Annotated in this window: 54 protein-coding genes (2 of these 54 cut by a window edge); 29 read left to right on the forward strand and 25 right to left on the reverse strand. The window is 38.6% G+C overall.

Annotation, left to right across the window (positions count from 1 at the left end):
* From H9N25_RS20640 to H9N25_RS20655, 5 genes are all read right to left on the reverse strand, one after another.
* Positions 1 to 386, reverse strand: the beginning of a protein-coding gene (locus H9N25_RS20640; protein ID WP_190327085.1) for a DUF3137 domain-containing protein. The gene continues 571 nt to the left of window position 1, outside the view; 386 of the gene's 957 nt are visible here — the first part of the coding sequence; it begins with the start codon at positions 384 to 386; its stop codon lies beyond the left edge, outside the window.
* A complete protein-coding gene (locus tag H9N25_RS20645; protein ID WP_167295986.1) occupies positions 386 to 943 on the reverse strand; it encodes a LemA family protein in 558 nt (185 codons plus the stop codon). Before H9N25_RS20645 ends, H9N25_RS20640 begins: the two co-directional genes overlap by 1 nt.
* 50 nt (positions 944 to 993) lie before the next feature.
* Positions 994 to 1,605, reverse strand: coding sequence for a hypothetical protein (locus H9N25_RS24730; protein WP_223833457.1), 612 nt, complete (start codon positions 1,603 to 1,605; stop codon positions 994 to 996).
* A gap of 131 nt (positions 1,606 to 1,736) precedes the next feature.
* Positions 1,737 to 2,807 (reverse strand): hypothetical protein, encoded by a 1,071-nt coding sequence (locus H9N25_RS24735; RefSeq protein WP_223833458.1) that lies wholly within the window; start codon positions 2,805 to 2,807, stop codon positions 1,737 to 1,739.
* Positions 2,808 to 2,875: 68 nt separating this feature from the next.
* Positions 2,876 to 4,663 (reverse strand): AsmA family protein, encoded by a 1,788-nt coding sequence (locus H9N25_RS20655; protein ID WP_190327086.1) that lies wholly within the window; start codon positions 4,661 to 4,663, stop codon positions 2,876 to 2,878.
* A gap of 522 nt (positions 4,664 to 5,185) precedes the next feature.
* Here H9N25_RS20655 and miaB point away from each other — a divergent pair.
* The 8 genes from miaB (at position 5,186) to H9N25_RS20695 (ending at position 13,141) form a co-directional block, all read left to right on the forward strand.
* A complete protein-coding gene (gene miaB / locus H9N25_RS20660; protein ID WP_167295989.1) occupies positions 5,186 to 6,601 on the forward strand; it encodes a tRNA (N6-isopentenyl adenosine(37)-C2)-methylthiotransferase MiaB in 1,416 nt (471 codons plus the stop codon).
* A 66-nt stretch (positions 6,602 to 6,667) separates the two neighbouring features.
* On the forward strand, positions 6,668 to 7,915 hold the full coding sequence (locus H9N25_RS20665; RefSeq protein WP_167295990.1) for a sigma 54-interacting transcriptional regulator: 1,248 nt from the start codon (positions 6,668 to 6,670) through the stop codon (positions 7,913 to 7,915).
* Between the two features lie 141 nt (positions 7,916 to 8,056).
* Positions 8,057 to 8,569, forward strand: coding sequence for an LptE family protein (locus H9N25_RS20670; RefSeq protein WP_167295991.1), 513 nt, complete (start codon positions 8,057 to 8,059; stop codon positions 8,567 to 8,569).
* 72 nt (positions 8,570 to 8,641) lie between these two features.
* Positions 8,642 to 9,700 carry a hypothetical protein gene (locus H9N25_RS20675; RefSeq protein WP_190327087.1) on the forward strand — a complete coding sequence of 353 codons (1,059 nt, stop codon included), beginning with the start codon at positions 8,642 to 8,644 and terminating at the stop codon, positions 9,698 to 9,700.
* 14 nt (positions 9,701 to 9,714) lie between these two features.
* Positions 9,715 to 10,077 carry a preprotein translocase subunit SecG gene (gene secG / locus H9N25_RS20680; protein WP_167295993.1) on the forward strand — a complete coding sequence of 121 codons (363 nt, stop codon included), beginning with the start codon at positions 9,715 to 9,717 and terminating at the stop codon, positions 10,075 to 10,077.
* 130 nt (positions 10,078 to 10,207) lie between these two features.
* Positions 10,208 to 11,233, forward strand: coding sequence for a sensor histidine kinase (locus tag H9N25_RS20685; RefSeq protein WP_190327088.1), 1,026 nt, complete (start codon positions 10,208 to 10,210; stop codon positions 11,231 to 11,233).
* A gap of 243 nt (positions 11,234 to 11,476) precedes the next feature.
* The gene (locus H9N25_RS20690) at positions 11,477 to 12,118 is read left to right on the forward strand and encodes a DUF47 domain-containing protein (protein WP_029274248.1); all 642 of its coding nucleotides are present in this window, start codon (positions 11,477 to 11,479) and stop codon (positions 12,116 to 12,118) included.
* Between the two features lie 12 nt (positions 12,119 to 12,130).
* Positions 12,131 to 13,141: an inorganic phosphate transporter gene (locus H9N25_RS20695; RefSeq protein WP_108197143.1), complete on the forward strand. Its 1,011-nt coding sequence runs from the start codon at positions 12,131 to 12,133 to the stop codon at positions 13,139 to 13,141.
* A 296-nt stretch (positions 13,142 to 13,437) separates the two neighbouring features.
* On the opposite strand, the gene H9N25_RS20700 is transcribed toward H9N25_RS20695, so the two are convergent.
* Positions 13,438 to 14,742 carry a carboxypeptidase-like regulatory domain-containing protein gene (locus H9N25_RS20700; RefSeq protein WP_190327089.1) on the reverse strand — a complete coding sequence of 435 codons (1,305 nt, stop codon included), beginning with the start codon at positions 14,740 to 14,742 and terminating at the stop codon, positions 13,438 to 13,440.
* On the reverse strand, positions 14,735 to 15,313 hold the full coding sequence (locus tag H9N25_RS20705; RefSeq protein ID WP_167295996.1) for an RNA polymerase sigma factor: 579 nt from the start codon (positions 15,311 to 15,313) through the stop codon (positions 14,735 to 14,737). Before H9N25_RS20705 ends, H9N25_RS20700 begins: the two co-directional genes overlap by 8 nt.
* Positions 15,314 to 15,525: 212 nt before the next feature.
* Between H9N25_RS20705 and H9N25_RS20710 the strand changes: the two genes are divergently transcribed.
* The 11 genes from H9N25_RS20710 to H9N25_RS20760 all read left to right on the forward strand — a co-directional run bounded on the left by H9N25_RS20710 (position 15,526) and on the right by H9N25_RS20760 (position 23,728).
* The gene (locus tag H9N25_RS20710; RefSeq protein ID WP_169502675.1) at positions 15,526 to 16,287 is read left to right on the forward strand and encodes a DUF4197 domain-containing protein; all 762 of its coding nucleotides are present in this window, start codon (positions 15,526 to 15,528) and stop codon (positions 16,285 to 16,287) included.
* 138 nt (positions 16,288 to 16,425) lie between these two features.
* The gene (locus H9N25_RS20715; protein WP_190327090.1) at positions 16,426 to 17,364 is read left to right on the forward strand and encodes a TolB family protein; all 939 of its coding nucleotides are present in this window, start codon (positions 16,426 to 16,428) and stop codon (positions 17,362 to 17,364) included.
* A gap of 18 nt (positions 17,365 to 17,382) precedes the next feature.
* Positions 17,383 to 18,309, forward strand: coding sequence for a ketopantoate reductase family protein (locus H9N25_RS20720; protein ID WP_190327091.1), 927 nt, complete (start codon positions 17,383 to 17,385; stop codon positions 18,307 to 18,309).
* Between the two features lie 123 nt (positions 18,310 to 18,432).
* Entirely contained in the window at positions 18,433 to 18,984 is a 552-nt protein-coding gene (locus H9N25_RS20725) for an RNA polymerase sigma factor (protein ID WP_167296000.1), read from the forward strand.
* A gap of 10 nt (positions 18,985 to 18,994) precedes the next feature.
* Positions 18,995 to 19,348, forward strand: coding sequence for a hypothetical protein (locus tag H9N25_RS20730; RefSeq protein ID WP_208398975.1), 354 nt, complete (start codon positions 18,995 to 18,997; stop codon positions 19,346 to 19,348).
* Between the two features lie 577 nt (positions 19,349 to 19,925).
* Positions 19,926 to 20,192, forward strand: a complete 267-nt coding sequence (locus H9N25_RS20735; protein ID WP_190327092.1) for a hypothetical protein — start codon at positions 19,926 to 19,928, stop codon at positions 20,190 to 20,192.
* A gap of 5 nt (positions 20,193 to 20,197) precedes the next feature.
* On the forward strand, positions 20,198 to 20,437 hold the full coding sequence (locus H9N25_RS20740; protein WP_190327093.1) for a hypothetical protein: 240 nt from the start codon (positions 20,198 to 20,200) through the stop codon (positions 20,435 to 20,437).
* A 4-nt stretch (positions 20,438 to 20,441) separates the two neighbouring features.
* A complete protein-coding gene (locus H9N25_RS20745; protein WP_190327094.1) occupies positions 20,442 to 20,834 on the forward strand; it encodes a glycosyltransferase in 393 nt (130 codons plus the stop codon).
* Between the two features lie 53 nt (positions 20,835 to 20,887).
* Positions 20,888 to 21,340 (forward strand): Hsp20/alpha crystallin family protein, encoded by a 453-nt coding sequence (locus H9N25_RS20750; protein WP_190327095.1) that lies wholly within the window; start codon positions 20,888 to 20,890, stop codon positions 21,338 to 21,340.
* Between the two features lie 184 nt (positions 21,341 to 21,524).
* Positions 21,525 to 22,745: a DEAD/DEAH box helicase gene (locus H9N25_RS20755; protein ID WP_190327096.1), complete on the forward strand. Its 1,221-nt coding sequence runs from the start codon at positions 21,525 to 21,527 to the stop codon at positions 22,743 to 22,745.
* A 71-nt stretch (positions 22,746 to 22,816) separates the two neighbouring features.
* Entirely contained in the window at positions 22,817 to 23,728 is a 912-nt protein-coding gene (locus H9N25_RS20760) for an AEC family transporter (protein WP_190327097.1), read from the forward strand.
* A 293-nt stretch (positions 23,729 to 24,021) separates the two neighbouring features.
* Here the strand turns inward: H9N25_RS20760 and H9N25_RS20765 are convergent, their stop codons facing one another.
* Together H9N25_RS20765 and H9N25_RS20770 are read right to left on the reverse strand one after the other, a co-directional pair.
* Entirely contained in the window at positions 24,022 to 25,215 is a 1,194-nt protein-coding gene (locus tag H9N25_RS20765; RefSeq protein WP_167296006.1) for a C1 family peptidase, read from the reverse strand.
* 103 nt (positions 25,216 to 25,318) lie between these two features.
* Positions 25,319 to 26,746 carry an L-serine ammonia-lyase gene (locus H9N25_RS20770; protein WP_167296007.1) on the reverse strand — a complete coding sequence of 476 codons (1,428 nt, stop codon included), beginning with the start codon at positions 26,744 to 26,746 and terminating at the stop codon, positions 25,319 to 25,321.
* A gap of 113 nt (positions 26,747 to 26,859) precedes the next feature.
* Between H9N25_RS20770 and H9N25_RS20775 the strand changes: the two genes are divergently transcribed.
* Positions 26,860 to 27,351, forward strand: a complete 492-nt coding sequence (locus H9N25_RS20775; RefSeq protein ID WP_190327098.1) for an RDD family protein — start codon at positions 26,860 to 26,862, stop codon at positions 27,349 to 27,351.
* Here H9N25_RS20775 and H9N25_RS20780 read toward each other — a convergent pair.
* From H9N25_RS20780 to H9N25_RS20815, 8 genes are all read right to left on the reverse strand, one after another.
* Positions 27,332 to 27,991 (reverse strand): MgtC/SapB family protein, encoded by a 660-nt coding sequence (locus H9N25_RS20780; RefSeq protein WP_190327099.1) that lies wholly within the window; start codon positions 27,989 to 27,991, stop codon positions 27,332 to 27,334. The genes H9N25_RS20775 and H9N25_RS20780 overlap by 20 nt on opposite strands.
* 23 nt (positions 27,992 to 28,014) lie before the next feature.
* Complete coding sequence (locus H9N25_RS20785; RefSeq protein ID WP_223833459.1) at positions 28,015 to 29,031, reverse strand: PorP/SprF family type IX secretion system membrane protein; 1,017 nt, start codon at positions 29,029 to 29,031, stop codon at positions 28,015 to 28,017.
* A 3-nt stretch (positions 29,032 to 29,034) separates the two neighbouring features.
* Entirely contained in the window at positions 29,035 to 34,986 is a 5,952-nt protein-coding gene (locus tag H9N25_RS20790; RefSeq protein WP_190327100.1) for a PKD domain-containing protein, read from the reverse strand.
* 299 nt (positions 34,987 to 35,285) lie between these two features.
* Complete coding sequence (gene groL / locus H9N25_RS20795) at positions 35,286 to 36,920, reverse strand: chaperonin GroEL (protein WP_167296012.1); 1,635 nt, start codon at positions 36,918 to 36,920, stop codon at positions 35,286 to 35,288.
* Between the two features lie 99 nt (positions 36,921 to 37,019).
* A complete protein-coding gene (locus H9N25_RS20800) occupies positions 37,020 to 37,310 on the reverse strand; it encodes a co-chaperone GroES (RefSeq protein WP_010599229.1) in 291 nt (96 codons plus the stop codon).
* A gap of 240 nt (positions 37,311 to 37,550) precedes the next feature.
* Positions 37,551 to 38,315, reverse strand: coding sequence for a TIGR03915 family putative DNA repair protein (locus tag H9N25_RS20805; protein ID WP_190327101.1), 765 nt, complete (start codon positions 38,313 to 38,315; stop codon positions 37,551 to 37,553).
* A 29-nt stretch (positions 38,316 to 38,344) separates the two neighbouring features.
* On the reverse strand, positions 38,345 to 39,601 hold the full coding sequence (locus H9N25_RS20810; RefSeq protein ID WP_190327102.1) for a putative DNA modification/repair radical SAM protein: 1,257 nt from the start codon (positions 39,599 to 39,601) through the stop codon (positions 38,345 to 38,347).
* Between the two features lie 93 nt (positions 39,602 to 39,694).
* The gene (locus H9N25_RS20815; protein ID WP_167296015.1) at positions 39,695 to 40,057 is read right to left on the reverse strand and encodes a hypothetical protein; all 363 of its coding nucleotides are present in this window, start codon (positions 40,055 to 40,057) and stop codon (positions 39,695 to 39,697) included.
* Between the two features lie 7 nt (positions 40,058 to 40,064).
* Here H9N25_RS20815 and H9N25_RS20820 point away from each other — a divergent pair, with 7 nt between their 5' ends.
* Positions 40,065 to 40,214 (forward strand): hypothetical protein, encoded by a 150-nt coding sequence (locus tag H9N25_RS20820; RefSeq protein ID WP_167296016.1) that lies wholly within the window; start codon positions 40,065 to 40,067, stop codon positions 40,212 to 40,214.
* A gap of 93 nt (positions 40,215 to 40,307) precedes the next feature.
* Here the strand turns inward: H9N25_RS20820 and H9N25_RS20825 are convergent, their stop codons facing one another.
* The 4 genes from H9N25_RS20825 to H9N25_RS20840 form a co-directional block, all read right to left on the reverse strand.
* Positions 40,308 to 40,952 (reverse strand): HD domain-containing protein, encoded by a 645-nt coding sequence (locus H9N25_RS20825; RefSeq protein WP_190327103.1) that lies wholly within the window; start codon positions 40,950 to 40,952, stop codon positions 40,308 to 40,310.
* Between the two features lie 73 nt (positions 40,953 to 41,025).
* Complete coding sequence (locus H9N25_RS20830) at positions 41,026 to 41,307, reverse strand: helix-turn-helix domain-containing protein (protein WP_190327104.1); 282 nt, start codon at positions 41,305 to 41,307, stop codon at positions 41,026 to 41,028.
* A gap of 302 nt (positions 41,308 to 41,609) precedes the next feature.
* The gene (locus tag H9N25_RS20835) at positions 41,610 to 42,104 is read right to left on the reverse strand and encodes a hypothetical protein (RefSeq protein WP_167296019.1); all 495 of its coding nucleotides are present in this window, start codon (positions 42,102 to 42,104) and stop codon (positions 41,610 to 41,612) included.
* A gap of 67 nt (positions 42,105 to 42,171) precedes the next feature.
* Positions 42,172 to 43,350 (reverse strand): THUMP domain-containing class I SAM-dependent RNA methyltransferase, encoded by a 1,179-nt coding sequence (locus H9N25_RS20840; protein WP_190329196.1) that lies wholly within the window; start codon positions 43,348 to 43,350, stop codon positions 42,172 to 42,174.
* A 71-nt stretch (positions 43,351 to 43,421) separates the two neighbouring features.
* Here H9N25_RS20840 and H9N25_RS20845 point away from each other — a divergent pair, with 71 nt between their 5' ends.
* From H9N25_RS20845 to H9N25_RS20855, 3 genes are all read left to right on the forward strand, one after another.
* Positions 43,422 to 43,787 carry a DUF3127 domain-containing protein gene (locus H9N25_RS20845; RefSeq protein ID WP_057933226.1) on the forward strand — a complete coding sequence of 122 codons (366 nt, stop codon included), beginning with the start codon at positions 43,422 to 43,424 and terminating at the stop codon, positions 43,785 to 43,787.
* Positions 43,788 to 44,040: 253 nt separating this feature from the next.
* Positions 44,041 to 45,861 carry a sensor histidine kinase gene (locus tag H9N25_RS20850; RefSeq protein WP_190327105.1) on the forward strand — a complete coding sequence of 607 codons (1,821 nt, stop codon included), beginning with the start codon at positions 44,041 to 44,043 and terminating at the stop codon, positions 45,859 to 45,861.
* A gap of 176 nt (positions 45,862 to 46,037) precedes the next feature.
* Positions 46,038 to 46,733, forward strand: coding sequence for a response regulator transcription factor (locus H9N25_RS20855; protein ID WP_167296021.1), 696 nt, complete (start codon positions 46,038 to 46,040; stop codon positions 46,731 to 46,733).
* Between the two features lie 58 nt (positions 46,734 to 46,791).
* Here H9N25_RS20855 and H9N25_RS20860 read toward each other — a convergent pair whose 3' ends face one another.
* Positions 46,792 to 47,640 carry a menaquinone biosynthesis family protein gene (locus tag H9N25_RS20860; protein WP_190327106.1) on the reverse strand — a complete coding sequence of 283 codons (849 nt, stop codon included), beginning with the start codon at positions 47,638 to 47,640 and terminating at the stop codon, positions 46,792 to 46,794.
* A gap of 117 nt (positions 47,641 to 47,757) precedes the next feature.
* Positions 47,758 to 48,381: a futalosine hydrolase gene (gene mqnB / locus H9N25_RS20865; RefSeq protein ID WP_190327107.1), complete on the reverse strand. Its 624-nt coding sequence runs from the start codon at positions 48,379 to 48,381 to the stop codon at positions 47,758 to 47,760.
* 112 nt (positions 48,382 to 48,493) lie between these two features.
* On the opposite strand from mqnB, the gene H9N25_RS20870 reads away from it, so the two are divergent.
* The 4 genes from H9N25_RS20870 to H9N25_RS20885 all read left to right on the forward strand — a co-directional run bounded on the left by H9N25_RS20870 (position 48,494) and on the right by H9N25_RS20885 (position 54,342).
* A complete protein-coding gene (locus tag H9N25_RS20870) occupies positions 48,494 to 48,904 on the forward strand; it encodes a 6-pyruvoyl trahydropterin synthase family protein (RefSeq protein ID WP_029274209.1) in 411 nt (136 codons plus the stop codon).
* 12 nt (positions 48,905 to 48,916) lie between these two features.
* Positions 48,917 to 49,552 carry a GTP cyclohydrolase I FolE gene (gene folE, locus H9N25_RS20875; RefSeq protein ID WP_108197170.1) on the forward strand — a complete coding sequence of 212 codons (636 nt, stop codon included), beginning with the start codon at positions 48,917 to 48,919 and terminating at the stop codon, positions 49,550 to 49,552.
* A gap of 86 nt (positions 49,553 to 49,638) precedes the next feature.
* Positions 49,639 to 50,520 carry an ACP S-malonyltransferase gene (gene fabD / locus H9N25_RS20880; protein ID WP_190327108.1) on the forward strand — a complete coding sequence of 294 codons (882 nt, stop codon included), beginning with the start codon at positions 49,639 to 49,641 and terminating at the stop codon, positions 50,518 to 50,520.
* Between the two features lie 90 nt (positions 50,521 to 50,610).
* Positions 50,611 to 54,342 (forward strand): sensor histidine kinase, encoded by a 3,732-nt coding sequence (locus H9N25_RS20885; RefSeq protein WP_190327109.1) that lies wholly within the window; start codon positions 50,611 to 50,613, stop codon positions 54,340 to 54,342.
* Positions 54,343 to 54,382: 40 nt separating this feature from the next.
* Here the strand turns inward: H9N25_RS20885 and H9N25_RS20890 are convergent, their stop codons facing one another.
* Positions 54,383 to 55,285 carry a coiled-coil domain-containing protein gene (locus H9N25_RS20890; protein WP_167296025.1) on the reverse strand — a complete coding sequence of 301 codons (903 nt, stop codon included), beginning with the start codon at positions 55,283 to 55,285 and terminating at the stop codon, positions 54,383 to 54,385.
* Positions 55,286 to 55,491: 206 nt separating this feature from the next.
* On the opposite strand from H9N25_RS20890, the gene H9N25_RS20895 reads away from it, so the two are divergent.
* Positions 55,492 to 57,036, forward strand: coding sequence for a glycoside hydrolase family 10 protein (locus tag H9N25_RS20895; RefSeq protein ID WP_167296026.1), 1,545 nt, complete (start codon positions 55,492 to 55,494; stop codon positions 57,034 to 57,036).
* A gap of 7 nt (positions 57,037 to 57,043) precedes the next feature.
* Here the strand turns inward: H9N25_RS20895 and H9N25_RS20900 are convergent, their stop codons facing one another.
* Positions 57,044 to 57,671, reverse strand: partial view of a LacI family DNA-binding transcriptional regulator gene (locus H9N25_RS20900; RefSeq protein ID WP_167296027.1) — the 3' portion only. 392 nt of this gene lie beyond the right edge of the window; only the last 628 of its 1,020 coding nucleotides appear in the window; its start codon lies beyond the right edge, outside the window; the stop codon is at positions 57,044 to 57,046.

The raw sequence follows: 57,671 nt of genomic DNA on the forward strand, positions 1-57,671 counted from the left end.
TCTGTTTTATAACGATCGGGCTCATTGCTAAACAACTGTGTGTACATAAACTCCGAAGCTTCGATCCCCTGGTAAGGATTAATCGCTAAACTTTCGTCTAAAAATTTAAGGGCTGCACCAATTACATTGGTTTTGTAAGCACTTTGGTAAGCTGTTAAAGAATCGTTGATTTTAAATAACAAAACACCGCCATAAATAAGAGGTATTAAACCACCAATTACACCAGGAATAGGAAAGCCGAGGAAGAAGCCTAGAATACAAAGCAGAATGCCCGCGGTAATAAAAATATAGCCTTTGGTTTGGGTAGCGGCAATTCTTTTGCGCTCTATCTCCATTGTAGCCAAAACTTGTTGCAAGGCTACATTATTTGCAATATCGAACGACATTAATTATTAAAGAGTTCTTTTGCGCTAATGTTTTTACGCTCTTCAGCTGCGGTTTCTAAAACGGCAATCGCTTGGAAATTTAACATTCCGGCAAATAAACTGCCTGGGAACATCATAATCGAATTATTGTAATCGGTTACGGAGGCATTATAGGTTCTTCTAGCAGCCGCAATCTGTTCTTCGCTCTCGGTCCAGGTGGTTTGCAGGTTAATAAAATTGGTATTGGCTTTTAAATCGGGGTAATTTTCGATGTTGACCATTAAACCTTTCACACTATTGCCCAATTGCGCGTCTAAATCTGCTTTTTCTGCATTGCTAATATTTGGTGAACCTGCTTTAGCTCTCAGTTCAACTATTTTGGTTAAGGTTCCCTGTTCATAAGTAGTGTACTGTTTTACCACTTCAACAAGATTTGGGATAAGGTCGAACCGCTTTTTAAGCATTACATCAATGGCAGAGAAGGCATTTGTTACCTGGTTTTTCTTCCCGATGAGGGAGTTGTAAAAGAAAATCCCGATAAGAAATATAAATCCGATAACAACGAGGGCAATAATCATAATTTTAGTTTAAGGTTTAGAGAATAAAGATAAGAAAAGGTTACAATATGTTATCGCTTTTCATTTTGTTCTCGTTCACGCTTTATCCGGCGTTCTAGCCGCCTCTGTTTTCTTTGTAAATGATTGGCCCGCATAGCCTTAAACTTTGCAATATGCTCACGTACTTTATTCTGCTTTTCTTCGGTAATGCCAATGCTATATTTTATGCCTGTAAAAAGGCTCTTCCAGATCATGTTGAAGAAAGAGGTATTTGCCGGCCTGCTGTAATTAACGGCTACAGGTACCAGTTTTCCATCTGCGCCTGGATTTTCTGATTTAATGATTAAGGCATTTGCTAAGAAAGAAAGAAAACCGCGGGTAACCAGGTGATCTTTTTCTGGGTCGTTTTTCATCAGCGCAACAGAAAGGTCGTAGTAGGAGAATGCTACCGTTCCTTTTGCGCCTAAATCATTCGCTTTAAAATTAAACTTCAATTTATCTACATTCCCGCGGTTAATGCGCACCAGGCCAAGTGGTTTAGTAATCTGATTTAAAACCCGCGCATTAAAATTGTGTAAAACTCCATTGTAAGAAAATGCGCCATCTTTAGCGGTAAGGTCGAACATAAAGTTCACATCTAGCTTTCCCTGACCAAATAAATAAGTATTCAGATTAACCTCCATGATCGGGTTTATGGCCTTAATATTATTAAGGTTGGTAGCATTTTTTATAATTCCGGAGGTGTTTTCAAAACTGATCCGTCCTCGTTGATTACTTTCTCTGTTGAAAACCGAATAGTTAACATTTACATCCTTCAGCTGTATTTTCTGGACCAGAATAGGCGCATGAACAAGCTGCAAAAGCTGATGGGGAACTTTCCAATTTTGCTTTCCTGCGATTTTTTAAGGAGGCCATTGTGGTTAAATACCGAAATGAAACCATTGGTAATGGCCATTTCCTTTGCCCAAAGTTCTTGTTTGCTGATGTATAATGGCAAATCAATCCCATTAAGCATAATGTTGTGCATCTTGATGTCGAAACGTTCTTTCGCATACCCGGCAACTTTGCCAAAGTTCATCTCATCATATAGGGGTACCAAAGCAAAACTGTTAATCCTTAACTTACCTGTTGTTGCCCTGAAATCCAGCTGATCTAATTGGATATCGTACATCTTGTCTGGAGTGTGGTATACATAGTTATTCAGATTGACCACAATATCCTTAAGTAAATAAAATCTTTTAGGATCATCAGCAGAGGTAGAATCAACCAGCAAATCGGTTAACGTAATATTAAGGTCGTCAATATCGAAAGGCACAGAATTAGGGACATTTTTATTCACATACTTAAAACTTACGTCCTTAAAACGGATGGTTTTAATGCTAAACTCTTTCAGGTTTTTGGAGATGATATCGTAAGGCGATTTAATGGGCCTGGGTGCACGCCCTTCATTAAAATCGAACTGTTTATTAACCATCGTTACCTCAGGTTTATCGAATATGATTTCCTCTAATTGCAGTTTTTTTTCGCGGTACAAGGTTAACGGATGGAAGCGCTTAACCACCAGTTTTTTTAAAGAAACAGTATATAAATTGTTTGGTGCCCTTTTTAAGGCTATAAGTTGCTTAAACCGATTGGTATCGGGCATTATTTTTACATTCTGTAAAGTGGCATTGCCTGTAAAAACGTTGGTAGATACCTTGGTAAAACTAATGGTATATAAACTATCGGTTGATTTGTAGAGCAGTGTTTTGATCCTGTCGGTTAAAATAGGACGAGATTTTACATTTAACAACCAAGCTATACCTGTAAGTACGATAAAAACACCGAGTAATATACACGCAATCCATTTAAAAACTTTATAACGGTATCTTTTGGTATCAGGCATTAAACAATGAGAGGTTGTGGTTTTATTAGCAATATACGGTTATAAACATATATTTGAAAAATGTAGAATCAGTTTTTTTCTCTCCGGGCTTTTCGTGCAGCTTTTCTGTCTGCCCGTTTTTGTTCCCTTATTTTTTTTGCAATTACTTTTTGCTGTTTTACCGGATTCTTTTCAGGTACCACGCCAAGGCCTACAATATCCTTTATGCCCATAAAAACGGTTTTCCACATCAGGTTAAAAAAGGAGGCCGAATTAATCCTGGTATTAGTCATGCTTGCTGTTCTTGGCGCTTCGCCTTTTTGCGGGTTTTCATCTTTAACTAATATGGTATTGGCCAAAAAAGACAAAAACCCTTTTTTCTTGGTCCCCTCTCCATCAATATTGTCTGTTAAGAGCTTTATTTTCAGGCTTGTGTACAACATATTCAGCTTGCCCGATGCAGATCTTAAGTTTCCGTTTGCACTGAAATCGATATGCTGCACTTCGCCACTTTCAATCTCTATTAAGCCCAGGGCTTTAGATAGTGGGTTTAAGTTTTTTAGATCAAATTTCCCCAGATTCCCACTGTAGGTAAATGCACCATTGTTATCGGTAAGATTGAAATCGATTTTTACATTCAGCTTTCCGGTACCCATTAAAAGCGTGTTTAAATCTGCCAGGGCATGGTTCTTTTTGCTCAGTTGTAAACTATCATTGGTTACATTTAAAATGTTTCCGGTTAGCGCTTTAAAGTCAACCGATCCAATTTTTTTACTTGCAGGGTTAAATTCAGCATATTTAACATTAATGTTTCTCAGTTTTACTGTATCAATCAGGGTAGGCATGTTTAACCTTTTTAAGGCTATATGCGGATAATTTTGGCCCTTATCAAATCCTGGTGGCGGTGGCGATTCGCGGCTCATAAAAACTTCTACATTGGCAGGCCCAATCCTTAGCGATTTTGCATGCAGTTTCTGGTCGGTGTTTAAACCCATAAAATCAACACCGTTAAATTCTATTTGATCAAAGCTTAAGTTATACCGGTCTTTCTGGATCTTGTATTTTCTTGCAAAAGTAAGTTCATCGTACAAGGGTGTAAGCTTAAACCCTTTTGCGGTTATTTTTTTTGATGCAGTAGAGCCGCTAATGGTATCAATTTTCATGGCGTACATTTTATCTTTCGTTACCGATTTATAACCCGCAATCTGAAAAGATGCATCTTTGGTATAATAAAACCTTGTTGTATCGTTGCCCGAAAGCGAATCCAACAAGAAATCATTAATGTTAATATCGAGGTGTTTGATTGATTTTTTGACTTTTTTTGCTGCGGTTTTGTTGATATAATCGAAATCTGCATCTACAATTTTGATGCTTTTTATGTGTACCGATTTAAAAGTTTTCGAAATCTGTTCGTAAAGCGATTTTTCATCTTTTATGCTATCTGGTTTCCTGCTTACTCTGTTAAAAATCATGTTGATAGATGGCTTTTGTAAAATGATCTCATTTACATCTATCCGTTTTCTAAAGTAGGCCGTTAATATTCCAACACGGCTAATCTGTAATTTCTTTAATTTAAGCTCGAAAGTATGGGCAGGAGCCATTTGTTTTTTCTTTAAGCTATCAAAAACAGCCGTATCGGGTGTTAGTGTAACATCACGTAGGGCCAGGCTGCCGGTAATTACGTTTAAGTTAATGCTTTTAAAATCTATGCGGTATAAATGATGAGAGCCATTGTAAACACCAGCTTTAATTTTTTCGGTCAGTATAGGTTTCCATCGGGCGCTTAAAAACATAGCACCAAATGCAACAATTAAAATTAAAATGCCGAATATGCTTCCTATCCAGGCCCAAATTTTATTTTTATTCTGCGCTGTCATTTATTATGGCTTATCCGTATGTAACAGATAGGAGTGCGAAAGGTTTTTTAATAGAAAGCTAAAAGACTAAAGGAGAAAGACCAAAGAGGAGATATTGTTAAAATGTTTTTGGATCGCAGGGGCAGTAAAAGTAACAGTGTTTGTTCCTTTGCTTCGCTTGTACGCTTCGGCCATCGTACCTCCAGGCCTGTAGGGTACCGCTTCGCCAAGGGCTAGATGGGTTAGGGCGGTGGCATGGAAACCATTCATAGTAGCAGGAACAGATGTAACCTAAACCCGACCATAGCGGGATGCCACAATTTTTTCAATTGGGGCAGAAGCGGGGGCGGGGCTACAATCCCCTATAGGGACCGAAGCCTACATTTCCAAAAAACTTTTTATTCAACCATATAAAATATGGATTAATTGGGGCTGCTAACTGCCTTATCATAATCGTACTGTAAACATTTAAACAAAATATGTCAATTTGTCACTTTTAATTTTATTTATGTATTTTTGCAATCCCCAAAATGTTTTTAAATAATGATTGATTTACAAGTACAGGATAAAACGCACGATGAGGCTAGGCAAGGTGAAGCTTTAATTTTAGATACACCAGTTAAAGCCGATGCCCGTAAATTATATATCGAAAGTTACGGTTGTGCAATGAATTTTGCTGATAGTGAAATTGTTGCCTCTATTTTATCGGAAACTGGATTTGAAACCACAGGTGATTATCACCAGGCGGATGTAATCTTCATTAATACCTGCTCTATCCGCGAAAACGCAGAAACCAGGGTTAGAAACCGATTATCGCAGTTCGGTGTCGAAAAACGCCGTAACCCGAAATTAATTGTTGGGGTTTTGGGCTGCATGGCAGAGCGGTTAAAATCTAAATTTTTAGAAGAAGAACGTTTGGTTGATGTTGTGGTGGGGCCCGATGCCTACCGCGATCTGCCTAACTTAATTGAGCAGGTAGAAAGCGGACATAAAGCAGTTAATGTTTTATTGTCCCGCGAGGAAACTTATGCTGATATCAGTCCCGTTCGGTTAAACAGCAACGGAATAACTGCTTTTATTTCCATTACCCGTGGTTGTAATAACATGTGTTCTTTCTGTGTTGTTCCATTTACCCGCGGCCGTGAGCGAAGCCGCGATGCACATTCTATTATAGAAGAAGCGAAAGGCTTATTTGAGGCTGGTTACCGCGAGGTTACGCTTTTAGGCCAAAACGTAGATTCGTACACCTGGACGTCGGAAGATGGAACAGAAACGGTTAACTTTGCACAGCTTTTGGAGCAAACGGCATTGGTTAGTCCAGATTTAAGGGTACGTTTTTCTACTTCGCATCCAAAAGATATTACCGACGAGGTTTTACATACCATTGCCAAATACGATAACATCTGTAACTATATCCACCTGCCAGTTCAATCAGGTAATACCCGCATATTGGAGTTAATGAACAGGACTTATACCCGCGAATGGTATATCAATCGTATTGATGCCATCCGTAACATTATTCCTGGCTGTGCAATTTCTACCGATATTATTGCCGGTTTCTGTACGGAAACAGAAGAAGAGCACCAAGAAACCCTGAGCATGATGGATTATGTGCAGTATGATTTTGCTTATAACTTTACTTACTCTGAACGACCTGGAACTTTAGCTGCCCGTAAATTGGAAGATGATATTCCTGAAGAAGTGAAAAAACGCCGTTTGGCTGAGATTTTGGCTAAACAACAGGCACATTCGTTAATGCGTTTGCAAGAATGGGTGGGTAAAACCGTTCGGGTTTTGATTGAAGGTACTTCAAAAAAATCTGATCTGGATTATTGCGGAAGAGGAGATAGCGGAGCGATGGCCATTTTTCCGGCTATTGAAGGAGTTAAACCTGGTCAGTATGCAAATGTATTTATCGAGAAATGTACATCGGCTACGTTAATTGGGAAAATAGTTTAAAAAGGTGGGGGAGAAGGTAAGGAGCGTAAGGTCTAAATCTCAAATCTCAATACTCAAATCTAAAGAATGGATACACAAAATATTAAACAGCGTTTCGGTATTATTGGTAATTCGCCTTTACTTAATCGTGCCATAGATATTGCGAGCCAGGTAGCACCAACTGATATGTCGGTGTTAATAACAGGCGAAAGTGGTAGTGGTAAAGAGGTATTCTCGCAAATTATCCATCAGATGAGTGCCCGTAAACATGGTGCTTTTATTGCTGTAAACTGTGGGGCTATTCCCGAGGGGACCATTGATTCTGAACTGTTTGGTCACGAAAAAGGATCTTTTACAGGCGCACACGAAGCACGTAAAGGTTACTTTGAAGTAGCAAACGGCGGAACCATCTTTTTAGACGAGGTTGCTGAACTGCCTTTAGGTACACAGGCACGTTTACTGCGTATTTTAGAAAGTGGCGAATACTTACGTGTAGGTTCGTCTAAAGTACAGAAAACAGATGTTCGTATTATTGCAGCCACTAATGTTGATGTGTATAACCGTGTTAAGAACGGAAAATTCCGCGAAGATTTATATTATAGGTTAAATACCGTTCCATTGCGTATTCCGGCTTTGCAGGAGCGTAAAGAAGATATTTATTTATTATTCAGAAAATTCGCCGCCGATTTTAGCGATAAATACCGTAGTCCGGCATTACACCTCGAACCAGATGCCATTCAGATCTTAACCAATTACAGCTGGCCGGGTAATGTTCGCCAGTTAAAAAATATTGCCGAGCAGATCTGTGTATTAGAGAAAGACCGAAATGTAAGCGGACAGGCCATTTTAAACTATATTCCGAACGAAGCTGGAAGTAATTTGCCAATGGCGATTAACGCACAGTCGAAAGAGGATTTTACAGAAAGAGATATTTTGTACAAGGTGCTTTTTGACATGAAAAAGGATATGGTTGAGCTTAAAAAACTAGTTGCCGAAATTATTCAGCACGGTGGAAATACCGCTACTGTTTTGGCAGATAACCCACAGTATATCAATCAGCTGTACCGTGATGTAGAATTGCCGGCAGGACAAGAGCATGCCTTTACCATTCAGCAGCCTACGCCAAGCAATAATAACATTAACAACAATAACAATGCTGATTATTTTGCGCACGAGGCAGAGGAGGTAGAAGAATCTTTGTCGCTAGTGGATAAAGAATCAGACCTGATTAAAAAGGCATTAAAAAAACATAAAGGTAAAAGGAAGTTTGCTGCGCAAGAATTGGGCATTTCAGAGCGTACCCTGTACAGAAAAATTAAAGAATTAAATTTATAAGTTCATCGCCTTTAAAAACAAACCGAGTTTTTGCGAGCTCATTAACCAAGCGAAGCGTTCTCTTGAACACCATTGAGAAAATAAATGCAAGTGAAAAATGCCATTAAAAACAATGAGCAATAATTAATAATTATACAACTGATGAAAATAAAAATATTTGCTTTAATCCTTGTTGCTTCAATACTGAGCGCCTGCTCTTATAAATTCAGTGGAGCATCAACAACAGGATTAAAAACAGTGGTTGTGCGTGTATTTGAAAACAATGCACCATTAGTGGTGCCAACATTAAGTAACCAGATTACCGAATCGTTAAAAAGCCGCATCCGTAATCAGACCAAATTGATTATTTCTCCCACAGGTGAAGGTGATGCATCATTTGAAGGCAGAATAACAGGTTATGATATTAAACCGGTTGCGCTTCAAAATAGTGCTACACCTACTTCGGGCGCAAATAGGTTAACCATAACCGTTTCGGTAAAATATAAGAACAATATAAAAGAACACGAAAAAGAAAGTTTTGAAGAAAGCTTTACCAAATATTTTGATTTTCCAATCAACGGGGCACCAATTCAAACGTTATTGCCTGGCGCTATCGAAAATATTAACAAGCAATTATCGGAAGATATTTTTAACCGTGCATTTGCACAGTGGTAAAAAGCAGGATTCTAAAAGACAAAATTTTCAAAACCCGTCTACATTTTTTTAACTTAGCGGCAAACCTCGATAATGGATAACAAAAAGCTACTGGCAGATTTACTTGCGCAACCTGGAAAGGTTAAGCCAGAGCATGCATCCATGTTGCAGGAAATGGCTCAGCAATTTCCATATTCACAGCCTATCCATCTACTTTTGGCTAAAGCCAATGCTTCATTTATTCCAAAGGCTGCGTTATATAGCCAGGGGCATGTATTGTTTCATGTGTTAAATATGGTTCCAGTTGACGAGGCAAAACAGGAAGATGAAGCTGAAATTAGTGTAGCTGTTACGGAATATACACAGGAAGAGCCGGAAGTTTTTGAAGAAATAAGTGAGTTTTCGCATGATGCCCATTCATCTACAAATCAAGCTGTAAACGTAGAAACACCAAATCACCTGCCAGGTATTGATAGCCATTTAATGGACTTACCTGCGGATGATGATTCTTTTATCGAAAGTGTTGCCGCTACTGATTTCTTTGCCTTTGAGCAGAAATTAAGCACAGATGTGGTTACAGTCGCTCCAGAAATCGAAACGGTAGTTCCAGACGAGCCTGAAAGAAATTTTGTTTCGCAATATAACGACGATAAGCTTCCATACACGTTTTTGTGGTGGTTAGCTAAAACGCGTAAAGAGCATGAGCAGATTTTTCAGCCCTATGCTCATCCTAGTGCCGATAAGGCAAAACCACAGCTCCAAAATAAACCACGGCAAGAAAGCGCCGAGTTTCAACAGCAGTATGTAGAGCATATCTTTCATATTCAGACTCCTTTTGAGGTAGCAGATCATTTAGCCGAATATCCTTCTGCCGAAATTAAAGATGCGAAGGGGGCAGAAATTATCGAGAAATTCTTAAAAGAAGATCCAACAATCAAGCCGCCTAAGCCAGAACAGATAGATAACGAAAATAAGGCAAAGAAAAGCGCAGAAGACAATTACGACCTTGTTTCGGAGACTTTGGCTAAAATTTATATCGAGCAAATGCTTTATCACAAAGCCATAGATACTTATAAAAAATTAAGTTTGAAATATCCGGAAAAAAGCCGTTACTTTGCCGACCTTATCCAATCTATAGAAAAGAAATTTTAAAATATAATATTACCATGGTAACCTTTTTAATCATTTTATTAATTATTGCGTGTGTAGCCTTAGGCTTATTTGTTTTAGTACAAAACCCTAAAGGTGGTGGTTTAGCTACAGGCGGTGGCACCAGTAACATGTTTGGTGTACAACGTACTGGCGATGTTTTAGAAAAAGGATCGTGGGTATTGTTAACGCTAATAGTAGTATTAACCCTTGCCGTTACTACAATTGCTAAAACTAGCGGTGGTAGTGCTGCGGTTGGAAACTCAGCTATTCAGGAGCGTTTAGATAAAACGCCATCACCATCTCCAATTGGTGGAAATTTAAACAGCACTAAACCTGCTGCTTCAACTCCGGCTAAAACCGATTCGACAAAGAAATAAATAATACTTACCCGTATTTTATAAAGCTTTCCTCAAAAGGGAAAGCTTTTTTGTTTTAATATCCGGAAAAATGAATGAATACCCTTTGTCTCTTAACACACATTTAACATAAAAAGCTTTAAATTGCAGCATGAAATTAAGCGTGCTGGTTCTATTTACTGCTCTTGCCGTTGGTCTTTCCATCGGGATGGTTAATTTTTATTTTCAGCATAGCCTGTATTACTTGGCTATTTCTTTTGGTGTATCGTTTCTGTGCAGTTTTTTGGTTTTTTATTATTTACTTGAGAAGTATATCTACACCAAAATTAAACTCATCTACAAGCTCATCCATAATCTTAAATTGGGTAAAGATTTAAAAGATGCGCTGGGTGAGTATGTGAGTTCCGATCCGATTAATGATGTTGAACAAGAAGTAAAGGAATGGGCTGGCGCAAAGAAAAAAGAAATAGACCTGTTAAAAAAACAGGAACAGTTTAGAAGAGAGTTTCTTTCAAATGTTTCGCATGAATTTAAAACGCCGCTTTTTGCCATTCAAGGTTACATCGAAACTTTGCAGGATTGCCTGGTAGATGATCCCGATCAGGCGGTTTTATTCCTGAAAAAAGCAGAAAATAATGTAGAGCGACTGAGTTATTTAATTAATGATTTAGACGTTATTTCAAAGCTAGAAACGGGCGAATCGCCAATTAACTACCAAAAATTCGATTTTGTACAATTGGCGAAAGAGGTAATGGAAAACCTCGAAGACCGCGCCGAAGCAAAAAACATTAAACTCTTTTTTAAAGATAAATATACTGCCATTACATTGGTTTCTGCAGATCGGGAGAAGATTAGGCAGGTGTTAATTAATTTGCTGGTAAACAGCATTAAATATGGCATTGATGGCGGCGAAACAGCCATTAAGATTTTTGAACTGCACGATCAGGTTTTGATTGAGGTTACCGATAACGGCATCGGGATAGAAGAAAAACATTTGTTACGCTTGTTTGAGCGTTTTTATCGCATCGATACTCATCGGGCAAGAGAAGTTGGAGGCACAGGTTTAGGCCTAGCCATTGTAAAACACATTTTAGAGGCACACCAACAAACCATTTCGGTAAGAAGTACACCAGGCATAGGCACTACCTTTGCTTTTACGCTACAAAAAGGTGGGTAATCTGCATCTTTTACCTGATACAAAAGCTCATCATTCCCTTACAAACAAGGCACAAGTTGCAAAATGCAGACAAATTACGGTGTTAATGAACAATTAACTTCTTGAGTCATTCATTATCAGCGATCTAAAACTATAGAAATAAGCTACACCTAAGTAAATAAGCTGCTAATTAGTTAATATAATTAATAAATTAACATTAACTTAACATTGGGCTTGTAGCTTTGCAACATATTAAAAATTAACATGAACAATATTTTTAAGTTCTTTACACCTCAAGACAAAAAGTTTCATCCGCTTTTCGAACAAGCAGGTAGCAATGCATTAAAAATTGCAGAAACCCTTTTAGAAATGGTTAGCACGGGTGATGCTGAAAGCAGAAAAACAATTTTTAAAGAAATTGAGCGCCTGGAGCATGTGGGTGATGATATTACCCATTCAATTTTTCTTGAACTGAGTAGGAACTTTATTACGCCATTTGATAGAGAAGACATTCATGCATTGGCTACTGCCGTTGATGATGTTGCCGATTATATTTATGGTACTGCAAACCGGATGCAGATGTATAACATGAATACCATTAACGAGCCGATTGTTAAAATTGCCGAGCTTTTGGTAGAAATGTGTACTGATATTGATAAAGCAATTAAAGAATTACGCAGTTTTAAAAACATCCGTGTAATTGCCGATGCTTGTATCCGTATTAACAGTGGCGAAAATCAGGCTGATTATGTATTTACATTAGCGGTAGCCCGTTTATTCGAATACGAAACTAATGCGATTGAATTAATTAAACAAAAAGAGGTTTTACAAACGATAGAAAAAGCGACAGATAAGTGTGAGGATGTGGCGAATGTGCTTGAAACTATCTTGGTTAAAAACGCTTAATAAATAACAAACATGGTAACTACCTTATTGGTTGTTGTTGTAATTCTGGCTATTGCTTTCGATTACATTAACGGCTTTCACGATGCCGCTAACTCGATTGCAACAGTTGTTTCTACAAAAGTTCTTACGCCTTTTCAGGCAGTTTTGTGGGCTGCGTTGTTCAATTTCGCTGCTTACTTTTATTTTACCGACCATAAAGTGGCCAATACGGTTGCTAAAACGGTAATTGAAAATTATATCACACTAGAAGTTATCCTTGCGGGTTTGGTTGCAGCCATTATCTGGAACCTTTTAACCTGGTGGTATGGTATCCCTTCAAGTTCATCACATACCTTAATTGGTGGTTTTGCAGGTGCGGGTATGACACATGCTTTACTTACAGGTGCTAGTCCGCTTGATGCTGTAAACATGGGTTATGTAATAAAAATTGTTTCTTTCATTGTATTGGCCCCGATAATCGGTATGGTGATATCAGTTGTATTAACACTGATCATTATCAATATCTGCCGTTATGCCAAGCCCGCAACTGCCGAGAAATGGTTTAAACGCCTGCAATTGCTGTCTTCTGCTGCACTAAGTTTCTTCCATGGTGGTAACGATGCACAAAAAGTAATGGGTATTATTGCTACTGCTTTAATTGCCTCTAAAGTAATTCCTAATTTCGAAGCTATGCCTGCCTGGGTACCAATTGCCTGTTATTCGGCAATATCGTTAGGTACCATGAGTGGTGGTTGGAAAATTGTTAAAACAATGGGATCGAAAATTACCAAGGTAACCGCATTGGAAGGTGTTGCTGCCGAAGGTGCTGGTGCGGTAACATTGGGAATTACAGAGCATTTCGGTATCCCGGTTTCTACTACACATACCATTACAGGTTCGATTGTAGGTGTGGGTGTGGTAAAAAGTGTTTCGGCTGTACGTTGGGGGGTAACCATCAACTTAATCTGGGCCTGGATTTTAACCATTCCGGTTTCGGCTACATTAGCGGCCATTATTTATGCCGTGATCTATTACTTAAAATAAAAACAAAATCCTTTAATATACTCAAGAGACCAAAGTTAATAGCCTTGGTCTTTTTTGTTTTATAATAATTTGGAAAGCAAGGGTGGAAGCCTTTGGTTTCTACCCCATAAAGGTTTTATCCCGATGAAAAAAACGGGATGCTCGCTTATATTGGGTTTAGACTGCAATTGTTGTGGTTCTTGGGAAAGATATAGTGTACCTGAAATCCTTTATTAAAAAGGAAAACAAGAAAGCTTACCAAGCATGTATTGTCGTTTGGAATTGCTTAGCGCCCTTTGCGGTTAATAAATCGACAATTAAAACTTAACGCTGATTTCTACTGAATCAGTTCCGTTTTTAGGTAATACCCAATCCGGACCTTCTTGAATCAGTCGTTTCGCCTCCGCATCAGCTTTTTTGTTCAGTGATTTTATAACGCTAATATTTGTTGGCCGCCCATTGCTTTTAACTTTGAAACTTAAGATTACAAATTGCTCCGGACCTTTAGGGTTATAAAGTTTATTGTTATTCTCCAAATATTGGCTATAGTTAATGGTAGAAACCGGAATAGGCTTCGTAATATCGTCGGCCGATTTTCTGTCCAGGTTCTGTTCTGCACGCAGTGTAATTTTAGGCGCAGCAATATTTTCTTTTTTATGTCCGTTTGAACCTGTAATTAAAGCAATTTCGTTTAATGATTTATTGCCGCTTAATGCACTTTTAATTGCGTTAGGATCTTGCAAACCAGCTACAGGCAATTCTTTAAAGCCAATGGCATTAATCAATAAATCTTTATCTTTTGCATTGCTATCAGCAGGCAGATAGAAATAACCTTTGGCATCAGTTGCCGTTACATTTTTAGAGCCAGCCAGCTTTACTACAGCACCCTGAATAGGCTGGCCATTGCTTTGGTCTACAACGTTCCCGCTAAACGCGATTTTACTTGAGCCAATTGCCGGAGCTGGTGTAACTACAGCCTCACTTATTGTAACCGGGCTTGGCTTGTAATTGCCAAAGCCAACAGGACTCATCGCTTTAGCACGGCTATTATCAGCTGCAGATTTTTCTGCTTTTGCTTCAGCAATTTGTTGTTCTGCAGGTTGTACACTAAGGTCCGCTTTAGTATTTTTCGCTAAATCACCAGTTTTTGCGGCTGTAATTGCTTTATCAATCAAAGCTGCCTTTGTCGAGTTTTGCGTAACCGTATCATCTTTAAGTTTGGGTTGGGCTGAAGCAATACTCGTTGTGCTATCTAATTGAACCAGCACGCCTTCCTTTTTATGTGTAGCAAGTTCTGCATTTCTGCGGTTGGTTTCGCGCATAAAGAATAAAATACTTACTGCAATAAAGGCCACGGTTGCGGTTGCCGCAATACTTAACCTTTGGGTGGTAATGCCCCAAAGCTTGCGCTTTATAGGCTTTTCTGATACACGGTCGTACAGTTGTTTCTGTAATATAGAAAGTGTTTGCTTGCGTTTAGGCGATTGCTTCAGTCCCTCCAATGCTTCGGCAACGAAAGGATCATCCAAAGCCTGCCTTTCTACAAAATGCATAGCCTTAGCATCAAGCTTACCATCCAGGTAATCTTCCAGAACATCAATATCTAACCAATCGTTATTCACTACTATTTTTCTCTATACAAATCTTTAAATTCCGCTTCCCATTTTGGATGTAACTCTTCACTTTAAGCATATCGTAACCTGTAATGTCGGCTACTTCTTTATAACATTTTTCTTGTAAATAAAATAAATCTACGCTTTTTCGCTGTTCTTCGGGCAAAGTTTCCATACACTTTTCCATAATGGTAAGCTGCGTTTCTTTTGTGTTGTCTATATCCAGATGCACAAACTCGCTATTTTCCACAAAAGTATCGTCTATTGAAACATTATTTTGCTTCGCCGATTTTCGTAGCGCCATTAAACAATGGTTCCGCGTTAAAACATGGAGCCAGCTTTTAAAGTTCTGTACCTCATGTATTTTCAGTTTGGTTACCAGTTCCTCAAAAATCTGCATTACAGCGTCTTTGCTTTGTTCTTCATCTTTGAAGTAGTTTAAGCAAACCCCGAACACCAGATGCATATATTTATTATAAAGCGTGCCCAACGCGTCCAAATCGCCAGTATTTTTATACTCGGCAATCAGTTTGGCGTCGTCTTGCTGGGCATTCCCAGCTGTGTTTTTTATAAACCTCAAAAAAATGGCAGCTATTTCGAATTATCTTTCAAGTATAAAAAATATTTCTGAGTGATAGGACATAAACTAATTTTTTAGGAAGAGAGGGGCGCAAATTTTTACATTGCCGATTATTTTTTTAAGCTGCTTAAATATTATTGCCATGTACAAAGACTTATCTTTGAGTGTAAAGATTATGGCAGTTATTTTGCTAAGCATGATTAAACACACAAATGAAAAAGATCAATATTTTATCGGCATCACTGGCTATGCTGGTATTTGCAAGCCTAAATGTTAGCGCACAGATTAAACTGAGCGATATATTTAAAAAAGTAACCGAAAAACAGGGTACCACAACTGCTGCTACCGGAACACCATCTACCTTTGAAATAGGACAGGGAATTAAGGAAGCGCTACAAATTGGTGTTTCTGCGGGGGCCGACAGGCTTTCGCTTAAAGATGGCTTTTTAGGCAATTTAGCTGTTAAAATCCTGATGCCACCTGAAGCACAAAAGGTTGAAAAAACGTTACGTAGCATAGGTTTGAACAAACTTTGCGATAACGTGATTGTAAGCTTAAACCGTGCCGCTGAAGATGCTGCTACCGAAGCAAAACCGATTTTTATATCGGCCATTAAGCAGATGACTTTAACCGATGCCACCAATATCCTTTTGGGTAATAATGACGCAGCTACCGAATATTTTAAAAGGGTAACCACAGCACAATTGATACAGAAATTTAGTCCGATTGTAACCACAAGCTTAAATAAGGTAAATGCCACCAAGTATTACGGCGATTTAACTATGCAATACAACCGTTTACCTTTGGTAAAACCCGTAAACACCAATTTAACTGAATACGTTACGCAAAAAGCGATCGATGGTTTGTTTATTGAAGTTGCGAAGGAAGAACTCAAAATTAGGGGGAACTTAAGCTCAAGAAGCACAACCTTGTTGCAAAAAGTATTTGGCTACGCCGATAAGAAAAAGATTTAATCTGTTTAATTGTGATTCGTGAGGACACGAACCGCGCCAAAGGATAGAATCGACAAGCACAATGTATGTATTAAGTAAAATATAGCTTCCCCACGGTCTCTGGAATAACAAAAACAAAAACTATTTTTAAAATTGCACATGACGAAAATCAGCACCTCAATAGTTTCTATCCTAATCCCTTGCGCCACGTTAATCGCTTCTTGTGGAAATAATAAATCAAACCAGAATAACACGAACAAAGCCGTTTTAGATACGGTTTCTTTAAGCAATAAAAATTTCGCGTTAGCTTATCAGGATGGAGATAAAATTGTAGCCACGAGTATTGATACCATGAAACAGATTTCGTTCGGCGGTGCTACCGATCCGGCTATTTCTCCTGATGGAAATAAACTGGCATATACCCTGAGCGATTCTGCAGGGAACAGATCTATTTGGATTGCTGATATGGAAAACAAGAGCCAGGGTAAATTGCAGGTAAGTAGCAATAACTATTACCAGGCCATGTGGTCGGCTGATGGAGGGGCGATCGCTTTCAATATTTTTAATGGTAAAAACCTATGGAAGATAGGTGTTATTAAAACTGATAATTCGGGCTACGTAATGCTCGATAGTGCATCTAAAATAAATGTTTATGCCCCAACCTGGAAAAATGAAAAGGAAATCATCGGACAGGATCTTACCAAGCTTTATACTTTTGACCTTGCCGGAAAGTTAATCGATACCAAATTGATAGCCGATTTGATCGGGAAAGAATTTTCCATTACAAGTAGCAACCGCTTCTTTTATACAAAAGATGGAGCGAAACTGATTTTTAATGCAGGGAATACCGATATTTTGGATGGATTAACAGGACCGAGCGAAGCAGTTTATGTTTTAGATCTGGCCTGTAAAAAAGTAACGCGTATTTCGCCAAAAGGTATGGATGTTCCTTATGTTTTTCTTACTGCCGATGATCGGATTTTTTATAGCGGAGCCGAAAAACCCTTTACGCAAAGCAAAATATATGTTTCTGATTTAGAAGGGAATATTAAAACGGTAGTGGATAAAGGAAACAACCCAACGGGTGCATTGAAATAATCGGTTTATTGTATTTACATGCTAAATAAAACGAGAATTGTTATTGTAGGAATTGGTGGCGTAGGAGGGTATTTCGGAGGCTTACTGTCTAAGCAGTATGCTAACGGAAATGATGTAGAAATTGTTTTTGTTGCCCGTGGCGAACATTTAAATGAGATCCAAAATAAGGGTTTAACTGTAATAAAAGGAAACGAAAGTTTTGTAACTAAGCCATATCTGGCTACCGATGATTATAGTAAGATTGGCGAGGCCGATTATATTATAATCTGCACGAAAAGTTACGATTTAAAACAAACCCTCGAAAAATTAAAACCCTTAATCAGCCATAGAACGATATTGTTGCCCCTTTTAAACGGTGTTAGCGCGACTGATGAAATTTTAGAAATCCTGCCCCAGGCAAATGTTTTAAAAGGCTGTGCATTTATTGTTTCCAAAATTAAATCGCCTGGTATAATCGAAAATTCTGGTAACATCCAAAAGCTATCTTTTGGTACAGATGGGCCACTTAGCGAAGCGGTTTTACACCTGAAAAATTTAATGTTTTATGCAGGAATCGATGTAACGGTTTCGGATAAAATCTCTACCGCCATCTGGGAAAAGTTTATATTTATTTCCCCTACTGCTACTTCCACGTCTTATTTCGATTGTACCATCGGAAAGGTATTGGAAGAAAATATTGAAACTGTTCTGAAATTAATTGAAGAAGTGAAAAACCTTGCCCTGGCTAAAGGTATAACCATTAGCGATGACATTTCGGGCAAAACACTAAATACGATGAAATCGATGCCCTACGAGGTTACCTCATCCATGCACCGCGATTATCTCAATCAGAAACCGCAAACAGAAGTCGAGTCGTTAACAGGCTACATTGTACGCGAAGCAGAAAAACTTGGTACGGCTGCACCTACTTATCAAAAGCTGTATGAAGGATTACTTAAAAAATGATCGGTATAAGTGTTTAAAGATCAGTCTATTTTGATTGAAAATATCGATTTACTGAAAAAAAATAAGGAAAATTTAAAGTAATATTGAGTTTCATCCGTTTACTGGGTTATTAAGCAAAATTTAGTGCCAACAAACGAACCTCAAAATATCATTTCAACGGTTGCCAATTATGGCAAGCGCTTATTCAGTTTCATCCGTGGAAGGGTGAATACAGATGAGGATGCAGAAGATATTTTACAGGATGTTTGGTTTCAGCTTAGCAACCAGCCTGAAGTTGGTGCCATTGAGCAGATTAGTGGTTGGCTATATCGGGTGGCCAGAAATAAGATCACCGATAAATACCGTAAACAAAAAGAAGAATCGTTAGAAGATTTTACTTTCGAAGGAGAAGATGGCGAAATCAATTTTAAAGAAATTTTACTTGCCGAGGCTTACTCGCCAGAAGAGGAGAGTTTAAAGAAACTATTCTGGGATCAACTGTTTCTGGCACTGGAAGAACTGCCGGAGAATCAGCGTTATGTGTTTGTTCAGAACGAATTGGAAGAACGCACTTTTCAGGAACTGGCTGATGAAAGCGGAGAGAATATCAAAACATTAATATCAAGAAAGGGGTATGCGGTAAAACACCTGCGTAACCGTTTACAAAATTTATATCAGGAATTTATTAACTATTAAATTTGCAGACATGATGAATAGAAATTTTAATCGGCGCAAGAAATTTATTTTCTTTTTACCCGTAGCGGTGCTTATTGCAGCGGTATTGGGTTATGTGGTTATGTTTTTATGGAATTGGATTTTACCTGAGGTGGCACATGCAGGCAAACTTAATTATTGGCAAGCCCTCGGTTTACTTGTGCTTTGCAGGTTGCTTTTTGGGAACTTTAATAAAGGTGGCCACGGGGGGCATAATGGTTTTCGTGAACGTGCCCGGGGAATGCGCGCTAAATGGGATTCGATGAACGAAGAGGAGCGGGCAAAATTTAAGGAAGAATATAAACAGAGATGTGGCGGATGGGGCCACCATCGCAATAAGGAATAATTTGGAAGCCTCGATTAAATTCGGGGCTTTTTTGTTTTACTGTCATTCTGAATGAGGTATCGATATCATTAACAGATTTTTAATAGAGTGGTCGTCTTTCCCGCGCAGACGGGAATCTTAAAGCGCTTGCATTACGATTATTCATAAGTCTTCCTTTTTTCAAAGGCATTCATGAGCACTACGTGGTTCCCAATCGAGTTGGGAATGACGATTCCTGATAGCCTAACATTTGCATAAAAATCAGGCATCATATTGATTTTTATGAAGTAATTATCCCTAGAAATGACGCACCTCCGAAATTTATTAAAAAGATCCTTCGACTCCGCTCAGGATTGACATCAGCGCATGAAATTTCTTAGTAAATAAAAAAATCAAAATAATTTAAAGTAAAAATAAAGTTGTCCCGTCTTCCTATATAAATAACAAAAACAAGAGTATTAGTGTTTCAACTTATTTAAGGTGAATTGATTACAATACTTTAAAATTATAAAAAGATGAAACCATCATGATTTTCAAAGCCCAAAATAACGGGAGAAATCATGACCGCTTCATCACAAATAAAAACATATATAAAAAGATGAAAAAGATATTAAAAACCATAGGATTCGGGATTGTACTTGGTGCAGTCGCTTTCTTCATACCGTTTGTGTTCAAATTTATATTGGCCATCATGCTGATCGGTTTAATGTTCAGAATTTTTATCGGAAGACGACGCCATTATTTCTATAACCGCTTTAATGGTTTCGAGAATCATTACAATCCAATTGTACCGATCGATAACCAATGGTACAGGCCAAACGTACAAAGCACTGGAACGGTTAACAACATTAACGTAAATTATTAACAGCCATGAGAGCATTTAGAATATTATTGGCATTGGCTGTTGCCGCAGGGACTTTTTACAGCTTAAATGTACTTGCCGTTCAGAATGGATACCGCGATCGGTTAGATTTTAAAAACAGACACTATCGTGATGATTGCCAGCAAGAACGTCATAGAAACCATAGTTACAGTCACCATAGCGCCAAAACTGATGATAACAAGATTGAGATTGGCCTTATTGATAGTGTAAACAAAGTAAATAAATAGCGCGATGTCACAGGTACTTTTTTTAAGCGATCCATCTCAGGCTGATGTTAGTCCGATTTTGGGTATGGCAAACGAACTGATTACCCGTGGGGAGAAGGTAACTTTTTTTAGTTCGGATGAATTTAAAGCCCCTATAGAACAAATTGGCGCAGACTTTAAAGCCTACAATCAGGAACTGAATATTTTTCAAGGTAAAAAGGCGATTGACGAAGAAGAAAAACCTAAATCGGGATTGATCAGTGCGCTACTTGAACCCATGAAATTTATCGATGATATTTTGGTTCAGATAAGGGGCTTAAAATTTGATTATGCCGTTTTCTCGCCATCGTACCCCTATGCAAATATTATTACACAGCTATTGGGTATTCCTAAAACGGAGCAGGTGGCCTACAGCTAAAATTGGCTTAAGCCAATAAATTAACAGAATAAATAACAATTAAATTAAACAAGATGTACAACGAACATAGATGCCGTTCGGGCAAGATGCATAGTCGCTTCGGCGCAGGAGAGGGAAGATTCGGAAGGCCCTTTGGTGGACCTTTCGGTCATTACAAACACAATATGTTTAATCAGGCTTTTAGAAAAGTACCTGTTAACATAGAAGAAACAGAAACGAGCTTTATTATTGAACTTTTTGCACCAGCCTTGGTTAAAGAGAATTTAAAGGTGGTTACCAAAGATGATGTATTAACCATTTCCTACCAAGCCAAAGAAGAAGCAGATTCGGCTAAAAAGTATAGCCGTAGAGAGTATAGCAATGGTACTTTCGAAAGGGCTTTTGGCTTAAACGGAAAAGTTTTAGTAGAAAATATTTCGGCCAGTTATGCTGATGGAATTTTAAAGGTTTACTTACCTAAAAACCCTGAAACGAATACACCAGAGAAAGATATTCTGGTAGACTAAGTTTCGTCTATTATAATTTCCAAGCCCCGATTGTTTTAAAGCAGTTGGGGCTATTTTGTTTTATTGCGAGAGAAAAGGATCATCCAATATTGCTTTTCGAATAATTAAGCAAGCGGATATTAAATGTGGTTTGCTATTAGCGGTATTTTAAGGTACTTTTGCTAAAAGACATAAACACAATAGATTGAATTTTAACGACTTTAATTTTAACCCCGATTTATACGAAGGCTTAATGGCCATGGGGTATAAAAGCGCTACTCCAATACAAGAACAAGCCATCCCGGTAATTTTAGATAATCATGATCTGATTGCCTGCGCTCAAACTGGTACAGGAAAAACGGCCAGCTACCTTTTGCCCGTAATGGATAAAATTAGCAAAGCTGCCGATAGGCACAATAATACCTTGATTCTGGCTCCAACACGCGAGCTTGCACAACAGATAGATTTACAGGTAGAAGCTTTGGCTTATTTTACCAATATCAGTTCTTTAGCGGTTTACGGTGGGGGAGATGGTATCGCTTACGAACAGCAAAAACGTTCTATGCGCGAAGGCGTAGATATTATTATTGCCACTCCGGGCAGATTAATGGCACATTTATCTTCAGGGGTGTTAAAACTGGAACATTTGCAGCATTTAATTTTAGATGAAGCAGATAGAATGCTGGATATGGGCTTTTACGATGACATTATCCGAATTATTAGCTACCTGCCAAAGAAAAGGCAAACGCTTTTATTTTCGGCTACAATGGCACCGAAAATAAGAACCATGGCGGGTAAGATTTTGCACGAACCGAAGCAGATTACCATTTCAATTGCTAAACCTGCCGAGGGGATCGATCAACAGTCCTATAACATACACGACCAGCAGAAACAGGCCTTGTTAACAGATATTTTTAAAAGCGGACAATACAAAAGCAGTATCATTTTCGTTTCGACCAAAGAAAAAGTAAAAGCTTTATACAAAACCTTTAAAGGATTGGGCATTAAAGCCGAAGCTTTTCACTCCGATTTGGGACAGAAAGAGCGTGAAGATATTTTACTGGCTTTCAAAAATCGTAGGTTGCCAATTTTAATCGGAACAGATGTGTTATCTCGCGGTATCGATGTAGAAGGGATCGACTTGGTAATCAATTATGATGTTCCTGGTGATCCGGCCGATTATGTACACCGCATTGGGCGTACTGCAAGAGCTGCAACCAAAGGAACGGCGATTACCTTGATTAACGGAAGAGATAAGCGCAAGTTCGATAACATCGAAAAATTAATCGAGAAGCAAGTTCCCCGCATGCCTCTGCCAGAAAGCATAGCTGCAATAGAAATTACACATGTAGAGGAAAAGCGGCCTCAACATAAGGGCAAAAAAAAGGTTTGGCACAAAAAGAAAAAACCAAAACCTTCTGTATAATATTTAAAACGCCATAAGTACATTTCTTATTGGCGTTTTTCTTTTATAAATTATCTTTGCGCTAATACTCAATGGCAAACTTCATTATTATAGGTTTATGCATTTTAGCGGGCATTCTTTTCAGAAAAAGCAAATCGCTACCCAAAGATGCGCATAAAGGTATTAATGCCTGGATTATTTATATTGCGCTACCTGCAGTTTCATTTAAATATCTGCCACATGTTACCTGGACTAAAGATTTACTGCTCCCGGTACTGGCACCAGTTTGCGTGTGGCTATTTGGTTGGTTATTTATTACCCTATATAGCCGTATCCAGAATATTAGCAAGGCCACATCTGGTGGGTTAAAACTAACCAGTTCTTTAAGCAATACGTCATTTGTAGGTTTCCCATTAATTGTGGCTTATTTTAGCGAAAAGGAACTGGCAATAGCCATTATCTGCGATCAGGTAACCTTTATGCTTTTATCTACCATTGGTGTTATTGTAGCCATCCGCTCGTCGCAAAATCAAAAGTTAAGCCCGAAATTAGTCTTAAAAAAAGTAGTGACCTTTCCGCCGCTTATTGGTTGCTTTTTGGCACTAACCCTCCCTCGTTTTATTGATATTTCTTCATTAGATCCATTATTTGAGAAACTAGCAGCTACGGTTGGCCCACTGGCATTGTTTTCGATTGGTTTACAGCTAAAATTTGGTGGGTGGTTTAATGAATTGAAACACATCAGTTTTGCTTTATTGTATAAACTGATTTTAGCGCCCTCGGTAATTTTGGTTGTGGCACTTGTTTTAGGCATGAGTGGAATAATTACCAAAATAACCATTTTCGAAATGGCCATGCCAACCTTGTTAACCGCTGGTGTGGTAGCCGATCAGTATAACCTTAATCCGAAGCTTTCTAATTTGATAATTGGAATCGGAATTTTATTGTGTTTTATCACCACGGGTTTATGGTGGTTGGTACTGACTTATTCAGGGCTGGTTTAAAATTATCTCGGTTTAACCGCAGAGTATGCAAAGAGAAGGCGCAGAGAACGTAGAGGGAGCCTTATGCGCTTAAGTTCGATTAATATTTATTCGTGGTGACCAATTTTTAACCGAATTTCTTGATGCGATCGTCATGCTGAACTCGTTTCAGCATCTTTTTGCTAGAGAGGCCCTGAAATAAATTCAGGGTGACGACTATAGGTTATACTAGCTGCTCTAGGCCCTTTGCAGTTCAAATCCAACAAAAAAGCCGCAAAATTTCTTCTGCGGCTCCCTGGATAATTTAGTTTTAATTACAAAGCTAATTTTTTAGCAATTGCAGATGGAATACCTGCTTTGTTTAATAAAATTGCTGTTGTTTTATATTTTACATAGTTTTTGGTAACGTATAAATATCCTTTATAATCGTTACTTGCTCCCCAAGAGTTTTTAACGATATAATATTCTTTACCTGTTTGATCTTTAGCTAAACCAACAATGTGCATACCATGATCATCAGTAGTTTGATAGTTATCGAATGCAAGCTGACGGTTTTCCTGCGTAATCTCCATCTCTGGCTGTGGACCGTTGAACATGTCTGCTTTTTGTTTTGCTGTCATATCAGCAAAAGGCGTTTGTGGAACAAAAGCCACACCATTTTTCCAGCTGAAGTTTTTTTCGCTGACATCTGTAGCCCAGGCAACAGTATAACCACCTTTTAAGGCGTTATCGATAATGTCTGTTAACTCGTTCACTTTTACGTTATAAACCTGATCGAAAGACCAGTTATCGGGCACTAATAAAGTAAATTTGCTGTAGAAAGGGTGATCGTTGAATGATGAAAGTTCTACATAGTTATCGGCATTTAAACCCACCACTTCCTGAGCGAAAGTTTTTGGTGTGTATTTTTTGCCATTATAGGTGAAGTTTTCTGGTACAGCACCTAAATAAGCATCAATTACACCAGTATAAGCTTTTAACCAATTTGGAGTTAACTCGCCATTCGCATTCTTTACAACAGCTTCTAAAACACCTTTTTCGATATCGCCAAGCTCTGCAGTTTTATTAATTTTAGTGCCATAATTTAATCCGGTATATACCTCCTGCGGAACCGCACCGTATTTTCTGTACATGTTGATTACATCGTGCAAAGCACCGCCATCGCCTAATGAAACCGCACCATGCATACGCACGTAATTTTTACCTTTTTCTACATAAGCATTACGGGCCGAAAAAAGCTGAGATAAGGTTACGGGTTGTTTACCCGCTTTAATCATTTCTGATTCTAAAAATGAGTTGGTAGAATAGCTCCAGCAAGTACCTGAAGATCCTTGGTTTTGAACCGGGGTATTGGCCAGGTTAATCACTTCAGTGAATTTAAAAGAAGCAGCACTGTTTTCGCTTTGGTTGTTTTTTAAAGAATTAACGAGATTGTCTTGCGCATAAGTCGCCGATATAGATAACGACAAAGCCAAACCAATCACACTGATTTTTGTGTAGTTGATCATTTTTTTATGAATAATTAATAAAGTCAGCGAATGTAAAAATACTTGTTGATTTGTCACCAGAAAGTTTGTAATAAATCGATCATTTTATTGCAACAATGTTGAATTAACATTCTGGTAAACTGATCGGAATATTGGTTGCCAATCCTCCATCAGATGTTTCTTTGTATTTGGCATTCATATCAAGGGCGGTTTCCCACATGGTATTTACCACCGCATCTAAACTTACTTTTGCCTTATCAGGATTGCTTTGTAATGCCAGCTGGCTGGCCGTGATGGCTTTAATGGCACCCATAGTGTTCCTTTCGATACAAGGAATCTGCACCAAACCCCCAATCGGATCGCAGGTTAAGCCTAAGTGATGCTCCATTGCAATTTCTGCAGCCATTAAAACCTGCCTTTGCGAGCCGCCTAAGCACTCTGTTAAAGCTGCAGCAGCCATGGCTGAGGAAACACCAATTTCGGCCTGACATCCGCCCATGGCAGCTGATATTGTTGCCCCTTTTTTGAAAATACTGCCTATTTCTGAAGCACAGGCAATAAACTGGATGATTTTTTCTTCGCTATAACCATCACAAAAGGTAATAAAATATTGTAATACGGCTGGAATTACCCCAGCAGCACCATTAGTAGGGGCAGTTACCACACGACCAAAAGATGCATTTTCTTCATTAACCGCTAGCGCGAAACAGCTTACCCAGTCTAAAGTATAATTAAAGCCGTTTCCGCCTTTTCTAATGGCTGCTACCCAGCTGTTATAATCAGAATATTCATTATTACCAATTAATCGTTTATTTAGCGGGAATGCCCGTCTGGCTACATTTAAGCCACCAGGTAAAAAACCCGTGGTATGGCATCCGCGATAAATACAATCGCGCATTACGGCGAAATGTTGCAAAATGCCTTTTTTTGTCTCTGCTTCAGCGCGCCAAGCCAGTTCGTTTTCCATCACGATTTCGCTCACCTTTAAACCGGTAGATAAACACCAGTGTAAAAGATCTTTTGCTTTTTCTACAGGAAAAGGGAGGTCTACCTGGGCTTTTTTGCTATTGTCTTCGCCTTCTTTTACCACAAAACCACCACCAATAGAATAGTATGTTTCTGAAAAAGCTTTTCCATCTTTTAAAAATGCCTGAAAAGTAACCGCGTTTGGATGGAAGGGTAAACTTTCAGCAAAAAGAAAAAGCAGGTCGTTATCGTAATCGAAATCAAGAATTAATTGATCAGCAAGATTTAACTTCTTATCTCTTTGGATGCTTTCAAAAGTAGGGGTAACGGCATCTACATCAAAAGTTACCGGATCAGCTCCTGTTAACCCGAGTAGAATAGCCACATCTGTTCCATGGCCTTTACCTGTTTTGGCAAGCGAACCATAAAGCAATATCTTGATGCCTTCAATTTCATCAATCAAATTGTTTTGAGCAAGCGAAGCAGTAAACTGTTGTGCTGCGCGCCATGGACCTAAGGTATGTGAGCTGGATGGGCCTATGCCTATTTTAAAAATATCGAAAACCGAAATCTGTTCCTTGATCATTATGAATAATAGTTACACAAAGCTATGATTGTTTTATGATTTTGGATAAATTAATTTTCGCTGGTGACAAAAATATTTTACCTTAGAAAAATCTAAACCAAACGCTTCAAAACATGGACTTTAACAACAACTATCAAGAAATTGATTTAAACTACTGTCGCGCCAGCTCAGGTAAAAGATTTGCCAATTATATCATCGACTTAATTGTCTTTTACATTATTCTTTTTGGTATTTACATCTGTGTAGGAATTTTACTTCCTGGAGTTTTAGATGGAATTAATGATCTTTTAGACCGATTGATTGCAATGGTTTGTTATGGCTTTATTATGTGTTTAATAGAAGCTGTTTCACATGGAAAATCAATCGGGAAACTCATTACGGGAACAAAAGCCGTAAACTTAGATGGTAGCGAGATTGATTTTCAAAAAGCATTTACGCGAAATATGATCCGCGTGATCCCTTTTAATGCAATTAGCGCCCTGAGTAATCCTTGTGATCCCTGGCACGATCGCTGGTCGGACACGATAGTGATTGACGAGAAAAAACAGGGCTTACAAAGCCAAAGGATAGATCTATTTGATTCGGTTAAAAATCAAACTCTATAATATCATTATCTTTAAGCATACGGTCTACAAATTTCTGATGATTTTTTGGCGTGCCCGTTGCCGTCCAGTTTCCGGTAATAATATTGCCTGCCAATTGGTGCTTCCCACGTTGGGGTTTGAGTTTACTTTCGCGAAAAACATCTTCGTAGCTTTCTAAGTTGCCATGCGTATGCTGTCTTTTAACAATGCGGTAAACCCGCTTAGTAAAACGACGGTCGCCAATTTCTTCTAAAAAAGGGAAGATAATCAAAGCCAGCATTACCACAATGGTAACACCAATGGCCTGTTCGTAATAGCCAGCGCCTACCGCCATACCAATGGCTGCAACAATCCAGATGATACAGGCCGTGGTGAGGCCTTTAACGCGGTTTTCTTCCTTAAAAATTACACCCGCCCCTAAAAAACCAATGCCGGTTACAATGTTCGATGCGATGCGGTCCTGACTGGTGGCCCCGATATTGATGGACAGTATGGTAAATAAGGTCGCGCCCAAACCAATCATCATCATGGTTTTGAGCCCGGCAGATTTACTTCTGTATTCGCGTTCGGCTCCAATTATACCGCAAAGTAGGGTAGCCAATAGAAACTTGTTGATTTCACTTTGTGTAATGAAATGGGCTTTATCTAAAATCTCGTTCATTGCCTTGAGTTATTAAAGGCAAATTAATAAAAATCGTAACATCTTAAGCCATTTGCCCTGCCACCATTTGAACTATTTGGAAAGTATTTTTCGTAACCTACGCCAATTTCGGATGTTCCGCCCGTGTTACTATAGTTGATTTTAGAAATTGTAGCATCATGACTGATTCCTAACCTGAATTTTTCGCCATTGGTTCTGCGATTAAAAATATCGAAGATTACCGAAAATACAATTGCATCATTTCCATTTGAATTGCCATCGTTTCTGTACCAGATGCCTGCATTTATACCGGCATATTTATATTGCATACCTGCGCTGAAAGATTTTACGTTGCCTTGTTTGTAGGCAACGATGGATGGAATGAGGTAATTTCCATCGCGATCGTACTCATCAGGTACTAAGGTTAACTTGTAACTTAAATTGCCTGAAATGCGCATGGGTAACCTGGCCTGAAAACCCGATAAGGATTCATCCGGACGATTGAGGTGATGCACTGCTAATCCCAGCATGAATTTTCCTATCACCAGGTTAGCACCGGCATTGGAATCGAAATAATACCGACTATCTACACTTGGCCTTTCGGCGCCTGAAATACTGCCCGGAATATAACCTGTATTAATATCAATCTGATCGCCAAAAACAAGTTTATCCCAGTTTAGCTTTTGGTTGGTAATGCCCCCCTGCAAACCAAACGAGAGCGCAAAGTCATCTCCACCGATGATATAGGAATAACTTAAGGCAATGTTATTCTTTACCAGGTAGGCCGTGCCCTCGCTACTGCGGTTAAAAATAACCCCGATACCACTGTTTAATCTACGCAGGTTGAGATCCCCAGAAGCCGTCATGTACGAATAATCGCTGGCCAAACCTGTCCATTGGTTACGGTAAAGAGCGTTAAACCTGATATCGCCTTCAAACTGTCCTGTTAATGCTGGGTTTAGGTAAATGGGTGCATTGTAAAACTGTGAGTAAATGTGGTCTTGTGCAAACGAAACCATTGGCAGCAAACAAAATAAAAATATGATTATCCTTCTCCCCATTATCTATCTGATTAAATATATTACACCTGTTTTTTTCGGAGGAGATGAATCGTAAGTCATCCCTTTCCAATCGCTGCCATTAATAAATTTGATATCTACTTTCCAGTAATAAACACCCTGTGGCTGATCCTGGCCTTTATAAGTGCCGTCCCAACCTTCTAACGGCGCACCATCATCCAATTTGGTTGTTTCCCAAAGTAACTCTCCCCATTTGTTAAAAACAGACATGTTCCATTCTTTTATGCCCCGGCCTTTTGCCTTAAAGGTTTTAATCTCATTTTTCGCGCTTGCAGGCATAAAAGAGTTGGGGATGTTTAGATAGCCAGGTACACCGATAATCCGAACAGATTGAAAAGTGCTGGAGGAACAACCTTCTTTGTTCAGCACTTTCAGCGTTACAGTATAAGTACCCTCGTTGGCATAGGTATGGTTCGGGTTTTGTAGGGTTGATCCCGATCCATCACCAAAAGTCCATTCCCAGCTTACGGCGTCGGTACTGATATCCTTAAAGGCAAATGAATAATTGGGAATGGATACTTCGTTACCCGGAGTAACAGTGAATGTAGCGACTGGTGGGGCAACAATGTGGATAAAACCGGTTTTACTCACAGGAGTGCTGCATTCAGTGCCAGAGGCTGTTAGGGTAACGGTATAATTTATTCCTGAACCGGGAAAGGTATGCTGTGGTTCAAATTCACTTGATTTTGGAGAACCATCGCCAAAATCCCAAGTGTAGGCTATTGCACCTTTACTATTGTTTTTAAATTTAACAATAAGGTTGGTACAGCCTACTGTCCTGTCTGCTGTAAAATCGGCTGTTGGCGATTCTAAAACCGTTACGGTTTCTGTGGCGAAATTTTTGGAACAATCATTTTCAGCATCTAGTCTGATGGTATATCTTCCTGGTTTAAAAAAGGTATAAGGTTGGTTTCTTAAAGTAGGTATAAACGGAGGTAATTCTTCGCCAGTATCTTCGTTTTTAAAAGTGTAAACGAAACGGCTGGCACCACTTGTGTTATTAATCAAATGCACCTCATGAGGCGCACAGCCTCTTTTTTCGTTTCCATTAACTACCAAAGATGGAATGATGTTATTTGGCGAAACCCTGATTAGAATAGGAATTGCACTTGTTTCACCACAGCTATTTTTAGCCGTCATTTTTACCACAAAATCTTTTACCTCCGTTGTTTTGAAGGTATAACTTACATCTCTTTGGTCAGGGTATGATTTCGGATCACTACCATCTCCAAAATCGTAGGTGTAAGTGGTGCCAGTGCTTGTAGGGCTAGTATTTTTAAAGGTTACCAATAAATCAGAACATCCGGTTGTTTTATCAGGAAAAAATTGAGCAATAGGTTTTGCATGCACAACAATGTCTACAGTTTTTTCAACTGGGGGACCACATGGTGGGGTTGTTTTTAAAGTAACTGTGTAGGTTTTATCTTCCCCATTTACATCTGGTTGAAAAATTTGAGGTGGTGGCTGAGCTAAAAAAGACCTTGTTCCATTGCCAAAAATCCATTCGTAAGTGGCGCCATCAATTGGCGTTGTGGTATTGGTAAAGCTTACGGGATGCGGGCCACATCCTTCTGTTGGACTTGTGGTAAATGATGGTGTAACTATCGGTAGTGTGCTAAATACTTCACTTTTTTCGTCTGGATTACAACCCGTGCTACTGGTAACAACGAGTTTTATGGTTACGCTTTCGTCGCCATTCATGATGGTATAACCTGGAAATGTTGCTCCTACTCCGATCTGTACATTATTGGCAAACCAGGTATAAATACTGTTTCTATCAGGATATAATGTTGCAGCGATATTGCTTGCATTTAGAATAAAAGGTGCGCAATCAACATTTTTAATGTAGGTAATCTCCGCCTTAGCATGCGGATTAACCGTTATTTTAATCTGGTTGCTTAAATTGTTATTGCAAGGGCCGCTAGCTACCGATCGACGGTAATAAATGCTTACAGTTGGTGTTGGAGGCGTAAAGCTTACACTGTTTGCGCCCAATACATCACTCCAGGCGGTTCCATTTAAGCTAGATTGCCATTGATACGTGTACGTTCCACTGCCGCCGCTCGGCACAGTACCTGTTAAAGGCGCAGCAGCTGCGCCGATACAAATGTTTTGATCGGCAGAAATGGTATTGTTCGTTAAGCCTGGCAAAACAGTAATCAGTAGCGAATTACTATTTGAAGTACAGGTGCTGTTCACCACTCTTCTGACGTAGGTTGAGGTGTTTACAATTAGGCTTAAGTCTTTGTTGATGGCAGAAGGAATATTACTCCAGGTATTTCCGTCTGCACTGCTCTGCCATTGGTAGGCGAATGTTCCTGTTCCACCAGTTGGTATATCGCCAGTAATCGTGATGCTTTGGCCTGCACAAATTGGTGCTGATGATGGGCCAATATTATTGGTAACAGGTGAGTAATAGGTAACCGTAACATCATCTACGGATGGAGGGCAGCCGTTAAAACCAGAAATGGTCCATCTGAAAGTATAAGTCTGCCCAGGAACCAAACCCGTAACCGAAGTATTATATAGGCTAGGGTCGGTAATTACAACGCCCGCTTGAGCCGATACGATGATCCAGTTACCACTGTTAGGTGCCGGATTATTTCCATTTAGGCTAATGTTGCTCCCACTACATAAACTTTGGTCTGTGCCTGCGTTTGCTGCAACTGTGCCCGGATTTACAGTAATTGTAGTTACGCTTGATGTGGCTTCTGCGCAACTTCCACTTTGTACTACCGCACGGTACTGCGTAGTTATGGCGAGGTTAGAAAATACATAAGGATTTGCTGTTGAGGTAATGGTAGACCAGTTTACCCCGTTATCGATAGATCTTTCCCAACGGATAATATTTCCAACCTGGCCGGTTAAATTGATGTTTCCACCATTTGCACCTGCACATACATTTACGTCACCTGTGCTTGTGCCGCCAACACTGAGGGGATTAACCGTGATCTGAACATCATCATTGGAGGTAGAACAGTTAGTGTCGCTTATTGTCCATCTAAAGGTATAAGCATTTCCGGCCTGTAAACCAGTAATTGTTGTATGGCCCTGTGTATCATCAGCAAAAGTTACGGCTGTTGGCGCAGTAACGATTGCCCACTTGCCTGTGCCAACCACTGGCGTATTTCCTTTTAACGTGTAAGTAGTAGCGTTGCAAATCGCTTCATCCGGGCCGGCATTTGGCGGTGTTACGCTTGGCAAAACTGTAATGGTAACGCTGGCGGGTGTACCTGGGCAGCCATTTGTAGATACAGGCGTAATGGTGTAAGTTACTGTGCCTGGACTAGTACCTGAGTTAGTTAAAATATCGTTAATCTGCGCTCCTGCCGATGCCACGGCTCTATTGCTATTTCCGGTTATTGCACCAGTTACCGTACTGGTATAGGTATAGTTTACAGCTGTTAGGTTTGTTGCTAAGGTAATATCCGATGAAGTAGCGTTACAGATGGTTGTATTGGCTGCAGTTGGTGTTACAATAGGGTTAGGTTTAATGGTAACTACAAAATTAAATGGCGTTCCATCGCAGCCATCAAAATGGGGAGTGATGATGTAAGTTACACTTGCATCAGTATTTAGATCGGTATTGGTGAGGACATCGTTAATAGATCCGCTTCCGTTGGGGGTATAGCCGGTTGCAGATGCACTTCCAGTAGCGGTCCAGGTATAGGTTACGCCTGCTACCGCAGAAGTTGGGGTATAGGCAACACTATTACCTGTACAGATGGTTTTAGCTGCTGCACTGGTTAAACTGATATTGGGTTTTATTTTTAAGATGATATCATCGTCAATCTGGTTGCAGGGGGCGGCCAGTGCAGTAGTAACCCTTAGCCGTAAAGTAACTGTCCCTGCTGTTTTTTCTGCTGGGGTTGGCTCATAGGTTGCGTTTAAATCGTTTCTGCTAGGTGTAAATGTTCCTAACCCGCCAATCCAGGTTTGTGTAGTGGTGGCGCCAGTTATGGTTCCGCTAAGTGTAAAACCGGGATCGTTAAAACAAATGCTTTGGTCAGGCCCTGCGCTAATTACGGGTGCCGTGCTGAAGGTTAAGGTTTGGGTATCTTCGGCCGTTCCGCAATTATTTTTATGGACAACCTTTATCGTATAAGTATCGTAGCTATCGAATTTTATTGATGGATATTTAGAATTCGCGGTTGTGCCACCAGTAAAGCTATAAGTTCCTGATCCCGATGGGGTAACTGTCCAGGTATAGCTATCAGGTAGTTCCTGAGTGGTTCCGCTAATTAGTGTTTTGGTGGGACCTGTTGTGGTATTGTTAAAATCGTAAGTGGCCAGGTTACACAGGGTAATATCAGGCGATAGCGTGGCTACAGGAGCCTCATTAACCACAACAGTTTGGGGCGGACTGGGGATTATGCCACATGATGGCGTGCTGATACTTAAAGTAATGGTATAAGTGCCAGGGCTGGTAAAATTAAACTCTGGTTCTTTGCTTGCTGCATTTGTGCCACCTGTAAAAGCCACAGCTGGACTAACTGACCACGAATAGTTATTAGCGGCATTGCAGATATTGTCTAAAATAGAAAGATCAGTTGCTTTTAACGTTGTTCCAGAACAAATGGTAGTTGAAGGCAAGCTAAAATCAGGCTTTGGCGGATCTTGGATACAAATTTTGTTATTGGCCGGTTCGGCATCGCAATCGGTTGAAAGATTTTTGGACGTTAATGTAACCGTATATTCTCCATGGGTAGGAAAGCTGTATACAAAATTGTATGATTTTGGCTTATCAGATTCTATGATTACACCATCCACATACCAGTTATAGGTAATGTTATTTGGGGTACAGCCTGGAGTATTGGTAGTTGGGTTTTCACCCAAAACAGATGTGTTAACAAATGTGATATTTGCATTGGTACAGCCTGGTGTATTATAAGTGAACGAGTTTATCGGCTTTACGACCACCTTTGCTGAAGAAGAAACTGGCGTACCCATGGTATTACAGAAAGCATTGGATACGCGGATGGAAATGTCAAAGGCATTATAAATGGTACCGGCGCTCGATGTAGAAACACTTCCACAAGATGATCTGTCATAAAGATGCGTTACCTTCCCGCCATTAGCAATAATTTCGCAAAGGGTGTGTGTGGTTGTAGCTTGATCACCCCATGTGATGGTGTAAATATCTCCCGGGAAATTGTTTTGAATGCCCGAACTCGAGGAAACATCTACATTAAAGGTAAAATTAGCCGTAGGTAAACATTGTGCCGTATTTCCGGTGTTGGCAAAGGTTGTTATCGCTTTGTTGTTGATCAGCAGGTATGCTTTGGTTGCAACCGAACCATCAGGCATTACTGCTTTGGTATAAATGGTGTAATGTGCTTGTTGTGCTGTAAAGCTTTGTATTGCTGTAGGGAAGGCGATTTGGGATGGCGCCCCTCCATTTACTTCGTCGGTTATGGTGGCAGTAACGGAGCTGTTTGCTGTAGACTCATTTTTTAGAAAGAACGAGTTATTGGGCTTACTGGTGCAGGTGCCAAAAGTTTCATCATTTGCCACATTTAACAAGGTTGAAGTTAGCTTGGCCTCAACCGCCGTTCCTGCCTTTATTTCAAATGTCGACGAGGGCGCACTTACAGATATTGGATTGGTTGTTTTTACCCTTACGCTATAGCCAGTACCTGGGGTAAGGCCAACAGGGAGTATACCATTTATATAAGTGCTATAAAAACCGGTGTAAGTTCCAATAAGGGTTTCGGTACCGAAATTTCCATTTTGATCTGATAAATAGAGCTGAAATTGATTGTTCTGTAATATACAGCTCGTAGGTACGGTAAAAGGAACAGCAATTGTACTGCCAGGTGTAAACGGCCCAGGATCTACCGCGCCAATATTAACTTGGGCAAAACTTGTTGACGTACACAAAAATGCCCCAAAAAATAGGACAAAAGAAATCCATTTCCTTTTACAATGAATCTTCATAAATCTCTAACACTAGGGAATGATTTTATTGCGTTCTGGAAGCTTTGCTAGTTAAATCTTGCTTTAAATCCAATCTCAGAAATGAGTATTCGGCCTAAGACGCGTCAATAAATATTCGAATGCAAAGAACGTGATTTTTATGCTACGCTTATAAAACTTTACATCAACATCAACTAAATGAATGGGTTATAGAATTGATAAAGCTTCGTTTTTGATAGCAATAGGGCATAAAAAAACCCTCAGGGCATTAAGCCTTGAGGGAATATTTTTACACGAAATCGTTTCGCTATAAGATGGTATTACATCATACCACCCATACCGCCGCCGCCCATTGGAGGCATTGGAGCACCGCCTTCTTCAGGCTCGTCTGCTAAAACAACTTCTGTAGTTAATAACATCGCAGCAATAGAAGCTGCATTTTCTAATGCTACACGGCTTACTTTAGTTGGATCGATAACTCCAGCACCAATTAAGTTTTCGTAAACATCAGTACGTGCATTATAACCGAAATCTGCTTTACCTTCTTTAACTTTTTGAACTACGATAGAACCTTCGATACCTGCGTTTTCGCAAATTTGACGTAATGGCTCTTCGATAGCACGACGGATGATCTGGATACCCGTGTTTTCATCTTCATTAACGCCTTTTAAGTTCGCTAAAGCTTCAACCGCACGGATAAAAGCAACACCACCACCAGCAACAATACCTTCTTCTACAGCCGCACGCGTTGCATGTAAAGCATCATCAACACGGTCTTTTTTCTCTTTCATTTCAACCTCGCTAGCTGCACCTACGTAAAGAACAGCAACACCACCAGCTAATTTAGCCAAACGCTCTTGTAATTTTTCTTTATCGTAATCAGATGTAGTCGTTTCGATCTGAGATTTAATTTGGCTAACACGAGATTTAATATCTTCAGAGTTACCAGCGCCGTTAATTACAGTTGTATTGTCTTTGTCAACAACAACTTTTTCTGCAGAACCTAAGTAAGTTAAATCGGCATTTTCTAACTTGTAACCTCTTTCTTCAGATATAACAACACCACCAGTTAAAATTGCAATGTCTTCTAACATGGCTTTTCTTCTATCACCAAAACCTGGAGCTTTAACGGCAACAACTTTTAATGAACCACGGATTTTGTTAACTACAAGAGTAGCTAAAGCTTCACCATCTAAATCTTCAGAAATGATTACCAATGGTTTACCAGTTTGAACGGTTTTTTCTAAAACAGGCAACAATTCTTTCATGTTGCTGATTTTTTTGTCGTAGATTAAAATGTAAGGATTATCTAATTCAGCTTCCATTTTATCTGCATTGGTCACAAAATATGGAGATAAATAACCTCTGTCAAATTGCATACCTTCAACTGTTTTAACTTCAGTTTCAGTACCTTTTGCTTCTTCAACCGTAATTACACCATCTTTACCAACTTTGCTCATTGCCTCAGCAATTAAAGCACCGATAACTTCGTCGTTGTTAGCCGAGATAGAGGCAACTTGTTTAATTTTATTGTTATCATCACCAACTGCTTGTGATTGAGATTTTAAATTTTCTACAACAGCAGCAACTGCTTTATCAATACCACGTTTTAAATCCATTGGGTTTGCACCAGCAGCAACGTTTTTAATACCTGTAGTAATAATTGCCTGAGCCAATACAGTTGCAGTAGTAGTACCATCACCAGCAATATCAGCTGTTTTTGAAGCTACTTCTTTAACCATTTGAGCACCCATGTTCTCAACGGCATCTTTCAATTCGATTTCTTTTGCAACGGTAACACCATCTTTAGTAATTGCTGGCGAACCGAATTTTTTATCGATAATTACGTTACGGCCTTTCGGACCTAAAGTTACTTTTACTGCATTTGCAAGAATATCAACACCTCTTTTCAGGGCGTCGCGTGCTTCTACGTTATATTTTACTTGTTTTGACATTTTTAAGAATATTTTAAAGTTTTAATGTTGGAAGGTTGAAACATTTCACCCTCCGATTTATATAACATTACAACATTACAACGTTGCAACATTTTAATTTTACCCAACAACAGCGTAAATATCAGTTTCGCGCATAATTAAGTAATCTTTACCTTCGTAAGGGAATTCGGTACCACCGTATTTACCATAAATTACAACATCACCAACTTTTACACTCGCTTTTTTACCTTCAGCATCTTCTTCAGAAACAGAAACTACAGTTCCTTTAGATGGTTTTTCTTTTGCAGTATCAGGGATATACAAACCTGATGCAGTTTTCTCTTCTGCCGCAGCTGGTTCAACTATTACTCTGTTCGAACTGCCAGCAATTGGTTTAAGGTTTAACGCCATAACTTTTATTATTTTTTTATTTTGATTTGAGTTTTTAACTAAGCTTACAATTAACACTTTTTATGCCAAGAGGTTTAGCGGGACAAATTTTCACCAAACTGTCAAACTTTTCACGCTAATTGAGGATGTGGGTGTCAGCATGGCAGTAAGTTTTAGTTTTTTTAGCCAGATTTATTGTATGTATATTCAGCATAGACAACTTATTAACCGTATGCTATTAGCGTTCTCAACTCTTGTTAGCTAAATGGGAACTTTCTCTGTTAAATATTTCCAATATCTTTTAGGTACATGCTGCAGGTGCAGTTTGGTATTTTTCCGTGCAACAATGTTGGCGCTTTTAAAATAATCTTTCCAAAGCGTGGCGTACAATGCCTCACTCTCGTCCATTAAAACTGGTGCAAGATTTTGCTTATCTGTACCCTTACTAAAGCTGATCGTAATTTCTTCAACGTTTGTTAAATTATAATGTAGGCCATATTTGCGCTTTAAATCGTAAATTACCCAAGGCTGATCGGCATAACGGTTTTTAAAATGATTGGATATTAAAGGCAGTACATTAAAATCAGGGTCTATATTGGCATAAAATATCCCATCACCAGTTTTTTGAAAACGGATAAATGCTTCCATTCTGTGTTTTTCCCTTTCTACGCTTTTGGCATATTTGGCCAGTGCAATTACATGCGGATTGCCATAATTACTTTCTGCACCCAATTGATTTTGAAAAATGTATACGGTAAACTGAAAGAGATGGTTGTAGGCCTCGGGTATTTCTGATAAATAGGAGCAATAGTATTTGCGTTGCCAATCCTTTTTGAGTTTCTTTTGCAGCCCTGCCCAAACCCGATCTGCTTTTTCTGCGTTGCTGCTAACAGTAAAACTTTCTACAAAAGCTTCAGGCTGAAAAATTGAAATAGATTTTAGCACAACTTTTCCTGGCTTACGTTCAAACCATTCGAAAACAGCGGTTAATAAACCTTGAAAAGTGCCATCGAAAATGTAGGTCATTGGGATTTATTTTTTAGATCGTAGCGTTTTTAAAACAAAATCATCTGGTTGCTATCTGTTTTTAAATATTTGCTCCGGCTTTCGGCCAAAATAAAAGCCTTAATCTGTGTACCCTGATAATCTTTCAGTTGATAGGAGCTATCCAGGCAAACGATAAAGTGTTTGGCCCGGTTATAAGCTACGCCGATTTTTTTCAACTGATCAATCCTGAGTTTTCCGAACTTTCTGGCCTGCACAATTTTCTGGGCCGACATTACGCCGATACCCGGTATCCGGAGAATCATTTTATAATCGGCCGTATTAATATCGACAGGGAAATGCTGCATATTTCTAATTGCCCAGCTTAATTTTGGATCGATATCAATATCAAGATTTGGGTTGGCGTCGTTTAAAATTTCCTGCACTTTAAAGCCATAAAACCGCATTAACCAATCGGTTTGATACAACCTGTTTTCTCTTAGCAATGGAGGTTGCGTACCAAGTATAGGCATCCTGGTGTCGTTGCTAATGGGTACATAACCCGAATAATAAACTCTTTTTAGAGAAAAATTCTTGTAAAAGGTATTCGCGGTGTACATTATATCTTTGTCGCTTTCCGGGGTGGCGCCAATAACCATCTGTGTGCTTTGTCCTGCAGGTACAAATGTTGGCACGTGTTTGATCAGTTTTTTATCGGCAGTAAATTGGCTAATCTGCTGCTGCACAAAAGCCAAAGGTTTAATTACTTCCTCGTGGTTTTTCTCGGGAGCCAAAAGCTTCAAGCCGGCTTCTGTTGGCATTTCTAAATTAATACTCATTCGATCAGCATATAAGCCAGCTTCCTTAATCAGTTCATCGCTCGCACCCGGAATGGTTTTTAAATGGATATAGCCGTTGTAGTTCTGTTCCAAACGCAGTTTTTTAACGACTAACAACAGCCGTTCCATGGTAAAATCGGCATTTTTAAAAATTCCTGAGCTCAAGAACAAGCCTTCAATATAGTTGCGGCGATAAAAATTCATGGTCAGTTCTACCACTTCATCTACGGTAAAGGCCGCACGTTTTACATCGTTGCTTTTGCGTGAAACGCAGAACAAACAATCGTAGATACAATGGTTAGTCAGGAGGATTTTTAAAAGCGAAACACATCGGCCATCTTCGGTGTAGGTATGGCAAATGCCCGATGCGTGGCTATCGCCAAGGCCTTTATTGGTGTTTTTTCTCGTGCCGCCGCTTGATGAACAAGAAACATCATATTTAGCGGCGTCAGCAAGAATATTTAATTTTTCACGGATTCGGTCGAACATAGGGATATATTTACTAACAAAGATAGTTTAATAACTAAAAATATTAGTAAATAGATTTGCCTAACCTATTCTATTTTGGAATAATAATGTTAACTAAAAACTGTTCGAAGGATTGAGCTTTCTGCTTATTGGCAGTTGGTGCGCAATATTATAACTTTCCTGATAGTATTGCAGCTCAGAAAAGAAGCCGTCGGCCTCTATTTCGTGATTTTTAAGAGGACTAAAGTTTGCCACGAAATCAGGATTTTTAAATGCAATTTGATAAAAGTAACCTCCATTGTGGTTATCGAACATTTCGGTTACACTGCTTACGTTTTCCCATCCAGAAAAAAACTCGGTTCTCCGGTATAAGAAAGAAGTGCTTTTTAATTTAAAGCTTATGCCTTTTTCACTGATTAAAATTTTACTATGTACAAAAATCTGCGTTTTGGTAATCCATAATAAAAGAAGTGCCATTAAAATAATGGATAGCGAAACAAATATCAAGGTGGACGTTTCGGAAAGCGATGCAGGTAAACTAAAAAGACAATACAACATCAAGGAAATGAAGAACACAGGAATGCCAACCATCGCGATTAACAAAACACTATTTTTATGGTATTTTAGTTTATAAGGATGCATGAGGATTAATTTTTGTAAAGTTAAGCCCTAATGCATGGTTTCGGAATACTTACTATTAGGTATTTTATAATAGTCTTTTTGTGGGTTATTTGCCTTCCCATTCTTTATAAAAATGATCCAGGTATAACAGCATAAAATTGTGTCTTTCTATGGCTATTGCTTTCCCTGCTTCAGTATTCATCATGTCCTTCAACAACAGTAGTTTTTCGTAAAAATGGTTAATGGTAGGCGCGGTAGTATTTTTATAACTTTCTTTAGTGAGGTGTTCTTCGGGTAAAATAGCTGGATCGTAAAGTACCCTGTTTTTGAATCCACCATAGGTAAATGCTCTTGCAATTCCAATGGCCCCGATAGCGTCTAAACGATCTGCATCCTGTACAATTTGCATTTCTTTTGAGGTAAAACCTGCACCGTCAAAACTATTTTTGAACGACATGTTCTGGATAATGAGTTTAACGTGGGCAATAACCTCAGCATCAACACCTATCGATGCTAAAAATGAAGCAGCCATATTCGGTCCCAGTTCTTCATCGCCATTATTAAATTTAGGATCAGCAATATCATGCAACAATGCGGCAAAGGCTACTACCAGTTCATCACCATTTTCTTGTTGATTAATGGTTTGAGCGGTTTTAAAAACACGTTCAATATGAAACCAATCGTGCCCTGCTTCGGCATTAGCTAATGTTTTTTTAACAAAATCGATAGTTTTTTGAATGGCAGCCTGCATAGTCCTAAATTTATTCCAAAGGTATTGGAATTATTTGCAGGGTAAAAGAAATGATATCAACAGCGCTTGAGCATTAACTCGCCGTTGTTGCCTTTCTCTCGTCATCAGCAATAATTTTAATTAAATCATTGTGGTTAAGGGTTAATAAATGAGATACTTCAACCTCTAAAATTGCTGCAATTTGAAATAAACGGTCGATAGTTAATTTACTATAACCAAGCTCGATTTTACTGTATGCATTTTGAGATATTTTTAATTTAGCTGCCAGATAATCCTGAGTATAGTCTCTGTATTCTCTAATTTTTCTGATATTCCCGGCTACACTTTTTGTCTTTAAAGCCAATACATCTTCCATAAAAAAGGGATAAATTTTTTAATGTTATTTCATTACTTACGAAACTTTCACTCCAACAGATTTTAAATTATAATTTTAACATCGTTTAGAATTACACGAAACACAGTATAAATGTTATAACAAAAAAACAACTTAAATGTTTAGGTGTTTTGTTTTTGATTGGTAGTCAGTGTTTTGTGGGTTTTTTCGTGATTTAAATAGAAGAGAAGGATAGGAGCATTACGATATATTTAGAAACACATAGCGTGTAATTTAAATCAAAAAGAGGGAGGTAAAAAATGATGAAAATTAACTATTAAGGGTTAATATAGCCCCCAATCATCTTCAAATTCGTCTTTTTCGAAATACTTAACCCACTCGATAAAGAGAATACGGAATTTTTCAATTTCGTCTAAAACAATATCTTTATATTCTGGGGTGCAGATTTCGAACATATCTGCTGCTCTTACCTGGGTTTCTAATTCACGGCAGTTGGTTCGGATAATAGATGCATTTTCCATTCTTAAAATATACATATCTGCACCTTCTGCCCCAACAATTTTAGGGCATAACATCAAGGCATTCTGCATAATTAAGTTAGCGGTCATTTCTGCCAGTTCTCCTTCCAGTGTTTCGCAGAACAGGGCGGCATATTTGTAAACTGCCCTTGCCTGGTTATAAAGGCTTTTAGCCCTGGTCACTTTCAGCCTAACCTTTTCCGCATCAACACTTGATAGATTTTCTTCATCCTCATCATCTCGGCCAAATCGGCTGAAATGTTCCCATTCGGGCATGTGGTCCATATCATCAAATTCCATATTTTTCAAAATTTTTTACGTTATGGTACGTAAGAGAGCGTAATATATTAATTTTCAACGAAAAAGACTAGGCTTCAATTAATGGTGCTCGGCGAGAGCCATCATATAATTCATACTCTAGTAAACGACAGTCTAACTTACCATTATAAAATTCAATTTTTTTAGCAGCTTTTAATCCAATTTTTTTAGCAAGATCAGGATTTCCGGTGAAAATATATCCAGAATAGCCTTTGCATTTTGTTTTCATAAAATCACCCATGCGTTTATAGGTCAATTCTAGCTTGCTGTGCACGCCTAAACGTTCGCCATACTCAGGGTTAAAAACAACAACACCTTTGCCATCTTCAGGAACGGGTGTTAATTCAAAATCGCAAACTTCGAACTCAATTAAAGTATCAACACCTGCAGTTTTAGCATTTCTACGGGTTACTTCAACTGCATCTTCCGAAAGATCGGAAGCTACAATTTTAAAATCAATATTTTTAATTACCTGATCTTTTAAAATTCGGCGCTCAGCGAAAAAATCCTCTTCATTATAACCTAAGATATGCATAAAACCATAATTCATGCGGTATAATCCAGGGGCACGGTTAGTGGCAATCAGGGCCGCTTCAATAGCTAGTGTTCCTGAACCGCACATAGGATTAATAAACGGCGATTTCTTATCCCACTTGGTTGCTAAAATAACTCCTGCGGCCAAAGCTTCTAACATGGGTGCCTTTCCGGGGATCTTGCGGTAACCGTGTTTGGCAAGGGTTTCGCCAGAAGTGTCCATAAAAACATCAGCATCGGCATCTTTCCAGTATAAATGCACTACCGTTTTATTTGCATCCGATCCAGAGTTAGGGCGGATGCCTTTTTTCTCTTTCATACGGTCTACAATGGCATCCTTTACTTTTAAATTTGCAAAAAGCGGGGTGGTAATATTGGGGTTATCAACATTTGAGGTTACGGAGAAATAACCTGAAAAATCGATCAGTTCTTCCCACTCAATAGCTGCAATTTCGTTGTATAAATCATCAGGCGTAATGGCCTTGAAACTTTTTATGGCATATAGAATCTGACTGGCACAGCGTAAGTTCAAATTTAGCTTAATACACTCTGTAAGGGTAATATTGAGCTCAACACCTGTAGCAAAAGACCGCTCGATGGTATAACCTAAAGCCGTAACTTCTTCTTGTAAATAAGGCGAAAGGCGCTTGTTGCAGGTAATAATTACCTTGCTTTTATTGTGGAAAACTTGCATCATAATATATGCGAAGTTATCAATAAAATTATAGAGATTTGATGTTTATAGTACATTAAGTAGTATTAGATATGGAAATTAAAGGAAAAGTACACGAAGTAGGTGCCACACAACAAGTAAGTGAAACGTTTAAAAAACGTGATTTAATAGTAGAATACGCAGAAAATCCAACATACCCAGAATATATCCGTTTTGAGGCTTTACAAGATAAAACTGCATTATTAGATACATTTAAAGCAGGCGATGAGGTTGAGGTTTTCTTTAATTTACGTGGTCGCCCTTGGACAGATAAAGCAGGTAAAACATCATATTTTAACAGTTTGGTTATTTGGCGTATAAATGCAGTTGCAGCAGGTGCTCCGGCCGCTACGCCAGCTTATGCAGCTCCGGTTGATGTAAGCAATGCACCAGGTGAAGATGATGATTTGCCTTTCTAAATAAAGAATCTTTTTTAAGCAAACAATTTTGAACCATGCCGAGGCTTTAGCCCCGGCATTTTTTTTGCCCATACAAGACTTCTGAAGTTTACCCGGCCAGGGCATAGGGAACTTCGCAAGTCTTTCCAATTATTCGCGCTGTTAAAATATGTTAAAAACAAACACTTCGCTTAGCTAATCAGTATTTTTGATATCTGTTTAGATTTAAGAAGATTATGCCCTGGTTTTTTTAGCTTTAAAACCAATCTAGTTCATGAAGAAAAAGAGTTTTTGGTTAATTACCGTTTTAATGACGGTGGCTTTGCTTGGTGTTTTTGTAATGCAGCTGTATTACATCAGGGAATCGTATAAACTAAAATCTCAACTTTTTGATGAGCAGGTAAACCAAACGCTAACATCGGTAGTAAATAAAATACAACGTAGAAATGTTGCCGATCACTTAAACCGGAAAGATGCTGAAAATAAGTTAAAGCAGTTACAAGACTCCAGGCAACGGGCCTTAGATATTAAGGATTTACGCCAACAGTATGCACAAGAGGCAGAGCTGCGGCAAGCCGAGCGGGAAAACCAGATTGAAAGTTACCTGAACCAACAAGATAGTATTATCCGTGTATCTTATCGGGCACCTAATGTGATTTCTGAACGGGAATATAATTCGTTGAGTTCGAAAAATGGCGATAAGCTGGATTTGCAGATGGATGCGATTATTGATATTAAGAGCCTTATTTTAAAAGGCTATAGCATGCGTACAAAACTTTTTAGCGCGCCGCCAAAAGCATTCGAATTTAAAAGTCTGCAGAGTTTGCCCGATACATTAAGGTACCTGGTTTTTGATCCCCGGGATGGTAGCCCTGGTTTCGCAAATGTTCCTAAAATTCCTAATGACTTGCAGAAAAAATTTAAGCGTGAGGATGAGATTGAGAAGAAAAAATTAGAGCTTAAAATTGCAGCATTGGGTAAGGATACTTTTTCGTACACCCGATCGAGCGTGGTTGAGGATGTATCTAAAGAATTACAGGAAACCAATGTGCCAATTTATAAGCGCATTAATTTCAGTTCTTTGGACCGCTTATTAAAGCAGGAACTCCTTGCTAATAATATTTCATTAGTGCCTTCTTACCGCATTTCGTTAGCCAGAAAAGATTCGACCATTTTTATGATGGCTTCTAACGTTAAAGGAGAGTTTTTGCCCGAAAACACCTATAAAACACCTTTGTTTGGAAACGATATCTTTCGCGATCCCGGGATGCTTTTAGTCAGTTTTCCGAATAAAAATTCGGCTATTATAGCTAATCTAAGTGTTACGCTTGCCTCATCAATCGGTTTGTTACTGGTACTTGTTTTTATTTTCTCTTATACCTTGTATGCTATTTTGAAGCAGAAAAAACTGTCGGAAATGAAAACAGATTTCATTAACAACATGACGCACGAATTTAAAACCCCTGTGGCTACCATAATGATTGCCAGTGAGGCTTTGAAAGATCCGGAAGTGACAGAAGATAAAGCCAGGTTAAAACGCTTGGCGGGGATTATTTATGATGAAAATGTTCGCCTGGGTAGTCATATCGAGCGTGTTTTAAGTATAGCCCGTTTAGAAAAAGGCGAGCTTAAAATGGAGAACAATGAAGTAGATGTTAACGATTTGATTGTGATTGTGCTGGATAGCATGGAATTACAGTTACAGAAAAGGAACGCTATTGTCAATGTACATACCGATGCAGAAAATGCCGTTGTATATGGCGATGAACTCCATCTGTCTAATGTAATTTATAACCTTATTGATAATGCCAATAAATACAGTAGCGATACGCCAGAGATTACCATTACTACCCGCAATGCCGGCAAGAATTTAATTATCGAAATAGCAGATAAAGGCATTGGGATGACCAAGGAGCAGTCTAAACGGATTTTCGATCAGTTTTATAGGGTGCCAACAGGTAATTTGCACGATGTTAAAGGTTTTGGCCTGGGTTTAAATTATGTTCAGGATATTATTAAGAAATTGAATGGAACGGTTAAGGTAAGTAGCGAAAAAGATAAGGGAACAACGTTCGAAATATCTTTACCTTTATAAACAGTTAAACATCGGTACAAAAGCTTGCCTTATCGATACAATAAAATAAAACAGGTTTAATTTGACTAATATAGTGGAGTATTAATTTAATCTGCAACATCAATTAAACCGTTATGCATATTCAGGATCAAACTTTCAATGTGGGTAATGCCACTTATGTGAATAAAAACAAGAAAATGAAAAAAATACTTCTGGTAGAAGACGACCCAAATTTAGGTTTATTGTTGCAAGACTATTTGCAGTTAAAAGGCAAGTTTGATGTAGTGTTATGCACCGATGGTGAAGATGGACTGAGAGCATTTAATAAGCAGAACTTTGATTTATGTATTTTAGATGTGATGATGCCCAAAAAAGATGGTTTTACCCTGGGTAAAGATATTAGAAAGGTAAACACACAGGTGCCTATTATTTTTGCAACGGCTAAAACCATGTTAGAAGATAAATCTGCTGCTTATGATTTAGGCGGCGACGATTATATTACCAAACCTTTTCGTATAGAAGAGTTACTACTGCGTATTAATGCGATGTTTAAACGCATAGCCAATAAAACAGACCACAATGATGAGGCTGCCGAAACACAGTTTTCCATCGGTCAATATCATTTCGATTATACTACGCAGATTATTACCGATAACGATAATCAGCAAAAACTATCTACCAAAGAAGCCGAGCTGTTGCGTTTATTGTGTTTGAAAAAGAATACCGTTTTAACCCGCGAAGAAGCCCTGTTAAGTATCTGGCATGATGATAATTACTTTAATGGAAGAAGTATGGATGTGTTTTTAAGTAAGTTGCGAAAATACCTAAGGGCCGATCCGACAGTAGAAATTATTAATGTGCACGGAAAAGGCTATAAGCTGTTGGTAAGCTAATAGATCGATTCATCATCCTGAAACAAGTTCTGGATGACGAATGGTAGTAAAAATATAGTTAAATATACAGGTTCTCCTGAATGGCGAGAATGATATTCCGCTCTTGGGCAAGTTTAAATAGGGTATCTACCGCTTTACGGCCTTCTTCGCCAAGGTTTATGCTATATTTATTTACATATAATTCGATGTGTTTGTACATCACACTTTCTTCCATAGCCTGGGCATGTTGGCGGATAAAATCGATTCCCGATTTTGGATGTGCAAAGGCAAACTCTACCGACTGGCGAACTAAGCGGTTCACCTTTAACTGCAGGTTGTGTTCTAAATTACGGTTAATTACGATTCCGCCTAATGGAATGGCGCAACCCGTTAGTTTTTCCCAATAATCGCCTAAATCAACTATTTTCGTTAGCCCCTTATCCTGATAGGTAAACCTGTTTTCGTGAATAATCAGGCCTAAATCGATCTGCTCGTTAAGTAAAGCCGATTCGATTTCCGAAAAAACAAGTTCTTGTTTATTTTGTAAGTGTGGATAAGCAATTCCCAATAAAAAATTTGCAGTAGTATACTTTCCCGGTATTCCAATTTTGAGTTTAGCGTTGGGGGTGTGGAGTTGGGGGTCGGCTGAACCTTCAAAATGATTTTTGCTAATTAATAACGGGCCAACACCAAAGCCCAGGGCACTACCGGCATCTAATAAAGCATATTGGTTGGCCACATAAGCAAAAGCATGAAAGCTTAATTTGGTAATGTCTAATTCGCCCCTAAGTGCCTTTTGGTTTAAGGTTTCTACATCATCATAAGAAACTTCAAATTCTAATCCTTCCGTATCAATTTTATGGTGAATTAGTGCATCGAAAATAAATGTATCGTTAGGGCAGGGAGAAAATCCAAGTGTAAGTTTCATCTATTTATTTTTTGTTTTCAGTTGTTAGATGGAGCCTTTGACAATTAAAATAGTTATTTTAATTGTGTCGGGTTCATAAATCAAAATTAAGTACTGCGATAAACTAATCGGTCATAATCAGTTCATTTCTCCAATAAAAGCAATGGCCCAATCGTTTAAGTTTTTAATGGCCAAACCAATTTTCCAATTGTCTTTATTTCTTGGCTCTACATAATTAGATATACTTCTGATCTGTAAACTAGCTATATTTAACTGTTTACAGGCATAAAAAACAGCGGCACCTTCCATACTTTCGGTAGTGGGATTTAACCTCCTGATTAAATTTTTGATGCTTTTTTCGCTTCCCGTTACACAGTTCACGGTTATGCCTTTTGCAATGGGTAGGTTAATTTTTTTTTGTGTTTTTGAGGTGTAATGGTTCTCCCCAAAGCCTAAATCGTTTATGGTTAAAAATTCATCTCCATTTTCGGCGCCCAGTTCTGCAAAAGTATCTTCCGTAATATTTAACACTGTACCTAAAGCTATATCCCTGTCGAAGCTTCCGGCGATGCCGAAATTTACCACAAGGTTATATTTAGATGAAAGATGTTTGCCCAGGGCAAAGGCTGTTGCTACCATTCCAACTCCGGTAATTAGCAGATCGAAATTTTTACTTTCAACAAAATCTCCGTCTGGTAAATTAAAATGCTGGTAAAAGAAGGTAAGTTCGGCTTTGGTAGCAGCAACAATTAAAGTTTTCATAAAGTAAAGTTAGCAGATTGTTTTCATTAAAATTTTAGGTTTTATGTAAGCTTTGGTCTTTAGTCTTTAAGCTTGAACCTTTATCTGTATATTTGCATTTTATTTTATAGTAATGATTTACATAACGAGAAAAGCATCCTTTAATGCGGCGCACAAATTGGCCCGTACCGATTGGGATGATGATAAAAACAATGAAGTTTATGGTAAATGTGCCAACCCCAACTGGCATGGCCATAACTATTGGTTATATGTTACCGTTAAAGGCGAAGTGAATCCGGAAACAGGTTTTCTGGTTGATCTGAAATGGCTGAAAGACGTAATGAACGATTATGTGGTAGATAAAGTTGATCATAAAAATTTAAACCTTGATGTAGATTTTATGAAAGGCAAGTTGGCTTCAACTGAAAATCTGGCCATCGAAATCTGGAAACAACTTTGGGCTCCGATTGCAGAGAGCGGTGCAGTTTTACATTGCGTAAAAATATACGAAACCGAAAATAATTTTGTTGAATACTTTGGTTAAAAACCTAAATTAATGAGCGATAAAGACGTATTGAAAGGCGAATCGAGAGACGGTTATGTAAAAATAGACCGTTACAACGAAGATAAAATAGAAGCTGTAGCCACACATTATAAAGATATTCTTGGCCAGTTGGGCGAAAACCCCGAGCGCGAAGGCTTACTAAAAACACCTGAGCGCGTGGCTAAAGCGCTACAATATTTAACACATGGTTACGATTTAAAACCTGATGAAATTCTGAAGGGGGCCATGTTTGAAGAAGATTATAGCCAAATGGTTGTGGTTAAGGATATTGAAGTATATTCGATGTGCGAACACCATATGTTGCCTTTCTTCGGTAAAGCACATATCGCTTATATTCCTAATGGGCACATTGTTGGTTTAAGTAAAATTCCACGTGTAGTTGATGCCTTTGCCCGCCGTTTACAGGTACAGGAACGTTTAACGAACGAAATTAGGGATTGTATCCAAAATACCCTTAGCCCAATGGGTGTTGCCGTGGTAATGGAGTGCCGGCACTTATGTATGTCTATGCGTGGTGTGCAAAAACAAAACTCGGTAACCACAACATCAGCCTTTACAGGAACTTTTTTAAGTAACGATAAAACGAGGGCTGAGTTTTTAAGATTAATTACCGCCAGTTTAGATTAATAGTATCAAATAAACAGTAATAGGTATCAAGTAAGGCATAGATTGAAAACGCTAGCCACTAAACGTGATACGCCAAACTAATTATAATGAAAGCATATATTTTTCCCGGACAGGGAGCACAATTTGTAGGTATGGGTAAAGATCTTTATGAGCATCCCAAAGCTGCAGCATTATTTGAACAGGCCAATGAAATTATCGGTTTCCGCATTAGCGATATTATGTTTAGTGGAACAGATGAGGAGCTTAAGCAAACCAATGTAACCCAACCAGCAATCTTTTTGCATTCAGTTATTTTAGCCAAAGTGTTAGGCGATGATTTTAAACCAGACATGGTTGCAGGACATTCCTTAGGCGAATTTTCGGCTTTAGTGGCGGCAAATGCATTAAGCTTCGAAGATGGATTAAAACTGGTTATTGCCCGTGCAAATGCCATGCAAAAAGCATGTGAGGCACAGCCATCAACCATGGCAGCTATTTTAGGTTTAGCTGATGATGTGGTTGAAAAAATCTGCGCTGAAATTGATGCCGTAGTCGTTCCGGCAAATTACAACTGCCCAGGGCAATTGGTAATTTCGGGCAGTATAGAAGGTATTGATCTGGCTTGTGCTAAATTAACCGAAGCGGGAGCTAAAAGAGCTTTAAAATTAAACGTAGGTGGTGCATTCCATTCGCCTTTAATGGAACCAGCGAAAATCGAATTACAGGCTGCTATTGAAGCTACCAATATTGCATCACCAATTTGTCCTGTTTATCAAAATGTTGATGCTAAGCCATATACAGATCCGGCAGAAATAAAATCCAATTTAATTAAACAATTAACAGGTGCTGTACGTTGGACACAGACAGTGGGTAACATGCTTGCCGATGGTGCAACAGAATTTGTAGAAGTTGGTCCGGGTAATGTGTTGCAGGGATTGGTTAAAAAAGTAAGTCGCGAAGTACAAACCAGTAGTGCTGCGATAGCTTAATTTTATTCAAATAGAATATTAGTGCCAACGCCATAAACTCAATTGTTTATGGCGTTGTTTTTTATCAATATTTAATATCTTTATCCGTAGATGAAAATGAGCTTTGGTGTAAAAATAAGATTTCTATTGCTTGTTTTGGGCTGCTGTCTCATTGCAACTTCTATTTCGTTAAGCAGGTTTACAACTAAAAGTGAGCTTCTGGAACATGATGCTCAAGAAATTCAGCACAACCTTTCAATTAAAGAAAGATCTGTTCAAAGTTTTCTGGCCGATAAACAGCAGGTTGCCAAGGCAAAACAGTTTCACCTCAATCCGCAAAATGCGATAAATTTTATCAATGCCTATCGTAAAAACGGCGGCATAAACCTATTAACCTATGAAAGCAACCAGCTTAAGTTTTGGAGTACCTATAAGGTTGCCGAAATAGATCCAACTACAATAAAAGAAGGTAGCTCGGTATTGTTTTTTTATAACGGCTGGTACGAAGTGATTAAAAGTACCCAGGGTAATTTCAGTTTTATTTTCTTAATCACCATTCAATCTCAATACCCTTTTAAAGAGACTAAGTATTTTAAAAATGATATCGATCCAATTTTATCAACCACCAAAACATTAACGTTTGCATCTTTTACCGATAAGGACGTGTATGTAATAAAAAGTTTGGATAATAAGTTTTTATTCGGCCTTAAAGTAAAACCCGGGTACGCAGAAACCCATTATTCAGGCACACAATTGTGGCTGTTTGTTGCTGGCATGTTATGCATCTGCATGTTTTTTAACTCATTAAGTTCGTTTATTGCCAGGCGTGGACATATTGCCTGGGGTACTTTTTTGCTGTTGTTTTTCTTTTTAGCCTTTCGGTTAACAGATTTATATTACGGTTGGTTCAACCACAGGTTTACCTTAGATCTATTTGATCCGAGGATATATGCAGATAATTTCCTGATGCCTTCGTTAGGCGATTTTCTGTTAAATGTAATCGCACTAACCTGGTTACTCTTGTTTATGTATAACCATAAGGAACAATATAAATTTCCGGGATGGATTAAGCGGAATAAAATAATCGGGATGGTTATTCAGGCAGGCTTAATGGTGTTAATTGGCCGGATTGTTTGGGATACCGATGATATTTTCTTCGGATTGATTTTTAACTCAAAAATTAATTTTGATATCGTTAATATCCTTAAGCTTAGCGGAACCAGTTGGGTGGGTATTGTAATTTTATGTTTGGCCTGGTTTCAGATTTACCTGATAACCGCTGTTTCGGCAACAGTAAGCAGTCAATTAAATGTAAGCAATAAAGAGCGGGTCATTATTTTTTTAATCGGCTTTGCTGGTGTTTTTATCTACAAGTTAGTGGTAGATTTTAATGCATTTTTTATCGTTTTTGCGCTTGTATTATTTATCGTGGCAAGGGCTGTTTATTTAAAAGAAAAGAACTTTTCGATCGGTATGTTTGCCATAGTATTTTTCTGCCTGGCTTTTAATACGTCTATTAAGTACACTAAGTATAAAGATATTAAAGAAAGAAGTTTGCGGGAGCCTTTGGCCAGAAAAGTGCAGTCGTCTGAAGATCCGAATGCCATTATTGCTTTAGGTACTTTGGGCAATGAAATTGTTAAAGATAATTTTCTGACAAACTATTTTACTCAAAACCGAAAAGGGAGTTATTCGGTGCTCAAAAATCATATTAAAGATTATTTAGATGGCTATTTAAACCGCTACGATTATCAGATCTATCCTTACAATAAATTGGGCGCTGCAATAGAAAATGCGGATACACCACCGATTGATAAGTACAAAAACCTGGTTGAGGCGGGCTCTGTTAAAATTGATGGATCTAACTTTTTTTATCAGGTTAACAATACATTTGGTTATCAGGATTACTTTGGTATCATCTCGGTTGTAGATAATGGCAGTTTATTAGGTACACTCGTTATCGAACTCCGCTCAAAGCCGTATAATTATAACAATCGGCTACCCGACCTCTTAGGTGATCAAAAGTTGATCAAAGACGAAGATTTTAAGGGTTATTCTATTGCCTTGTATAGCAATAATAAATTGCTTAATCAATCTGGAAATTATACTTACCCTTTGGATGGAAGCATATTTAAGGGTAAAAAGGATGATTTTATTACAACCAGTGACGATTCGCTCCATTACAGCCATTTAATTTATAAGCCTACTGATAGCAAAATGGTTGTAATCAGTAAGGAGAAGGTAGATTATGTAGAACGTTTGGCAGCACTATCGTTTTTCTTCCTGATATTTATCATCTTCTCCTTGTTGCTTTATGGTTTAATATGGTTAATCAAAAACCTTGATGATGATAAGGTGGGCTGGTTCAGTATCAACAGGTCTTTAATGATCAATGCCAATAAGATCTTGTACAAAACCAGAATCCAGGTTTCAATTGTAATGGCGGTGGTGGCAACGCTGGTTATTGTAGGTTGGGGAACCTACTATTACATGAATCTTGAGTACCGTGGGCAGCAGGATGCTATATTAAAAGATAAAATAAGAAAGGTACAGCAGAATTTTGAGAAGCAGGTTTTTAGCAATGGCATAATTGCAAACGACGAGAATGCAACAGCAGATTTTAACAATTTTGCCGATATCAATAATGCCGATTTAAATTTATATGACCTGGATGGCAACCTGATCATGACGACCTATCCTAAGCTTTATAATTATAAAATTATCGGTAAGAAAATGGGGCCAACAGCCTTCTTTTCTTTAAGTGGTTTACACCGATCGGAATTTATCAACCCGGCAGAGAAAATTGGTAATTTAACCTATGCTGCTGCATATGCCCCCATCAGGAATGCTCAAAATAAAACAATTGCCTATATTGGTTTGCCTAATTACTCTACCGAAGAAGAATATACTGATAAACTGGCGCTTTTTGTGAGTAACCTGATTAATCTTTATGCACTGGTATTTGTGGCTATTGGGGTGTTGGCTGTATTTTTGGCTAATCAGATTACCAATCCCTTAACTTTTATCCAGGATAGTATTAGTAAAACGAAAATAGGACAAAAGAACGAGCCTATTGTATGGCGTAGACATGATGAGATCGGTTCTTTAATTAAGGAATATAATCATATGATTGCGGCCCTAGAAGATAGTGCAATTAAACTGGCCAGATCGGAACGGGAGAGTGCCTGGCGCGAAATGGCCAAACAGGTCGCACACGAAATCAAGAATCCACTAACACCTTTAAAACTAGGTGTTCAGTTGTTAGAGAAATCGTGGAAAGAGAAAGATCCTAACTTCGAACTGAAGTTTAATAAGTTTAGCAAATCATTTATAGAACAGATTGATAGCCTTTCGAAAATTGCTTCTGAATTTTCGAATTTTGCCAAAATGCCCGATACCAATCTGGAGCGTCTTTCTTTACTTCCGATTATTGAGCAGGCAAGAGAAGTATTTAAAAGCACAGAAAACGTTACCATTGATGTGCTAAACAAGAGCGAGAAGGATATCGAAATTATGGCAGACCACGATCAGCTTTTAAGAACGTTTAATAACCTGCTTAAAAACGCGATAGAAGCTATAGATGAGGAAACTTTATGCTGCATTACCATTATTGTATATGTCGATGCGAAAAATGCATATATAGAAATAAAGGATAATGGAAAAGGCATACCACCAGTGCTGCAGGATAAAATATTTGTACCGAACTTCACTACAAAAACATCGGGCACTGGTTTAGGTTTAGCCTTTGTTAAGCAGGCTGTAGAAAATGCCGGTGGTTCAGTTAAGTTTACCTCAATAAGCGGGTTAGGAACAACGTTCTATCTGAACTTTCCTTTAGTTTAAATTAAAAATAAGGTAGATTGGTTAATAAGGATGGCGGGTATTATCTCAGCTCCACTTGCGCCTTGCCCATGGTATTACCATCAGCATATAAAATTACGGTATATATGCCCTTTATAAATGGTTTAGGGTTTGCCCAGTCGATAACATAGGTGCTGTCATCGTTATTGTAGTCAATAAAAATAGAATGGCTGAACTGCATATCCTGTCCATCAGCCTCGAAATGGTTTCCTTCGTCTGCTAACAGGTTTCCTGCCGGATCGAATACCCGAAGGTAAATGTTATGATGTCCTTTTTCTGCTAACTGGTTCGGCACAACGTTAAAACGTACACTTAACTTTTCTGCAGTAGATGATTTGCTCACTTCTACTTTTTTGCCGTTGGATTTTGTTCTGAAAGCTATAATTTCCGCCGATTGAAGCTTTAATACGGCGGCCGTTTTAACTTTTGCATTTAAATTAGAGTTTTCGTTCTCCAAGTTCGATGCCTTATTGCTGATGTTTCTAAGGGAGTTCTGTAAACTATCGCGACTATTTTTTAGAAAAATATTGTCTTTCTGCAGCTGAATAATCTGATCATTGTAATTTTTTACAAATGTTTTCAGGTCATTAATTTGTGCATTGGCTTTGTCGAGTTCGCCCTGGGTAATCTGGTTTTTTTCTAAAGCCGTTTTAAGTTCTTCAATTTTTACCCGCGCAAGCTTCTGTTCTTCAACAAGTTTATCGTTTAAATCAAGGTTCAATGCATTAACCTTATCCAGCTCAACCTCAATTTTTTCTACCTCCAGCCGTAGTTTATCTTTCTCTGCACTAACGGTAACAAATCTTTCACTTTGTTGTCGGTCTTTAAAAAACAAGTAAGCATTTGTGCCAATTAAAGCAGCAATAACGATGACCAGGAAGTAAATTTTGTTTCTATCACCCTTATTAATCTTTTGTGATTCCATTTTTAATAACGCTGTATCTTCTGTAAATTAATATACTTTTGTTCTCCATAGGTAAATGGGGGTACACAATTAATTTTAGCAGGGCGCAAATTAAAATTTTTTAAAAACTTATAAGAGTTTTTAAAAAAAATCGTTTAATTGCTAACGTTCATTTGTATTCAAATCAACACAAACACACAACCTGAATAAAAAATAAGACAGAAATAATGCTTAAAAACTTCCTATACGCACTTTTATCTTTAACTGTAATACCTTATATATTAAATGCACAACCTTTATCAAAAATTGCACCAAAAAGGGAGTTTAGAGGTGTTTGGGTAGCTACTGTAACCAATATAGACTGGCCATCCAAACCAGGTTTAAGCATTGATCAACAAAAGCAGGAGCTGATTGGCATTTTAGAAAGACACAAAAGCCAAGGGATGAATGTTATTATTTTGCAGGTTAGGCCCGCAGCAGATGCATTCTATGCAAAATCCAGAGAACCATGGAGCCAGTGGTTAATGGGGAAACAGGGTTTGGCACCAGCACCTGGTTATGATCCTTTGTCCTTCGCCATTAAAGAAGCCCATTTCAGGGGAATGGAGCTTCATGCCTGGTTTAATCCTTATAGAGCCAGTATGAGCAGCACGGCGGTATTGAGCGAAAACCATGCTTTTCGTAAACATCCCGATTGGTTTTTTACCTATGGTGGCAAAAAGCAGTTTGATCCGGGTATCCCAGATGTGAGGGAGTATATTGTTCAGGTAATTTTAGATGTGGTAAAGGGCTATGATATTGATGGTATTCACTTCGACGATTATTTTTACCCTTATAAAGTAGAGGGACAAACGATTAACGATGGTAACACTTTTTACAAATACCCTAATAATTTTTCGGACATAAAAGATTGGAGGCGCAACAACGTCGATCTGCTCATCAAACAGCTTGACGATAGTATCCACCACTATAAGAAATGGGTGAAGTTTGGTATTAGTCCTTTTGGTATCTGGAAAAATAAAAATGAAGATCCCGAAGGCTCTGCTACCAGTGGCCTATCCAACTATGCAGAACTTTTTGCCGATAGCCGTAAATGGGTTAAAGAAGGTTGGGTAGATTACATTAATCCTCAAATTTATTTTACGTTTACCAGGAGAGTAGCACCTTATGGTGTTTTAGTTGATTGGTGGAGCAATAATACCTTTGGTAGGCATGTTTATATTGGGCAGGGTGCTTATCTGGTAAACTCGAGGGCAGAAGCAGCCTGGAAAAACCTAAGCGAAATACCCAAGCAGATTAGATACCTTAGAGATAACAACCGGATTCAGGGTAGCGTGTTTTTTAGTTCTAAATCATTAAGTACGGTTGCAAAGGCGGTTGGCGATTCGCTAAAGAACGATCTTTATAAATACCCTGCTTTGCCACCGCAAATGCCATGGCTGGATGAGGTACCACCAAACGAACCTCAAGCATTAACCGCTGATGCACTAAAAGATGGTGTACATTTAAAATGGCAACTTCCGCTAAAGGCAAAAGATGGAGAAACGGCTTCGGGATTTGTAGTTTACCGATTTAATGAGGGAGAGAAAATTTCGATACTCGATCCTAAGAACATTATTAAAATAAGCTTTGAAGATTATCTTTCATATATTGATACCAGTGTAGAAAGCGGTAAACGGTACAGCTACCTCGTTACAGCATTAGATCGATTAAAAAATGAAAGTGAGCCTAGTGGGCCAGTTGGTATTGAAGTCCCTTTAGCAAAGGAATAATAGATTTTTAACTCTTTTTATTGGTCGATTCTCTTTCTACAACAGCTGGGTCAAGCACAATATGCTCCATATTGGCATATGGGTTTTCCTGATTAATCATTTTCAGAAACATTTTAGCACATTCTTGGCCCATTTGTGATGCATGTTGATCAATTGTTGATAGGTTAGGTGTAATGTAAGCCGAGAATGCTTCATTGGCAAAGCCAATTACACCAACTTCAGGAGGTGTTTCATCAATCTCTTTTAACTTTTTAATTACACCCAGCGCGGTAAAATCATCTCCGGCAATAATAGCATCGGGTTTATTTTTGCTACGCATTAATTTACCTGCACCAAACCGGCCGTCTTTAATGGATAAACCTCCAAAAATAATATGCTCTTCTATTAGTGGAAGGTTATGGTCTGCTAAAGCTGCTTTGTATCCTTCTAAGCGATCATTAAATATTTTAATCTGGTGAACAGTGGTTACGAATGCAATTTTTTGATAGCCCTGATCTATTAAATGTTTCGTAGCAATATAACCTGCCTTAAAATCATCAAGTGTAATGGTAGGAACTTTTAAATCTGTATTTACGCGGTCGAATAATATCAGGGGCTTATTTTGCTTAATAATTTCGTCAAAGTGCGAAACATCT

The sequence above is a fragment of the Pedobacter riviphilus genome (genome assembly GCF_014692875.1).
Taxonomy (GTDB): domain Bacteria; phylum Bacteroidota; class Bacteroidia; order Sphingobacteriales; family Sphingobacteriaceae; genus Pedobacter; species Pedobacter riviphilus.

Coding starts and splice junctions, on each gene's coding strand:
- fabD (WP_190327108.1), top strand. CDS start 49,639: ATGAAAGCATATATTTTTCCCGGACAGGGAGCACAATTTGTAGGTATG.
- H9N25_RS20780 (WP_190327099.1), bottom strand. CDS start 27,991: ATGAACGAGATTTTAGATAAAGCCCATTTCATTACACAAAGTGAAATC.
- H9N25_RS20840 (WP_190329196.1), bottom strand. CDS start 43,350: ATGCAAGTTTTCCACAATAAAAGCAAGGTAATTATTACCTGCAACAAG.
- mqnB (WP_190327107.1), bottom strand. CDS start 48,381: ATGAAAACTTTAATTGTTGCTGCTACCAAAGCCGAACTTACCTTCTTT.
- H9N25_RS20825 (WP_190327103.1), bottom strand. CDS start 40,952: ATGCAGGCTGCCATTCAAAAAACTATCGATTTTGTTAAAAAAACATTA.
- secG (WP_167295993.1), top strand. CDS start 9,715: ATGGTAACCTTTTTAATCATTTTATTAATTATTGCGTGTGTAGCCTTA.
- H9N25_RS20710 (WP_169502675.1), top strand. CDS start 15,526: ATGAAAAAGATCAATATTTTATCGGCATCACTGGCTATGCTGGTATTT.
- H9N25_RS20890 (WP_167296025.1), bottom strand. CDS start 55,285: ATGGAATCACAAAAGATTAATAAGGGTGATAGAAACAAAATTTACTTC.
- groL (WP_167296012.1), bottom strand. CDS start 36,920: ATGTCAAAACAAGTAAAATATAACGTAGAAGCACGCGACGCCCTGAAA.
- H9N25_RS20735 (WP_190327092.1), top strand. CDS start 19,926: ATGAAAAAGATATTAAAAACCATAGGATTCGGGATTGTACTTGGTGCA.
- folE (WP_108197170.1), top strand. CDS start 48,917: ATGAGCGATAAAGACGTATTGAAAGGCGAATCGAGAGACGGTTATGTA.
- H9N25_RS20685 (WP_190327088.1), top strand. CDS start 10,208: ATGAAATTAAGCGTGCTGGTTCTATTTACTGCTCTTGCCGTTGGTCTT.
- H9N25_RS20675 (WP_190327087.1), top strand. CDS start 8,642: ATGGATAACAAAAAGCTACTGGCAGATTTACTTGCGCAACCTGGAAAG.
- H9N25_RS20740 (WP_190327093.1), top strand. CDS start 20,198: ATGAGAGCATTTAGAATATTATTGGCATTGGCTGTTGCCGCAGGGACT.
- H9N25_RS20775 (WP_190327098.1), top strand. CDS start 26,860: ATGGACTTTAACAACAACTATCAAGAAATTGATTTAAACTACTGTCGC.
- H9N25_RS20720 (WP_190327091.1), top strand. CDS start 17,383: ATGCTAAATAAAACGAGAATTGTTATTGTAGGAATTGGTGGCGTAGGA.
- H9N25_RS20760 (WP_190327097.1), top strand. CDS start 22,817: ATGGCAAACTTCATTATTATAGGTTTATGCATTTTAGCGGGCATTCTT.
- H9N25_RS20745 (WP_190327094.1), top strand. CDS start 20,442: ATGTCACAGGTACTTTTTTTAAGCGATCCATCTCAGGCTGATGTTAGT.
- H9N25_RS20785 (WP_223833459.1), bottom strand. CDS start 29,031: ATGGGGAGAAGGATAATCATATTTTTATTTTGTTTGCTGCCAATGGTT.
- H9N25_RS20645 (WP_167295986.1), bottom strand. CDS start 943: ATGATTATTGCCCTCGTTGTTATCGGATTTATATTTCTTATCGGGATT.
- H9N25_RS20820 (WP_167296016.1), top strand. CDS start 40,065: ATGGATAGCGAAACAAATATCAAGGTGGACGTTTCGGAAAGCGATGCA.
- H9N25_RS20655 (WP_190327086.1), bottom strand. CDS start 4,663: ATGACAGCGCAGAATAAAAATAAAATTTGGGCCTGGATAGGAAGCATA.
- H9N25_RS20835 (WP_167296019.1), bottom strand. CDS start 42,104: ATGGAATTTGATGATATGGACCACATGCCCGAATGGGAACATTTCAGC.
- H9N25_RS20730 (WP_208398975.1), top strand. CDS start 18,995: ATGATGAATAGAAATTTTAATCGGCGCAAGAAATTTATTTTCTTTTTA.
- H9N25_RS20810 (WP_190327102.1), bottom strand. CDS start 39,601: ATGTTCGACCGAATCCGTGAAAAATTAAATATTCTTGCTGACGCCGCT.
- H9N25_RS20830 (WP_190327104.1), bottom strand. CDS start 41,307: ATGGAAGATGTATTGGCTTTAAAGACAAAAAGTGTAGCCGGGAATATC.
- H9N25_RS20690 (WP_029274248.1), top strand. CDS start 11,477: ATGAACAATATTTTTAAGTTCTTTACACCTCAAGACAAAAAGTTTCAT.
- H9N25_RS20805 (WP_190327101.1), bottom strand. CDS start 38,315: ATGACCTACATTTTCGATGGCACTTTTCAAGGTTTATTAACCGCTGTT.
- H9N25_RS20715 (WP_190327090.1), top strand. CDS start 16,426: ATGACGAAAATCAGCACCTCAATAGTTTCTATCCTAATCCCTTGCGCC.
- H9N25_RS20800 (WP_010599229.1), bottom strand. CDS start 37,310: ATGGCGTTAAACCTTAAACCAATTGCTGGCAGTTCGAACAGAGTAATA.
- H9N25_RS24730 (WP_223833457.1), bottom strand. CDS start 1,605: ATGGAGGTTAATCTGAATACTTATTTATTTGGTCAGGGAAAGCTAGAT.
- miaB (WP_167295989.1), top strand. CDS start 5,186: ATGATTGATTTACAAGTACAGGATAAAACGCACGATGAGGCTAGGCAA.
- H9N25_RS20870 (WP_029274209.1), top strand. CDS start 48,494: ATGATTTACATAACGAGAAAAGCATCCTTTAATGCGGCGCACAAATTG.
- H9N25_RS20845 (WP_057933226.1), top strand. CDS start 43,422: ATGGAAATTAAAGGAAAAGTACACGAAGTAGGTGCCACACAACAAGTA.
- H9N25_RS20850 (WP_190327105.1), top strand. CDS start 44,041: ATGAAGAAAAAGAGTTTTTGGTTAATTACCGTTTTAATGACGGTGGCT.
- H9N25_RS20765 (WP_167296006.1), bottom strand. CDS start 25,215: ATGATCAACTACACAAAAATCAGTGTGATTGGTTTGGCTTTGTCGTTA.
- H9N25_RS20815 (WP_167296015.1), bottom strand. CDS start 40,057: ATGGCACTTCTTTTATTATGGATTACCAAAACGCAGATTTTTGTACAT.
- H9N25_RS20790 (WP_190327100.1), bottom strand. CDS start 34,986: ATGAAGATTCATTGTAAAAGGAAATGGATTTCTTTTGTCCTATTTTTT.
- H9N25_RS20885 (WP_190327109.1), top strand. CDS start 50,611: ATGAAAATGAGCTTTGGTGTAAAAATAAGATTTCTATTGCTTGTTTTG.
- H9N25_RS20860 (WP_190327106.1), bottom strand. CDS start 47,640: ATGAAACTTACACTTGGATTTTCTCCCTGCCCTAACGATACATTTATT.
- H9N25_RS20695 (WP_108197143.1), top strand. CDS start 12,131: ATGGTAACTACCTTATTGGTTGTTGTTGTAATTCTGGCTATTGCTTTC.
- H9N25_RS20895 (WP_167296026.1), top strand. CDS start 55,492: ATGCTTAAAAACTTCCTATACGCACTTTTATCTTTAACTGTAATACCT.
- H9N25_RS20855 (WP_167296021.1), top strand. CDS start 46,038: ATGAAAAAAATACTTCTGGTAGAAGACGACCCAAATTTAGGTTTATTG.
- H9N25_RS20750 (WP_190327095.1), top strand. CDS start 20,888: ATGTACAACGAACATAGATGCCGTTCGGGCAAGATGCATAGTCGCTTC.
- H9N25_RS20770 (WP_167296007.1), bottom strand. CDS start 26,746: ATGATCAAGGAACAGATTTCGGTTTTCGATATTTTTAAAATAGGCATA.
- H9N25_RS20665 (WP_167295990.1), top strand. CDS start 6,668: ATGGATACACAAAATATTAAACAGCGTTTCGGTATTATTGGTAATTCG.
- H9N25_RS24735 (WP_223833458.1), bottom strand. CDS start 2,807: ATGCCTGATACCAAAAGATACCGTTATAAAGTTTTTAAATGGATTGCG.
- H9N25_RS20670 (WP_167295991.1), top strand. CDS start 8,057: ATGAAAATAAAAATATTTGCTTTAATCCTTGTTGCTTCAATACTGAGC.